Raw genomic sequence first — 48,822 nt, 5'->3', positions numbered from 1 at the left:
GTGGATGTAGCTCAGTGGTAGAGCCCCGGATTGTGGCTCCGGTGGTCGTGGGTTCGATCCCCATCATCCACCCCATTGACAAAACATACAGCAATATAAAGCAATATCAGTAACTCCGCAGTAAACAGTTTCAGGTTGTGGTGGATGTAGCTCAGTGGTAGAGCCCCGGATTGTGGCTCCGGTGGTCGTGGGTTCGATCCCCATCATCCACCCCATTAACCTGTTATTTGTCCTTCAGTCTCCCCTCCTATATTTGTTCTTTTTGCATTTCAAACATTCGTTACTGTTTTTATGACTTTTAAATAGTCATTGTTTCATAGTATCTACTCACCACTCACCACTCACCACTCACCACTCACCACTCACCACTCACCAATTTACCTATCTCGGCATAACCTTAATCTGGTTACCAACGGTAGCGGTAATGGGTTCTGGTTTTCCAAGTAAATAGCCTTGTGCATAGTCGATCCCTAGAGAGCGAAGCTTATCTAGCGTTTCTTTGTTTTCTACGTATTCAGCGACTGTATCAATATTAAGCGCCTTTCCTACGGCGTGAATGGCTTCCACCATGGCGCTATCTATGGGGTCATGGTGAATATTGCGGATAAAATTGCCATCTATTTTTAAATAGTCGACCGACAGCTGTTTTAAATAGCTGAAGGATGAGAGCCCGGTGCCAAAGTCATCCAGTGCGAATCGGCAGCCCAGTGCTTTAAGGGCCTGTATCAATTCACTGACTTTTGAAAGCTGCGCAATAGCCGCGCTCTCGGTAATTTCGAAGCATAGCGTCCCTTCTGGTAGCTCGGCGCGGCGTACTTGCTGCACCAGCTCCTGACAAAAATCGCCATCTGATAAAGAATCGCCTGATAAGTTAATGCCCCAGTGGCCTATCGAATGATTCTCCGCACAGCGATAACGATCTCCCAGCCACGCTAACGTGTTGCGCACTACCCAGCGGTCTATTCTCGGCATAAAGTGATAGCGTTCGGCGGCGGGTAAAAAGCTGCCTGGCGCGATCAGCGCGCCGTTTTCTTCTAGGCGTAGCAAAATTTCTCGGTAGCCGGGGCCTTGACCACATAAGGCATGAATAGGCTGGGCAAACAGTCGGAAAGCATCGTTATCCAGGGCATTTTGTAATCGCTGTACCCACTGCAGTTCACCGTGGCGCTCTAAGAGCAGATGGTCATCCGGTTGATAGCAGTGAATACGGTTGCGGCCCGCTTCTTTGGCGGTATAGCAGGCGGCATCGGCGGCGTGCAGTGTGTCAGACAAGCGCATCGGTTGTTCAGGTGTCATCGCCACTAAGCCAATACTGACGCCAATGCCAAATGTGTGCCCCTGCCAGGCAAAGCGGAAATGCTCGATATCGCGGCGCACGGCTTCGCAAATAATCTTGGCTTTATCAAGCGGGCAGTCGGGCAGTACCAGGGCGAACTCATCGCCTCCTAAGCGCGCAACGGTGTCACTATTGCGAACATGCGCTTTCAGTTTCATAGAGACTTGGCGTAGCAGTTCATCCCCCGCTAAGTGGCCGCAGGTGTCGTTGACGATTTTGAACTGATCTAAATCGAGATAGCAGAGCACATGGTGACGCTCAGTCTGTTCGAGTAGTTTAGTGAGCAGCGTTTCGAAAGCACGTCGATTCAAAAGGCCGGTGAGGTTGTCGTGGGTGGCTTGATAGTTAAGCTGTTCTGAAAGCTTGCGTGTAAGACTCACATCTTGGAAGACGACCACGGCGCCAAGCGTTATGCCCCCTCTGGAGCGGATAGGTGCCGCACTATGTTGAATGGGGTAGCGCTTACTGGTGCGATGGATAAGCTGGCAGTGTTCGCTGTAGTGAATAGCACGATGCTGCGTGAGCACTTTACGAGCGGGATTGCTGATGGGTTCATCGCTAAGCTCGTCACGCAGTTGATAAATGGTTTGAATCGGTTTGTTTACAGCGTCGTCAAGTGCCCAACCCGTCAGTCGTTCTGCTTCCGCATTCATAAAGGTAATATTGCCGCTAGCGTCGCAAGTGATCACGCCATCACCAATCGAGGCGAGCGTGGTGCGGGCAAGGTCGCGCTCACGGTTTAGCTGCTCTTGAAGCTGTTTGCGCTCTGTGATGTCACGTACCATCCCAGAGCACTCTGAGGCGGAGCCCTCGGCACCCTCACTGACCTGGATTTCCAAATAGCGTATCTGCTGGTCCTCCGTGCGCAGCTTAATTTCATGCATTGCCCCGGGCGTCAGCGCCTTGTTGGCCAGTAGCGTGCTTACTGGTTGGCCAACCATCCGTTCTGCATGAACGCCAAACAAAGCCTCTGCGCCCGGGTTTAACCCCGTGAGCGTTCCGTCGGCTTGCCAGGTAATCACGCCGTCGCGCAGGTTGCGCAGCATGACCTGAGTGTGACCTACCGCGCGTTCAAGTGCTGCCGACACGCGGTTATAGCTTGCCGCTATCTCACCGACCTCGGTGAAGGGGTCGGCCTCAATGCGCTGGCGCATATCGCCCTGTTTTTCATGCTGCCGCATATGCTCCAACAGCTGGTTGAGCTCGTTTCGTGCGCCATGCTCGGCAAGGTTAAGGCCCATTTTCTCGGCATCTTTGGAGACGCGAAGGGGTAAAAACCGGCGGGTGATACGAAAGAGCAGCCAGGCGAGCCCAAAACTCCACAAGCCGCATACCACGACGCCCAGCAGCTGGACCATAAATTGATCAAATCTGCCAAGGGAAGTGCCCAGTCGATCAAGGTCGGCTATCCACGGCAGGGCGAGAGTGCCCCATAGGCCGGTGACTAAGTGTGCGGGGATAGCGCCCACGGCATCATCAATGCGCCTTTTTAGTAGCCATTCGCTCGCCAGTACCATAAGGACACCGCTTACGCCGCCCATAAAGAAAGCAGCGGCTAATGACAGAGCATGTGCGCCTGCCGTTACCGCTACTAAACCTGCGATGGCGCCGTTGATGGCATACATCACATCTGCATAGCGTCGCACACGCCAGCCCACCAGCATGGCCGATAAAATGCCGCCCACAGCGCCTAACATGGTATTGGCGATGATGCCGGGCACGCTGCCATTTAAAGCAAGCGTGCTGCCACCGTTAAATCCAAACCAGCCTAGCACCATAAACAGAGCGCCCAGCATGGCGAGCGGTAAGTTGCCCGCGGGAAAGGCAGTCGGGGGCTTATCCACCTGGAAGCGCCCCTGACGAGGGCCGATGACCAGTACTGCCGCTAATGCCACCCAGCCGCCAACGCTGTGTACGACGGTTGCGCCGGCGAAATCGATAAAGCCCAGCGCCGCCAGCCAGCCAGGACTGCCGCCCAACAAGCCGCCCCATGCCCAGTGGCCAAATACCGGATAAATCAGTAGCGCTATCCAAAACGCGGTCCAAAGGTAGCCAAGAAACGGCATTCGTTCAGCCACCGCGCCCGCCACAATCGTAGCCGCTGTGGCGCAAAACATGGCTTGAAAGATAAAGACGGTGATTAGCCAAGTGTTGGTCGACTCCAGCTCCCATCCAAACAGCGAGCTACCGACCCAACCTGCCTGGGAAGCACCAAACATCATCCCGAAGCCTGCGAGCCAAAAGACACTGACGGCAATCGCAAAATCCGCTAAGTTTTTTATAGCGACGTTAATGGCATTTTTGGTTCGGGTGGTTCCTGCTTCAAGGCACAGAAAGCCAGCCTGCATGACAAACACCAGTGCGGCCGCCCACAGCACCCACAGGGTATCAATGAGAGTGGTATCGAAGCTGTCGGTCATGGGCAAGGTCCTTGTGCTGATCTGGTGCAGTGCGAGCACTGTTAGGGTGCGGTAATGCGTGCGTTGCCTCTTATTAACCCAGCGCGGTGCCTTGTGTTGCCGAAGGTTTCCGGTGCGTTAAAGCAGTGCTAACAGTAATTAAGCAAATGTTGTGCCGCGCTTAGTAAAGTCATCCTTATTTACGTTTTTTGCGTTATAAATAACTAAAATAGTGGCTTAAAACAGTCTTTATGACTGTGCAAAAGCGGTTTGATTGGTGATATTTTTCAATATATTACTTACGGGGTTGGCAGCGTGTGGCTGGGCAATCAAAAGAATGAGAGGAGTGCATCATAATGGCGCGTCAAACGGTGGTTTTAGGAGCAGGAATGGTGGGTGTCAGTATTGCTTGGCAGCTGCAGCAGCGTGGCTACCAGGTAACACTGGTGGATCGCCGCCAGCCTGGGCGTGAAACCTCGTTTGGAAATGCGGGGATTATACAGCGTGAAGCCGTAAGGCCTTATCCGTTCCCGCGTGATATGAAAACGATATTAAGCGTACTGCCGAACCGACGTGTTGATATCCGCTACCGGCCGACAGGTATGGTCAATGCGGCATCGCCACTATTGAGCTACTGGCACCACTCCTCCTCCCGGCTGTATAAAAAGATCGTTCCTGAATACGCGTCGTTGATTCAGCTTTGCCTGGAGGCTCACGCGCCGATGATTGAAGCGTCGGGCGCTGACCATTTAGTGCGCCGTGAAGGGTGGCTGGAAATCTACCGTACGCAAGAGAAGCTCGCTAAGCGGGTAAAAGAGGCCGAAGAAGCGCGTGAGCTTTACGGCGTGCAATTTACGGTACTAGACCGTGAGGCGCTGAATGAGAAAGAGCCCCAGCTTGGTGAGAAAATCATTGGCGCAATTCATTGGCTGGACCCATGGACCGTTGCAGACCCGGGTGGATTGGTGGCCGCTTATGCTGCCTCGTTTGAAGCCATGGGCGGGCGTGTTGTGCAGGCAGATATCACCGGCGTTACGCAGCAGGGCGATACGTGGACCGTCACGACCAGTGAAGAGGCGTTCAGCGTTGATCAGGTCGTTATGGCGCTCGGCCCCTGGGCGGGCCAATGGATGAAGCCGTTGGGCTATCACTTCCCGACGTTCGTAAAGCGTGGCTACCATATGCATTATGCTACTCAACCGACAGCCAAATTAAACTATTGGTTAATGGATGCAGAGGTAGGGTATTTGCTGGCGCCAATGAACGCGGGGGTCCGGCTGACCACCGGGGCTGAGCTAGACCGCCTGGAATCACCTGCGGATGAAGAGCAGCTAGGGGCCGCTGAAAAAGTAGCGCGCACTATCTTCCCGTTAGCTGAGCGCAAAGATAGCGCTGCGTGGAAGGGCGCGCGGCCGTGTTTGCCGGATATGAAGCCTGTTATTGGCCCTGCGCCACGTCACCCAGGCCTGTGGTTAGCATTTGGTCATGGTCATCAAGGTTTCACACTTGGCCCGGCTACCGGCCAACTGCTAGCGGATATGATGGAAGATAAGCCCACCGCTATTGATATGGCGCCGTTTCGGGCTGATCGGTTTTAACCGTGATGTTGCGTGCTGTTACGATACGCAAAGTGACAAACATGGCCTAGTGAGGCTGGGTTTGCTACGCTGAACAAGTCACTCAAAAGACTGAGGTGCAATAATGGATGTCGCTGCGAGTAATGCTGTCAGCACAGCGCTGTATATGAACCAAGCGCAAACCGCTGAACAAGCGCAAATGCAAATGTTCCGCCAAGCCCTTGATGTGCAAGCCGAGCAAATCACAGAAGTGCTCGCTTCTGCTGATACCGGTGCCCAGCCCAACTTGGCACAAGAAGGCAGTGTTGGCACGCAGGTTAATACGTACGCTTAAGTAGCTGTTTGCTTAGTAATGATTTTACTAACGTATCTAAACGCCGACTCTGTCGGCGTTTTTTATATCGGTACAAAATGCCCGCTGCACGTGATGGTATGCCGTTGAAGGCGAGTTGCGTTACCATAGGCGCACACAACGCCGAAGGTTTGGCGCTACGTTTTAAGTGTTCACGCTGTACCATCTTGTAGAGAACTCCATGTCTGACGCCCAATTAGCGCGTGAAGCTGAGCTTCGCCGTACTTTTGCGATTATTTCGCACCCTGACGCCGGTAAAACCACCATCACCGAAAAAATGCTGCTGTTTGGAAATGCGATTCAGCTAGCAGGCTCGGTCAAGAGTAAACGTAATGATCGTCACGCCACGTCTGACTGGATGAAGATGGAGCAGGAGCGTGGTATCTCGGTGACCACGTCGGTTATGCAGTTTCCCTATGGTGGACGTATCGTCAACCTCCTCGACACCCCGGGGCACGAAGACTTCTCTGAAGATACCTACCGCACCCTAACGGCGGTGGATTCCGCGCTGATGGTGATTGACGGCGCGAAAGGTGTTGAGGACCGTACCATCAAATTGATGGAAGTGTGTCGTCTGCGCACGACGCCGATTCTGACGTTTATCAATAAAATGGACCGTGACATTCGCGACCCCATTGAAGTCATGGATGAAGTGGAAACGGTACTGAATATCCAGTGTGCGCCGATGACATGGCCGATTGGCATGGGGCGTCACTTTAAAGGCGTTTATCACCTCTATAACGATGTGATTCACCTCTACACCCAGGGACAGGGTAGCCGTATTCCAGACGACAAGCGCATTGAAGGGCTAGACAACCCCGAAGTCGACGCGGTGTTGGGGGAAGAGCAGGCAGAAGAGCTGCGCATGGAAGTCGATTTAGTGCGCGGTGCTTCTCACGAATTTGATTTAGAAGCCTATCGCCGCGGTGAGCTTACCCCCGTCTATTTTGGTACCGCCATGGGTAACTTTGGCGTACGTGAAATGATGGACGGTTTCGTAGAGCATGCGCCCGCTCCACAGTCTCGGGAAACCGATACCCGTGAAGTGACTGCTCAGGATGAGCGCTTCACAGGTTTTGTATTCAAGATTCAGGCCAATATGGACCCGAACCATCGTGACCGCATCGCCTTCCTGCGGGTGTGCTCTGGTAAGTACGAAAAGAACATGAAGATGCGCCACGTGAGGATTGGTAAAGACGTCAAGATTGCTGATGCACTTACGTTTATGGCCTCTGACCGCTCGCAAGTAGAGGAGGCGTGGCCAGGCGATATTATCGGCCTGCATAACCATGGCACGATTCAGATTGGTGACACCTTCACCGTAGGTGAAGATATGCGCTTTACCGGCATCCCTCACTTTGCCCCCGAACTTTTCAAGCGCGTACGTTTAAAAGACCCGCTAAAAATGAAAGCGCTCCAGAAAGGCCTCCAGCAGCTCTCGGAAGAGGGGGCGACCCAGGTCTTTATGCCGATGGATAATAACGACCTCATCCTAGGGGCCGTAGGTACGCTGCAGTTTGATGTTGTCGCCCATCGCTTGAAGGAAGAGTACAAGGTCGACTGCCTTTATGAAGGGGTTAACGTGCAAACCGCCCGCTGGGTGTACTGCAACGATGCCAAAATGCTGGAAGAGTTTAAGCGCAAGGCCAGTACCAACCTCGCCATTGATGGCGGCGGTTACCTGACCTACATCGCGCCTACACGGGTTAACCTACAAATGACCCAGGAGCGCTGGCCGGATATTCGCTTCCAGCCTACCCGCGAGCATTAAACCTCCTAAAGAGGGCAATATGCTGATAGACGCCCACTGCCATTTGGATGTTGCGGAGTTTGACACGGATCGTGAGACCGTCATCGCCGCTGCCAAGGCAGCGGGCGTTTGCCGTTTTATAGTGCCCGCCACGGTGCGAGCCCGTTGGCATCACTTGCTGGCGCTGGGGGAGCGGCCTGAGGTGAGCGTTTGCCTAGGGCTTCACCCTTACTTTATTGAGCAGCATCGGCCGGAGGATATTGAGGCGCTGGAAGTATTGGTGAATCAACAGTTATCAAGCACTTCTTCCATTCGCCCAGTGGCCATTGGTGAATGCGGCATTGATGGACGCTTTACGCAGAGCCTGGATCAACAGTGGCACTATTTTGATGAGCAGTTAGGCATTGCGAAGCGCTGCAAGCTGCCGGTGGTGGTGCACTGCGTTAAGGCAAACGACTCGGTCAGCAAAAGACTGCGTCAGCGGGCGTTACCGCATGCTGGGCTGATACATGCCTTTGCCGGTTCCTACCAGCAGGCGGTGAAGTTTTTAGACCTTGGCTACGTATTGGGGCTGGGCGGTGCCGTGACCTATGAGCGAGCACAGCGTTTGCGTGCCGTTGTCGCCAAGCTGCCAGACGATGGGTTTGTGCTAGAAACTGACAGCCCTGATATGCCGCTAAGCGGTTACCAGGGCCAGCGGAACGAGCCTTCCCGAGTGGCAAAAGTGGCTAGCGTGGTAGCCGCGCTGCGTCAGCAATCTCTTGAGAGAGTCTCCATGCTGAGTAGTGCCAACGCCTCGCGTCTCTTTAACCTTTAGGCCAGCTGTTTAAGCTTTAGGTCAGCTGTGCGGAGATCTGTTCAGGGTCTAGCCGTTCAACAGGGTAGGGCAGTGTATGTAGGGTGATGGGTTGCTGCTGCCAGTGTAGCGAAATCTCTTCTTCCATCACTTTGGTATTCATGACCGCCAGCAGTTCTACTTGCTGGTCGTTGCCCCATGCGCGGCTAACCACTTCCCCCCAGGCTTTGCCACTTTCATCCATTAACGCATCGCCAATAGCGGGCAGCGTGGTAGCGGACACACTGGCGTGAACCAAACGCTTTTTTACCTGGCCGCGAAAATGCGCGCGTGCCACGACTTCCTGGCCGGTATAGCAGCCTTTCTTAAAGCTGATCCCTCCCAGTGCTTCCCAATTCAACATCTGGGGAAGAAAGTGATCCTGCTGGGCATCGGTGAGCCAAGCAAGTCCGCTGCGAATATCCGCTAGCTGCCACGTATTCTGTAGCGTTTCATCGCTGCTTAATAAGCTTCCCGCCTCTTCTTCAAACATAAAGAGCCAGCGTGGGCTACCAGGCATGCGTAGCGCCGTCCCTTTAGGGCTTGTCACATGCGTATAGGGCTGCTCAGGTAGCGTGATGCCTAGATGTTCAGCAATCGCATCTGTGGGCTGGCTGGCGCCTGCAAACGTCACTGAGCCTTCAAGTGATAACTCCGCTTTATAGAACGCGGCAAATTTCTTCAGGTGGTTGGCGAGTGTGTCTGCCAGGGAGGTGTCTAAAATTAAGCGGTAATGGTCGTTGCCAAGCCGCAAAAGCTGGCCGTTGGCCAACATGCGCCCCTTGGGTGTGCAAAAACAGGTAAGCGGCGCAAAAGAGCCCTTTGCTAAGCTCACCTGCGCGCTGGTTTGGCCCTGTAGAAATTTCTCCGCATCGGCCCCTTTAATATCGAGCGCTGCGTACTGGGTCAAACGCACGGCGCTAAAGGGCGGTGTTATTGCGGTGGCCATAGTCACTCCTGGGCGTGGTTAGTGAGATGTGTGATCAATAAGCATGCTTATAAAAGTGTGGGCAGGATAGGCAGATTGCAAGGCCTTCGGAGCATGCTAGACTCTTTATCCTGTATCAGGTTTGCATAGGTAATCACCTGCATGTGACTTTCATGCAGGTAGCTGGTAACAATTTAGCAAAGGACGCGGCATGGCTGTTCAATCATTAAGCTTTCAAGGCGTTACTACCGCCGAGCAGGTCAACAAAATCACTACTGCGCTGATGATGCTCGATGGTGTCGATAGTGCTGAAGTAGGCCGTTATGGTGCGGAAGTTGAAGGTCGCGCAAAGCGGGACGCTCTCATCAAAGCAGTTGAGAAACTTAACCTGCGTATCAAGGTATCGTAATGCATCCACCTATCGTGGTGATCAGTGAGCGAAATAGCGTGTTTCGCAAGCGTATAGAGGTCAATGGTATGGAGGATCTCTATGCCGATGTACCCGCAGTGGTGGGGGGCGATGAAAGCGCGCCGGATCCTCATGATTATTTCGATATTGCGCTGGGAACCTGCAAAGCGATTACGGTCCAAATGTACGCTAAGCGCAAGCAGTGGCCGTTGGAAGGTATTACCGTCAAAGTACAGCGTGATGACAGTGAAGAGCGGAAGGGTGTCTATAAACTGAGCGTTACGCTGTCGCTGCATGGCATCAGCGACCCAGAGCAGCGGGCAAAGCTGGAAGATATTAGCCACCGCTGCCCCATCCAACGCCTAATGACGCAGGCAACAATCGACATATCGACGCACACCGAGTAGGTCGACTACACCCAGAAGGTCTACTTCCCCGATAGGAGCAACGATGAGCAAGGAATTTCGTCTGCAGTCAAAATTTCAGCCTGCGGGCGACCAGCCTGCAGCTATACGCGGACTGATCAGCGGTTTGGAATCCGGGCTTGCCCATCAAACGCTGCTCGGGGTCACTGGGTCGGGTAAAACCTTCACCATGGCGAACGTTGTTCAACAGTTGCAGCGTCCAACGATAGTTATGGCGCCCAACAAAACCCTCGCAGCGCAGCTTTACGGTGAGTTCAAATCGTTTTTCCCCGATAACGCCATTGAGTATTTCGTCTCTTATTACGACTACTACCAGCCGGAAGCCTATGTGCCTTCCTCGGATACGTTTATTGAGAAAGACGCCTCTATCAATGATCACATTGAGCAAATGCGTCTTTCCGCCACGAAAGCGCTTCTAGAGCGTCGCGATGCGTTGATTGTAGTGTCAGTCTCGGCGATTTACGGCCTCGGCGATCCTGACCAATATCTAAAGATGCGGCTGCACTTCACCCGCGGCGAGCTGATTGATCAGCGTGCTTTTCTACGTCGTCTAGCGGAACTGCAATACACCCGTAACGATATGGATTTTCGTCGAGGCACCTATCGTGTGCGCGGCGACGTGATTGATATTTTCCCCGCCGATTCTGATGAAGAAGCCGTGCGTGTTGAGCTGTTTGACGACGAAATTGACTCTATCCGGTTGTTTGACCCGCTAACCGGCGATGTTCGCGGGCAAGTGCCTCGCATGACGATTTACCCTAAGTCGCACTATGTGACGCCACGAGAAACCATACTGGAAGCCATCGACTCCATTAAAGCGGAGCTCAAGGAGCGTTTGGAGTGGTTACGCAAGCATGAGCGGTTGGTAGAAGCCCAGCGGCTTGAACAACGTACGCTGTATGATATTGAGATGATGCTTGAGCTGGGATACTGCAACGGTATCGAAAACTACTCTCGCTACCTATCGGGCCGTGCCCCGGGTGAGCCGCCCCCTACCTTCTTTGACTACCTGCCCGATGATGCGCTGCTGTTTATCGATGAGTCCCACGTTAGCGTGCCCCAGGTAGGGGGGATGTATAAAGGCGACCGTTCGCGCAAAGAGACCCTGGTGGAGTACGGCTTCCGGCTGCCTTCGGCATTAGATAACCGGCCAATGAAGTTTGAAGAGTGGGAAGCGATCTCCCCGCAGACGATTTTCGTATCCGCCACTCCCGGTAATTACGAGGCGGAGCATGCAAGCCAAATCGTCGAACAGGTTGTGCGGCCAACGGGGCTGTTAGATCCGCAAATTGAGGTGCGCCCGGCAAGCACGCAGGTCGATGACTTGCTCTCGGAGATTGGTTTGCGCACGGCGGTTGGCGAGCGGGTGCTGGTTACCACTTTGACCAAACGCATGGCAGAAGACTTAACCGATTACTTCGATGAGCACGATATTCGCGTTCGCTATTTGCACTCCGATATCGACACCGTTGAGCGGGTGGAAATTATCCGCGATTTGCGTCTGGGTAAATTTGACGTGTTGGTGGGTATCAACTTGCTGCGAGAAGGGCTGGATATTCCTGAGGTCTCGCTAGTTGCCATATTGGATGCTGACAAAGAAGGCTTCTTGCGCGCCGAGCGGTCATTGATTCAAACCATCGGCCGTGCAGCCCGTAACGCCAATGGTAAAGCGATTCTTTATGGCGATCGCATCACTGACTCGATGCGTAAAGCGATTGATGAGACCGAGCGCCGGCGTCATAAACAGATGGCGCATAACGAAAAGCATGGCATTACTCCCACGACGGTCACCCGCTCCGTGGCCGATATTCTGGAAGCAGCACAAACGCCGGGTAAGAAGAGTACTCGACGTAAGGGTAATGAACGCAAAGTGGCTGAGCCTGAAGGGGGTTACGATGTAACGACCATGAGCAAGCAAGACTTACTCATGGCGATCAGTAAGCTAGAAGACGCCATGTTTGAAGCGGCTCAAAACTTAGAGTTTGAAGAAGCGGCGCGGCTGCGCGACCAGCTCCATCAAATGAAAGAGAAACAGCTGGCGCTAGGATAACCCATGCCCGAAGGTCCAGAGATTCGCCGCGCAGCGGATCGTATTGAAAAGCAAATCGGCGGTAAAGTGCTGGATGATGTGTGGTTTGCTTTTCCTGAATTATCCAGCCAAGCAAGCTCGCTGATCGGCGTTAAGGTGTCAGCGGTGGATACCTGGGGTAAAGCCATGCTGATTCGGTTTGACGACCAACGCGTGCTTTACTCGCATAATCAGCTGTACGGCGTGTGGAAGCTACACGCTGAAGATAAGCCGCCTAGCACTAAGCGATCCCTGCGTGTGCGGCTAGTGGCCGAGGGCAGGGCCGCAAGCCTTTACAGCGCGTCAGATATATCGCTGTGGCATGAAGATACGCTGGCGCACCACCCCTTTTTATCGCGCCTGGGCCCTGATTTACTTAGCCAAGACGTCAGCGCCAGCGATGTGAAGCAGCGCCTGCTTATGCCGGCGTTTAAACGCCGAAGTTTAGGAGCGCTGCTTTTAGATCAAGGCCTAGTGGCGGGGCTGGGGAATTACTTACGCTCTGAAATTCTGTTCTTTGCTTACCTTCATCCCAAGCAGCGCCCAGATGATTTAACCGATGAGCAGTTAACGCGGCTATCAACGCATATTGTCGACATTACCCGCACCGCCTACCGAACGGCGGGAGTGACTAATCAAGAAGCCTGGATTGAGCAGGCCATTGCTTCTGGCGAGCCCCGGCGGCAGTGGCGTTTTAGTGTGTTTGAACGCGCGGGGCTATCCTGTCATCGCTGCGGCAATATCATTACGCGCATGATGGTGGGTTCACGCCGGTTGTATTGCTGCCCTCAGTGCCAGCCCTCCTTTTAACTCAAATTTATACCGTTATCCTAAACAATTGCTCAACCATTCAGACCAAAGCGCTACCAGATAGCAAGCGGTGAAGCCCGGTCTTGGCTGCCGTGCTGGCATCAATGCGGTATACTTCCCGCACACTTAGACGGCCTATAAGGCCGCAGCCAAGACGATAACCGAGGAGCTGTTAATCCATGACCGTGATTCGCCAGGACGACGTTATTCAAAGCGTTGCCGATGCTCTGCAGTACATCTCTTACTATCATCCGAAAGATTTTATTCAAGCGATGGCCGCTGCCTACGAGCGTGAAGAGAACCCGGCAGCAAAAGATGCTATCGCTCAAATTTTGATCAACTCACGCATGTGTGCGACAGGGCATCGCCCGATTTGCCAAGATACCGGCATCGTCACGGTGTTTGTTCATGTGGGTATGAACGTCACTTGGGACGCCGAGCTAAGTCTTGACGATATGATTAATGAAGGCGTTCGCCGGGCTTATCATTTGCCGGATAACGTTTTACGCGCGTCAGTGCTCGCAGATCCTGACGGTAAGCGTCAAAACACTAAAGACAACACGCCGGCGATTATTCACTACAAAATCGTTCCGGGCGATAAGGTCGATATTCACGTGGCGGCGAAGGGCGGTGGTAGCGAGGCGAAATCGAAGTTTGCCATGCTCAACCCATCCGATAGCGTTGTAGATTGGGTCATGGAACAGCTCCCTAAAATGGGCGCTGGCTGGTGCCCGCCGGGCATGCTTGGTATTGGTATTGGCGGCACCGCTGAAAAAGCGATGGAAATTGCCAAAGAAGCGCTATTAGACCCTATCGATATTCAAGAGCTTCAGGCCCGTGGCGCAAGCAACCGTGCCGAAGAGCTGCGGCTTGAGCTGTTTGATAAAGTCAACAAGAGCGGCATTGGCGCACAGGGGTTAGGTGGTTTAACCACCGTATTGGATATTAAAGTTAAAGATTATCCTACCCACGCCGCGAACAAGCCGGTAGCGATTATTCCGAACTGCGCGGCAACTCGCCATGCGCACTTTACGCTGGATGGCTCTGGTCCGGTCTCGCTGCCTGCTCCGAAGTTAGAGGATTGGCCAGAAATTACCCGTGAAGCGGGTGATAACGTGAAACGCGTCAATCTGGATACCGTGACTCCGGAAGAAGTACAGACATGGCAACCAGGTGATACGCTGCTGCTTAATGGCAAGCTGCTCACCGGCCGCGACGCTGCTCATAAACGCATGGTAGATATGATCGCCAAGGGCGAGCCGCTGCCGGTAGATATGAAAGGTCGCTTTATTTATTACGTGGGCCCGGTAGACCCGGTCGGCGATGAAGTGGTTGGCCCTGCAGGCCCCACCACGGCCACGCGCATGGATAAGTTCACCCGTACAATGCTGGAAGAAACCGGCCTTCTGGGTATGGTGGGCAAGGCCGAGCGTGGTCAGCTGGCTATTGATGCCATTCGCGATAACCAAGCAGTGTATCTTATGGCCGTAGGGGGTTCTGCGTACCTGGTGGCGCAAGCCATCAAAAAATCCCGTGTTGTCGGTTTTGAAGACCTGGGCATGGAAGCTATCTACGAATTTGAAGTGGAAGACATGCCGGTCACGGTAGCGGTAGACAGTCAGGGTACTTCTGTACACCAAACTGGTCCGGCTAAGTGGAAAGAAATTATCGCTGAAAAAGCATGATGCGCGGATGTAGCGTTTCACGATGATGTTTGAAAGGAGCCCCGTATTAGCGGGGCTCCTGTGTATGAGATGCACAAATGTATGGATAGCGAGGAGTAGCGGATGACCTCTTGGTTGCTAGGGACAGGGATTATGCTAATTCACGTGTTGGGGATGATCTCAGCCGTGATGGCCTTAATGTCGAGCCGTACATCGCAGGGTGCCGTGGCGTGGATTATTTCACTATTAACCTTCCCCTATGCGGCTGTACCTGCCTATTGGCTATTTGGCCGACCCCGGTTTTATGGCTATGTCACGGCAAGAGGGGCGCGTGACTCGGTATTGAGAAGAGTGTTGGTACTCTATCGCCACAACGTTAAGCCCCATGTCGCGCTATCTGACAATACCGATATTCAAGCAGTTGAGCAGCTTGCAATGATGCCGTTAACGAAGGGAAACAGCACGCAGCTACTCATCGATGGTGATGCCACCTTCGCGAGCCTATTTGCGGGCATTGAGCGGGCACAAGATTATCTACTGATTCAGTTTTTTATCGTTCGCGATGATGAGCTAGGACGGCAGCTTCATCAGCATTTGATCGCTGCCGTGAAGCGCGGTGTGCGCGTTTATTTTCTCTACGACGAAATTGGCAGCCGCAAATTAAACGAAGGGTATTTAAAAGAGCTGAGTGACAGCGGGGTAGAGGTGACCCCTTTTCGCTCGTCGCGAGGCATAAAGCATCGCTTTCAGCTGAATTTTCGTAACCACCGAAAAATTGCCGTGGTGGACGGTAAGCAAGGTTGGGTAGGCGGCTTTAATGTGGGTAATGAATACTTGGGTAAAAGTGCCAAGCATGGGCCGTGGCGCGATACTCATCTGATGGTGCAGGGGCCTTGTGTGCTTGGCCTGCAAGAAGCCTTTTGGGAAGACTGGCACTGGGCAACGGGGGCGGTGATTACGCTTAATTGGCACGCAGAGAGCCATCCGCAGCATGATCAACAGGTCGTTATTGTGCCTTCTGGACCAGCTGATAAACAAGATACGGCAGGGTTGTTAGTGCAGCAGTTGATTCATAGCGCCAACGAAAGGTTTTGGGTGACTAGCCCCTATTTTGTACCGGATCAGGGCGTACAAGACTCCCTGCGCCTTGCCGCCATGCGAGGGGTCGATGTCCGTGTGATGATTCCGGAGCGGCCAGATCATTTGTTAGTGTTTCTCTCAGCATTCTCTTTTTTACCCGATATGTTGAAAGCAGGTGTAAAAATATACCGTTATCATCCTGGTTTTTTACACCAAAAAGTCATGCTAATAGATAGCACCTCAGCAACAGTGGGCACAGTCAATTTAGATAACCGATCATTCCGCTTAAATTTTGAAATTACCGCTTTCGTTCCTAGTGCAGACTTTGCGCGCGATGTAGCCACCATGCTAGAGGCAGACTTCGCTCAATGCCGACGGGTTACCTTAGATGAAGTGAGTCAGCGCCCAATGTGGAAAAAAGTCGTTTCCCGAGCCGCCTATTTAATGGCACCCGTTCAGTAAGTCAGGGGACCTCAACATATGACGCAACAAGCAACGTTCAAATAACAGGAGTCATGGGTGAATCTAGAAACAAAATGGCTAGAGGACTTTGTCGCACTGGCCAACACCCGCAGTTTTTCAGCTTCAGCCCGGCAGCGCCATGTCACCCAACCGGCGTTTAGCCGTCGAATTCGGGCGCTTGAACAAGCTGTTGGCGTTACGCTAGTGGACAGATCAACCACCCCGATTGGCTTAACATCAGAAGGCCAGCTGTTTCTCGTTACTGCCCGCAACTTGGTCGAGCAATTAAACGAGTCGCTCAGCCATTTGCGAGGGCTCTCTATTGCCAATGAGGCGCTGGATATTGTCGCGGCTCACTCCTTGGCGCTGAGCTTTTATCCCCCCTGGATTTCTAGATTACAGAAAGGGTTAGGGGAGTTGCCGACTCGCTTAGTGGCGATGAACGTGGGGGAGGCGATCCATGTACTGCGTGAAGGTAACTGTGACTTAATGCTGGCTTATTACGACCCCTTTGCCACCATGCAATTAGACGCCGAAGTCTTTCCTTCTTTCTCTATAGGCAAGGTCAAAATGTTGCCAGTGTCCTTACCTAATGAGCAGGGTAAGCCACTTTTCTCTTTGCAGCGCGATAGCTCTATTCCTTATTTGGCATATACCCAGGGAGCGTTTCTTGGGCGCAGTGTGCGCATGTTACTCAAGAACGATCCGTTGCGTATGAAGCTGAGAACGGTGTATGAGACGGCCATGGCAGAAGGCTTAAAAGGGATGGTGTTGCAAGGCGTTGGTGTGGCATGGATTCCTGATTTCTGCATCCGCGAAGAGCTCAAAACTGGCAAGCTTGTCAGAGCAGGCGATGAAAGTTGGGATATTCCGCTAGAAATCCGCCTATATCGCTGCTCTTTGGTTCATAAACCGGGCGTGGAGCGATTATGGCGGCAGATGATGAAACTGCCGCGCGATTTTTTGCAGGCCTAAAGCGAGCCAAAGTCAGCGGGTAAGCCAAGGAAGTTCTGAATAATAAAGAAGTGATCCTCAAAAAGGCTTTCTGGCTCCAGATCCGCCAATGCTACCCAGCGGGCATGATCTCCCCCCTGCACGGGCTTCAGGCGCGGCAGCTGCTGGTCCGGGCGTAATGCAAAGTAGAACGCTTCTGCCAATGTGCGCCCCCGCCAGCTGCGGTGTGGCTCATCAAATAAGCGTTGGCCACGCAGAGAGCCCTTCAATACCGGCTCTGGTACTTTTAAACGCAGCCGCTCACGCAGCTCTCGCAAGCAGGCATCCAACAACCGTTCATGTGGGTTAATAAAGCCCCCCGGGAGCGCAAATAAGCCTTTCCCAGGTGACGCATTGCGCTTCACTAGCAACACGTGACCGGATTGCACTACCACTGCGTTCACGGTCACAAAGATGGGCGGATAGGGAGCTTGGGACCATGCCTGCCGGTACTGGTCGAGCAGCTGTTGCTCCTCCAGCAGCCGGTAGTAATCATCCCCTTTGCAAAATTGACCAACGCTCGCTACTACGCCGGGAGGTAAGTCGTGATAAGCCCCGGTATTCAAGTAGTCATCGGTAGAGCCCGGCGAGCGAAAAAGGCGTTCTCTGATTTGGCTGGCAGAGATGCCTTCTACCAGCGGCACGCTTACCGACTCCCACTGAGGGAAAAGCGACAGATAGTAGCTTGATTGACCCCGACTAGCGCCGATAAGCCCAATGCGCGGCAGGCGTGCATTGGCAGGGGCAGCCAAGTCTCGGACTTTACGCTGTACGTCTCTTACCCACACATCGTCGTTATACAGCGCATCCAAGAGAGGCGTGATTTCCAGGCGCTGATTGTCCGCATCATCAAAGCCGGAGCGCAGCATGGCTTGGCGTTCATCAAAATGCCATGGGTTGCGCAATGAACGCGCTTGCCAAGAGGACCCCACCATCACAATCACTTGGCGGGCCTGCTTCAGCGCTTCTCGAATAATCGCCAGGTGGCCCAAATGAGGCGGCTGAAAACGGCCAATGAAAACCAAGCAATCAAAGTCGTAAGACGTGCCAGACCGAGCTGAATCTGAGTTCATTGCGTGTCCTTGATTGCTGAAAATGAGAATAATGCAACGCTATTATGGTGGCCCTGATAAACCGCTGCAACGCAATCATATCTGCGCTCAACGTTTTCATTGGGTATGCTTATTTATTAATCGTCATATAAGCGTTGCTCAGGGACGCTGTCATTTGTTGAGAAAGGGAAGTTTATGCTTAAAAAAACGCTCACTTTTTGGTGGAATGTCGTCCAAGATGCCACCTCGCTTTGGCTTGAGCGAAATGCTTTTAGCTATGCAGGTTCATTGGCGTTTTATACGCTATTTTCGTTAGCTCCTACGATCATTATTGCGGTCACGGTGATTGGCGTTGTGCTTGGGGAAGAGGCAGCACAAGGGCAAATTGTTGCTCAGTTGCAAGGTACGTTAGGAGTGGATGCCGCACTGGCAATAGAGCAGGCCGTTGCTCAGTCGCGTATTGAGGAATCAGGTGTATTGCCGACTATTCTTGGCTTCATAGCGCTGTTAGTGGGGGCCACGACGGTCTTTGCTCAGATGCAGTTCTCGCTCAACACTATTTGGGGAGTAACCGCAAAACCGACCAGCAATAGCGCCTTTATTTTCATTAAAAACCGTTTGTTATCGTTAACCGTTGTGTTGTCTATCGGTTTTATATTGTTAGTGTCACTTGTGCTTGGTGTCATGTTGCGTGGCATGTTGCATGCAGCCAATGATTTACTGCCCTTTGCCAGCTTATTAACCACTACGGCGGAATCGTTAATTTCACTTGCGATGGTCGCTTTGCTATTTGCCACTATTTTTAAAGTGCTGCCTGATGTCATGCTGCGTTGGCAAGACGTGCTGATTGGTGCGCTGGTCACCGCGGTGCTGTTTACCATTGGCCGCAGTGTCATTGCGATTTACCTCGCCTACACCGCTACCGCTTCTACCTATGGTGCCGCTGGTTCGGTTGTTATGATACTGCTATGGGTGTATTACAGCTCGCTTATTTTGCTGTTTGGTGCGGCGTTTACACGCTCATTGCTACTGCGACGTGGCCGACCGCTCATACCGCGTAACAGCGCTGTTTTGGTGAAGCATGAGTTGCTTTAACGGCTAGGAGGGTGCTATGGCGAATTGCTGCGTACGTGCCTATGTAACAGGCAAAGTACAAGGCGTCTGGTTTCGACGCTCCACTCAAGAGCAGGCGCTAATCCGTGGGCTAACCGGTTACGCTAAAAACCTGCCCGATGGCCGCGTAGAGGTGTTGATGTGCGGCCATCCTGCCGCCGTTTCTGAACTTGGCCAGTGGTTATGGCAAGGCCCTGAAGGCGCTCAGGTCACCCATGTAACACTTGAGACTTTGGATGACCATCACGCCCCAGATCACTTCGCCACCTACTAAATATTTAATAGTGGTAGTGGTGTTGGCGTTAGTGGTTATCTTCAAGCCAGGTACGAATATTGTCGGCAGTTAAACCGACAATATTCTGCCGTGCTTCAGGCGTAATCCACGCGTTGTGTGGCGTTACAATAAGGTTGAGCGGCTCTCTATTGGCCAGTGCATCAAGCAGCGCATGCCCTTCTTTGGGCGGCTCAGCGGGCAGTACGTCAACGGCTAGTCCACCGATTTCGCCACTGCGAAGCGCTTCTAATGCCGCTTCTTCGTCGATAATGCCGCCACGGGCGCAGTTAACGATGAGCAGCGAAGGCTTTGCCGCGGCAAGGCGCTCTTTATTGAGCAAATGTTTGGTGGCATCGTTGAGTGGGCAGTGCAAGCTGATGATATCCGCGGTGGGCAGTAGGTCATCTAGCGAAGGGCGAGGGTCGTGTTGCTCATTTCCTGGCCGGGCTGCAAACGTCACCTGCATACCAAAGGCCTCAGCCAATCGGGCAACTTCAGACCCCAGCTCCCCTTGTCCGACCATGACGAGCTGCTTACCCGCTAGTTGAAGTGTTGGGTGATCCTGCAGGCAGAAAAAGTCACTCGTTTGCCATTTGCCATCCGCGATATCGGCCTGATAGCGGGGTAGCCGATTCGCCAGCGTCAACATGAGCATCAGCGTGTGTTGCGAGACGCTGGCAGTGCCATAGGCCGTTACGTTCTTAACAATGATGTTATGGGCTTTAGCCGCGTCAAGATCAATGTTGTTTAAACCAGTGGCAAGAACACAGATCAACTTTAAAGAAGGCAGCTGAGATAGCGTCTCAGCATCCAACTTTACTTTATTAACAATAGCGATCTCAGCGCCTGCTAACCGTTCACACGCCTGTGCAGTGGTACTTTGCTGATATATTTCTAAGTGCGTGACAGCATTGCGAATAGCCGTCAAATCAATATCCGCGCCAAGGCTTTGGGCATCCAGTATGACCGCATTGGGCATTTTATTTTCTCCATTAACCGCCGAAAGCCGCTTGGCCTTGCTCGGCAGGGGGCACAAAAGGGTATAATGAGCGCTCTATCGACCGCAGTCTTGGAATTTATCCCGGCAGGCCACATATTGTCAGCCTGGTAGAGCTAGGTTTACCACGATTCTGTCAACCCACACCTGTCGGAGTTGAGCTTTTCAGGAGCCATCAACATGCCCATCTATGAGTACGAGTGCAAGGCCTGCGGCCATCGCATGGAAAAACTTCAGAAAATTAGCGCAGATCCTCTAAAAAGCTGCCCCGCGTGTCAGCAAGATGATCTGGAGCGTTTGGTCTCGGCAGCCGGGTTCCGCTTAGCGGGTGGCGGTTGGTACGAAACCGATTTCAAAACAGGTAGCAAAAAGAACCTTGCTGCTGATGAGAAAGCCGCTGGCAGCGCAAAAACGGATGCCAGTGGCACATCAACGAAAAATGGCGCTGCGGCGTAGCCGCAGCGGTCAGGCCTCTTTGAGGCCCAAGACAACTTAATTGCCACGAAACAGAACAGGATTAGACATGCGCAGCCATTATTGCGGCCAGCTTAACGAAACATTGGTGGATCAAACGGTCACCGTTTGCGGCTGGGTTCACCGCCGCCGTGACCACGGTGGGGTTATCTTTCTCGACATGCGCGACCGTGATGGTATCGCTCAATTTGTCGTAGACCCCGATACCGCCGAGGCGTTTGCTAATGCCGACCGCGCGCGCAGCGAGTATGTTCTGCGTATTACTGGCCGCGTTCGGTTGCGCCCTGAAGGAACTCAGAATCCCAATATGCCTACTGGCATGATTGAGGTGCTGGCGAAAGAAGTAGAAGTGCTGAATACCGCCGCTACGCCGCCGTTCCAACTGGATGAGCACGGTAAAGTCGGTGAGGAAGTGCGCCTTAAGCATCGCTACATCGATCTGCGCCGCCCGGACATGATTGAGAAACTGCGCCTTCGCTCGCGTATTTCTCACAACGTGCGTGCCTATTTAGAAAACCAGGGCTTCCTGGATATCGAAACCCCGGTGCTGACACGCGCAACACCGGAAGGAGCCCGTGATTACCTCGTGCCTAGCCGTACGCACGCGGGCAGTTTCTTTGCGTTGCCGCAGTCACCCCAGCTGTTTAAGCAGCTTTTGATGGTGGCGGGTTTTGACCGCTACTACCAAATCGCAAAGTGCTTCCGCGATGAAGACCTGCGCGCTGACCGTCAGCCTGAATTCACCCAGATCGATATTGAAGCCTCTTTTGTGGAAGAAGACGACATCATGGGCATTACCGAAGCCATGATTCGTCAACTGTTCCAGGAAGTGCTGAGCGTCGAACTGCCGGAATTCCCGCGCATGACCTGGCAAGAAGCCATGGATCGCTTTGGTTCGGATAAACCCGACCTGCGTATTCCGTTAGAGCTCACCGACGTTGACGACCTGATGCAGCAGGTTGACTTCAAAGTGTTCTCTGGCCCAGCGAGCGCTGAAGATGGCCGCGTGGCGGCTCTGAAAGTACCGGGTGGTGCCAAGCTCTCTCGTAAAGAGATTGACGAGTACACCAAGTTCGTCGGTATTTACGGTGCTAAAGGCCTCGCTTGGATCAAAGTTAACGAGCGTGCCAAAGGGCTTGACGGTCTGCAGTCGCCGATCGTGAAGTTCATGGAAAATATCGTTGAAGAGCTGCTTGATCGTGTGGGCGCAGAAGACGGCGATATTATCTTCTTTGGTGCGGATAAAGCCCGCATTGTGAACGAGGCAATTGGCGCACTGCGTGTGAAGCTGGGTGCGGATCTAGACCTTTACACACAGGCCTGGGCACCGCTGTGGGTCGTTGACTTCCCGATGTTCGAAGCCGACGATAATGGTCGTTTAAGCCCGCTTCACCACCCGTTTACAGCGCCGTCCTGTTCACCAGAAGAGCTGAAGGCCGACCCTGCCAAAGCCCTTTCTCGCGCTTACGACATGGTGCTTAACGGCACAGAACTGGGTGGTGGCTCTATTCGTATCCACAACCAAACCATGCAAAGCACCGTGTTTGATATTTTGGGGATCGGCGAAGAAGAAGCGCAAGAAAAATTCGGCTTCTTGCTGGATGCGCTGCAGTACGGTGCACCGCCCCATGGCGGCTTGGCCTTCGGCCTGGACCGTTTAGTGATGCTCATGGTGGGCGCGAAAACCATTCGTGAAGTCATCGCATTCCCGAAAACCCAAAGTGCTGCGTGTTTGATGACCAATGCACCGGGTGAAGTTAGCGCTGACCAGCTCAAAGAGCTAAACATTCGCTTACGCCAAAAAGCCAAAGCGGAAGTCGCTGGCGAGTAACGCCGCTGGTCTGTTTGCCTCGTATTAAAACACCGACGCTTAGCGTCGGTGTTTTTGTTTTCAGCAGTGTTTGCTTTACGTCAGGAAAAGAGAGCTTTACATGGATGCACAGCAGCCTGTGACTGCGGTGAGAATTCTAGGTATTGATCCAGGCTCGCGTATTACGGGTTATGGAATTATTGATCTCATCGGTATTAAGCCACGCTATGTGGCCAGTGGCTGTATCCGCACAGCAGACGGGGCGCTAGAGCAACGTTTGGCCCAAATTTACGCGGGGATTAGTGAAGTAATCGGTCTACATCGTCCTGATGCCGTAGCGGTCGAGCGTGTCTTTATGGCAAAGAACGCTGACTCAGCGCTGAAGTTGGGACAAGCCCGCGGCGCGGCGCTCGTCTGCCTAGCGAATCATGGGTTAAGCATTGCCGAGTATGCGGCTCGGCAGATTAAGCAAGCTGTCACCGGCCAGGGCGGCGCTGATAAAAGCCAAGTACAGCACATGGTCACCACGCTGCTGTCACTATCGGCCACGCCACAAGCCGATGCCGCCGATGCGCTTGCCATCGCGCTCACCCATGCTTTTGCTGGCAGTACATTAGCCACGGCTACTCCCTCACGCAGTAAGCGTCGCTCAACGGGCCGTTGGCGTCTTTAGGGTTACTGGTCATCTGTACAGACTGGCTTTATAGTGATGGCTGTTTTTTCCTGCTGTGAGGCGCGTGATGATTGGAAGACTAACCGGCCTGTTGCTAGAGAAGCAGCCGCCATGGATGGTTGTGGATGTGCATGGCGTAGGCTATGAGCTTGAAGCCTCAATGAATACCTTTATAGCGCTGCCTGCCCCCGGTGAGCAGGTGTCGCTCTATACGCACCTCACCATTCGTGATGATGCGCATCTGCTGTATGGGTTTGGGCGTGAGCATGAGCGGGCGCTGTTTCGAGCCTTAATCAAAGTGAATGGGGTTGGGCCTAAGCTCGCATTAGCGATTTTGTCCGGGATGGACGAAGACGCCTTTATGCGCTGCATTCGAGATGATGACAGTAAAGCGCTGACCAAACTGCCTGGCGTTGGCAAAAAAACAGCCGAGCGTCTCATTATCGAGATGCGCGACCGCTTCCCCGAGTGGGAGCACGGCAGCGATGCGCCCTTGGCCCTTGAAGCTACAAGCGGTCGGGCGGCGCCGAGGGATCATCTGGCAGATGCTGAAGCTGCTCTGGTTAGTTTGGGATATAAACTCACTGAAGCCTCGAAAATGCTGGCCGACGTCGACCCCAACCAAACCACTGAAGCGCTTATCAAAGCTGCCTTGACCAAGCGAATGGCCGGTTAAAGCCACCATGAGTGCAATATGTGCTCATTTGTTAGCACTCAAGAAGAGTCTCTATGTTAGAACATGACCGATTAATTGCCGCTGAGCCAGAGCACGGCGAAGTGCGTATCGACCATGCTATTCGACCGAAGCATCTCAAAGACTATATCGGCCAGCCTCGGGTACGTGAACAGCTCGAGATTTTTATTGGAGCCGCTAGGCTGCGCGAAGAGAGTCTTGACCACACGCTGGTCTTTGGTCCTCCGGGGTTAGGCAAAACGACGCTTGCCAATATCATCGCCACTGAAATGGGCGTGGGGCTCAAGTCCACCTCCGGCCCTGTATTAGAGCGTGCCGGTGATCTCGCCGCAATGCTTACCAATCTTGAGCCGGGCGATGTGCTGTTTATCGATGAAATCCACCGCCTGTCACCCGTGGTAGAAGAAATTCTCTATCCGGCGATGGAAGATTTTCAACTCGATATCATGATTGGAGAAGGGCCTGCCGCACGCTCGATTAAGCTCGATCTGCCAAGATTCACGTTAGTCGGTGCCACTACCCGTGCCGGGTTATTAACTTCGCCACTACGAGACCGCTTTGGCATTGTCCAGCGTCTTGAGTTTTATAACCTGGAAGAGCTAACTGAGATTGTGGCCCGTTCCGCACGCTTGTTAGGTGTTGAAACCAGTCGTGAAGGGGCCATTGAAGTGGCGCGGCGCTCTCGTGGCACCCCGCGGATTGCTAACCGGCTGCTGCGCAGAGTACGTGACTACGCCGAAATCAAGGGCACAGGTGTGGTGGATGTAGAAGTAGCAGGTGCCGCGCTGAATATGCTCAACGTGGATCACCATGGCCTTGACCATATGGACCGTCGTTTATTGCTAGCGATGATCGATAAGTTTGATGGTGGGCCAGTAGGCGTTGATTCGCTCTCGGCAGCCATTGGTGAAGAGCGCGATACCATCGAAGATGTGATTGAGCCCTATCTGATTCAGCAAGGGCTAATGATGCGCACCCCCCGGGGCCGAGTCGTCACCCGGCAGGCGTGGCTGCACTTTGACCGTACGCCGCACGAGCAGTCTGTGGACGTAGAGGGAGAGCGTCGCCCATGACAGGCGAATTTAGCATGCCGGTCCGTGTTTACATGGAAGATACTGACGCAGGTGGAATTGTCTACTACGTTAACTACCTGAAGTTCATGGAGCGGGCACGCAGCGAATGGCTAAGAGAATTAGGGCTTAATCAGCAAACGCTGCTAGACGAAAGTACACAGCTAGTGGTATACCGCATGGCCTGTCACTACGCCAAACCCGCACGATTGGATGAAGCGCTAACGGTCACTGCTACTATCGCTGCAAAAGGGCGGTGCCGAATGACATTTGAGCAACAGGTTAGGCGCGACAAGGAACTCTTATGCACTGCCACAGTCGAGATAGCCTGCTTAAATGCGACGACAATGCGCCCCAAAGCGTGGCCGTCGTCGCTTGATATCACCATCGCTTAACACCGCTACCCAGTCGACAACGACATTAATTGATTGAAGAGGGCAACTGTGAACGATAACGCCATGTCCATTCCCCACTTGATAATGAGTGCCAGCACCGTTGTGCAGCTGGTCATGCTGCTGCTCGTAGTGGGGTCGATCCTCTCATGGGTAGTGATCTTTCAGCGCAGTATCGCGCTACGCCGAGCAAAGCAAGAGTACAACCAGTTTGAAGAATCTTTCTGGTCAGGCGTGGATCTAAATGAGCTGTACCGTGAAATTCCAGCGGATGACCCTCGCCATGGGGCAGAGCACATTTTTCAGGCAGGTTTTCGGGAATTTAATCGTCTCATGCCTAAAACCCGTAGCGCTGAAACAGTGCTAGAGGGTGTACAGCGCAGCATGCGAGTCGCCTGGTCTCGAGAAGAAGATCGTCTGACAAAGCATCTCGTCTTCTTAGCAACCGTGGCTTCTGTTAGCCCGTACGTGGGTTTGTTTGGCACAGTCTGGGGCATCATGGGCTCGTTCCAATCGCTGTCTATGACTCAGCAAGCAACGTTAGCAACCGTGGCACCCTGGATTGCAGAGGCGTTGATTGCCACCGCGATGGGGCTTCTCGCCGCGATACCAGCCGTTATTTTTTATAACCGTCTGTCGAATGAAGCGTCACGACTGTTAGGCAAGTATGAAAATTTTGCTGAAGAATTCCACGCTATTTTGCATCGTAACTTGCAAGGTCGTGATGGCAAGCCGCAAGCCTAACGCCCGTTAAAGGAGTTCGTCATGCAAGGTTCGTTTAATCGAGGCGGCAAAAAAAAGCCCATGGGTGAGATTAACGTCGTGCCCTTTATCGACGTTATGCTGGTCTTGTTGGTCATTTTTATGATTACAGCCCCCATGCTAACGCAGGGCGTGCAGGTCGACTTGCCCCAGGTGACCTCTGAGCCTATCGAAACTCAGGAAGACAACGACCCGATTATCATCTCGGTTGATCGAGATGGGGGGTACTTCATCACTCTGGGAGAAGATTCGACAGCCGTTTCCTTAGATCAGATGTCTGAGCGTGTGGTGGCCATCCTTCAGCGACGGCCCAACACTCCTGTCATGGTTCGCGGAGACCGTAACGTGCCATATGGCCAGATAGTGGTGCTGATGAGCACGCTTCAGCGCTCTGGCGTTGCCAACGTAGGGCTGCTATCAGAGCCGCCTCAAGATGGTTAAGGGCGAGTCGCACATGGCTGTAAAACCACCGCGTGACCCCCAAGACGTTGGCTATACCTGGCCGACGCTATTGGCTGTTGCTGTGCATTTGTTGGTGATTGTATTTAGCCTGATTAAGCTTCCTAGCATGAGCGCTGAGCCAGACTCTTCTTCGATTGTTCAGGCGACGTTTGTAAGCACCGAAACCTTTACGGATCAAGCGCAGCAGGTGACCGATCAGCAGGCCGCTATGAATAATGCGGCAGAGCCCGAAGTAGCCGAGCCTGAACCGCCCAGCGATGAGCCCTCTGCCGAGCAACAGGCGGCAGAGGCTGCAGCGGCACAGCGAGAAGCTGACGCCGCTGCCCAAGCCGCAGAACAGGCCGAGGCACTTGAGCAAGCACAGGCCGAGGCAGAAGCGGAAGCGCAGCGCCGGGCAGAAGAGGCTGAGCGATTAGCTGAGCAGCAGGAAGCAGAAGCGGCCGCGCGTGAAGCTGAAGAGCAGCGCGCCCGTGAAGAAGCTGAAGCCCAGCGCCAGCGCGAAGCAGAAGCTGAGCGGGTAAGGGCCGAGGCGGAAGCACAGCGTCAGCGTGAGGCCGAAGAGCAGCGCGAACGTGAAGAGGAAGCTGAACGCCAACGCGAGGCCGAAGAGCAGCGCGAACGTGAAGAAGAAGCTGAACGCCAACGCGAGGCCGAAGAGCAGCGCGAACGTGAAGAGGAAGCTGAACGCCAACGCGAGGCCGAAGAGCAGCGTGAACGTGAAGAGGAAGCTCAGCGCCAGCGTGAAGCAGAAGAGCGCCGCGCCGCAGAAGCTGCTGAGGCTGCTATGCAGCGTCAGTTGGCCGGTGAAGCGGAAGCGGCCGCCAATGCACAGCAGGCGCAGCAGGCTGCCAATAGCTTTATTAATATTGTTCGGCGTGCAGTGGAGCAGGCATGGTTAATCCCGCCTGCAGCAAGCGATTCGATGAGTGCTACGATACAGGTAAGGCTTGGACCATCGGGTGAGCTATTAGCAACATCCGTCGCCTCATCAAGCGGCGACAGTGCTTTTGATCGCTCAGCCATGCAAGCAGTTGAACATGCGGCTCCGTTTAGTGAGTTACGAGACTTACCAGCGGAACAGCAACGTACTTTACGTCAATTTAATCTGCGATTTACCCCGGGGGATGTTCGCTGATGCAAACGTTAAGCAAAGTGTGGCTCTTTTGCGTACTGCTACTGGTCAGCAGCGTAGCAAGCGCCAATCTGACCATTGAAATCACGCGCGGTAGCGATCAGGCGCTACCCATCGGTGTTGTGCCTTTTGCAGGCAACGAGGGCTTGCCCGAGGACGTTGCGCAAATTGTGCAGGACGATCTAGAGCGCAGCGGTCTATTTGAGCCGCTGGAACGCAGTGCAATGTTTGATCGCCCCAGCCAAGCGTCCGACGTTGAGTTTGGCACATGGCGTTCGCTAGACGTGCGTTATCTAGTGGTGGGTCGCGCCCAGCAAACAGGCGGTGGCTACGAGCTGCAGTTTGATCTTGTCGATATCAGCGGCCAACGCCCGATGATTAGCGAAACCGTGACCGCCAGTGGTAACGACCTGCGCGGTGCGGCCCATTACATCAGTGACCAAATTTTTGAAGCGATCACTGATATTCGTGGGGCATTCTCGACGCGCATTGCCTACGTGACGGCTCAAGGCTTGGGCGACAACATGCAGTTTGGCCTTTACGTGGCCGATGCCGATGGTCGACGCAGCCAGCAAGTGCTGACATCCGATCAGCCGATCATGTCGCCAGCATGGTCGCCGGACGGCCGTAAGTTAGCCTACGTCTCATTTGAGACCGGTAAAGCTTCTATCTATATCCAAGACGTCAACACTGGGCAGCGCGTTCAAGCCACTTCGTTTGATGGTATCAACGGTGCGCCGACATGGTCACCCGATGGCCGTCGTATCGCTATGTCGCTCTCCAAAGACGGTCAGCCGGAAATTTACGTGCTAGACGTGGCCAACCGTTCATTGGATCGTATTACTCAGAGCAACAGTATCGACACCGAACCGGCGTGGTCTCCCGACGGTCGTAGCTTAATTTTCACATCCGACCGTAGCGGTGGCCCGCAAATCTATCAGCATGTAATGGGCAGCGGTGAGACAAACCGTTTAACCTTTACCGGCAACTATAACGCCCGTGCTCGCTTTTCACCGGACGGTGAACAGATCTTTTTGATCCACCGTTCCAGCCGGGGTTTCCAAGTTGCCAAACAGGATCTTGAAGGCGGTCGCTTAGTCGTATTAAGCGATTCAACAAGAGATGAATCTCCTAGTGTTGCGCCGAACGGTACCATGGTAATCTTCGCTACCCAACAGGGTAGTAGCGGAGTACTAAGTGCCGTATCAGCCGATGGCCGCTCGTCATTTAGGTTGCCCGCAGCACAAGGTGATGTACGTGATCCCGCGTGGTCACCTTTCTTAAATTAATAGATGAACAGCACTAATTTCTGTTTTCAGGCAAGGAGTCTGATTATGCAACTTAAGCCGTTGGCTCGCTCATTAGCAGTCGCGTTATCTATCGTAGTTATCGCTGGCTGTTCCAGCACCGGCGGAACCCAAGACGGTGACTCGTACGGAAGCCAGGATGGCAGCAGTATGGGGTCTAACACGTCTGGCGTTGGCACCAGTGGTCAGTATGGCTCAACCTCAGGTTCGGGTGCTGCTGGCCAGCAAGCTGATTCTCGTATTCCCGAAGTACGTACCATCTACTTCGATTACGACCGCGATACCATTAAAAGCGACTATGAATCAGTGGTAATGGCGCATGCACGTTACCTTCGTGCCAACCCGAATGCCCGTGTTGTTCTGCACGGCCATACCGACGAACGCGGCACTCGTGAATACAACATGGCGCTAGGTGAGCGTCGTGCGGGAGCCGTTCAACGTTTCCTGAACATTCAGGGTGTATCACCTTCACAAATGAGCGTGGTTAGCTACGGTGAAGAGCGTCCGGCAGCGAGCGGCCAGAATGAAAACGCTTACTCGCAAAACCGTCGCGTCGTCTTTAACTACTGATAGCATTGGCGTGCTTCGGCACGCCAATAGCATCATTCGGAGCTATCATGAATCACAGTCTCAAACGCTATTTTGAGAGGCTGTGCGGTGCGGGAGCCCTAGTGCTCCCGCTGTCCGTATTGCCCTTATCACTTCTGTCTGTGTCCGCTTTTGCACAGCAGCCGCTTGTTCAAGATCTCTCTTCCGGCTCGTCTAACAGCTTTTATCAGCAAACTCAGCGCCAAGAGTCTTCAGGCGGTAATCTTGTACTGTTTAACCAAGTGCAAGAACACCAGCAGGAAATCCAGCAGCTGCGCGGACAAATTGAAGAGCTACGCCACCAGCTAGAGCAGCTACGTAACCAATCGCAGCAGCAATACCTGGACATTGAAGACCGCTTGATGAGTAGCGCGCCAAGCCAAATTGAGCAAGCGACGCCAGAAGTAGAACCTGAAGCCGCAGAGCAAGTTGCCCAGGCGCCCTCTACACGTAATGTAAGCGAAGATGCACAAGCTGATTATCAAGCGGCGTTTGGTCATGTTCAGGCACGCCAGTTTGCCGATGCAATTGCCGCATTTGAAGCCTTCGTAGCAGACCATCCTGATAGCAGCTTAACGGCAAACGGCCACTACTGGCTAGGCGAGCTTTACGCTGCAGAGGGTGAGTTAGATGCTGCAGATCAAGCGTTTACCCGCGTGATTGAACAATACAGTGGCAGCACCAAAGTGCCAGATGCGCTCTATAAGCTCGGTTTAGTCAAAGCACGCAAAGGCGAAGCAGAGCGTAGTCGCGAGCTGTTAGAACAGGTTCGTGATGATTACCCGCAAAGCAGTGCCGCTGGGTTGGCGAACGATTTCTTACGCCAGTCCGCTGGTTAATACGGTTTAATTCTAACGCTTCAAGGAACCCTCATGAGTTGTAAAATCGACTATCAACCAACGCCTGCTCTGTTAGAAAATCGCGTCGTGTTGGTAACCGGTGCGGGAGATGGGATTGGTCGCGCGGCGGCATTAACCTATGCCCGCCATGGGGCTACTGTGGTATTGCTAGGCCGCACCATCGCTAAACTTGAGCGCGTGTACGATGAAATTGAGGCTGCCGGCGGGCCGCAACCCGCTATCTTTCCGCTTAATTTTGAAGGGGCGACGCTGAAAGATTTTCACGACATGGCAGAAACCCTGGATAAAGAGTTTGGCCGCTTAGATGGGCTATTGCATAACGCTGGGCTGCTTGGGCGCATTACGCCGTTTGAGCAGTACAATCCTGAACTTTGGGAGCAGGTTATGCAGGTCAATATCAATGGGCCGATCTGGATGACCCAGGCGCTGTTACCTCTGCTTCAAGCATCCGACGATGCGTCAGTCATCTTTACCTCTTCAAGCGTTGGCCGCAAAGGCAGAGCCTACTGGGGTGCTTATTCTGTCTCCAAATTTGCGACAGAAGGGTTTGTGGAAGTGTTGGCGGATGAGCTGGACAACCAGCCCAATGTTCGCGTAAACACGCTAAACCCAGGCGCAACGCGCACACAAATGCGGCGTACCGCATACCCTGGAGAAGACCCCTTCACGCTGCGTACACCCGAAGAGATTATGCCCACTTACCTATGGCTAATGGGGCCGGACAGTAAGGGCGTTAGCGGCCAGAAATTTGATGCCCAGCCGCCACGCGTCTAACGCTATCGAGTGAAAGGGAAGGTAAGTAAAAGAGTTAAGCGTGACGGTGGCCGTGCAACGCGGCCACCAGTTCATCACAGGTCGCAAACCAGAGGTCAGCGGGCCATTGCTGGTAATCATCTTCTTCACTGATGTAGCCATAGCCAACGGCTACTGCTGTCATACCCGCTGCTTTGGCGGCCTCCATGTCTCGAACATGGTCTCCTATGTACCAGCACGCCTCGGGAGATACGCCTAGGCGTTTTGCCGCTTCCCATAACGGTTCAGGGGCAGGCTTCTTGACGCTCAAGTCGTCAGCACATAGCAGTGCGCCCGGTGTCAGTGCCAACGCCTCAATCAGTGGTTCGGTATAGCGGCGTGGTTTATTGGTGACGATTCCCCACTGGCGCGCTTCACCTTCCCAGGCGAGCAGCCACTCATCCAGTGGCTCGAACAGTTTGCTGTGCACCGCCACTGCCTGTTCGTAAGCATCCAGTAGAAACTGACGCGCCTCGTCATGCTCATCGCTGCCGCTTTCAATACCCAGCGCCAGCGTCACCAGGGCACTACCGCCATTTGACACTTGCCCGCGAATGTCTTGAAACGGTAGAGGCGGTAAGCCGTGATGGGCCCTTAAAGCATTCGTGGCAGCGGCCAAATCCGGAGCTGTATCGACCAGCGTGCCGTCTAAGTCAAATAAAATCGCTTGAGGTGAGGGCGTCAACATTTACTCGCTCACTTTTCGGCAGTACATCATGTAATTTACTGACACGTCGTGGGGAACCAAGCGGTAATGGCGCGTGAGCGGGTTATACGTCAGGCCTGTCTGTTCTCGTACTTCGAGGTTTGCTAGGCGTGCCCAATTGGCCATTTCAGAGGGGCGAATAAACTTTGCGTAGTCGTGTGTGCCTCGGGGGAGTAGTTTCAGCACATATTCAGCCCCTAAAATAGCAAAGGCATAGGACTTGGGCGTGCGATTAAGCGTAGAGAAAAAGACATAACCGCCGGGCCGTACCAGAGTGCTACAGGCACGAATAACCGAGGCAGGGTCAGGCACATGCTCCAGCATTTCCATGCAGGTTACGACGTCATAGTGGCCTGGCTGCTCGGCGGCTAAGCCCTCCACACTGATATGACGATAATCGACGGTAACGCCGCTCTCTTCAGCATGTAGTCTTGCCACGCCTAACGGTGCTTCCCCCAGGTCGATACCGGTTACGTTAGCGCCTCGATGCGCCATGGATTCGCTTAAAATACCGCCACCACAGCCCACATCCAGCACTTTTTTGCCCGCGAGTCCTGCCCGTGCATCAATGAAGTCCAGGCGTAGCGGATTAATGTCATGGAGCGGTTTAAATTCGCTGTTAGGATCCCACCAACGGCTAGCAAGTGCTTCAAATTTCGCAACTTCTGCGGCATCGACGTTGTCTTGATAGCGACCAGTGGTGCTATCCTGAAGTGTCTCTGGCATGGTGTAACCCCCATCTGCAGTTGGTATTGAGTGAAATATGAGCTTGGTTTGCCGGTTAGCGGTATTCGCGGCAAGGTGGCATCCACTCAAACGTTGAGTATGATAGTTATTCTAACCACTCCTGACGCGGAACGCATGGAAAGGAACGCAGCATGACGCCTAACACTTTATTTTATCGGCGCTTATTAGCCAGGGAGAGCACCTAAATGCGCGTATTGCTGCATGGTAGCGAATTGAGTGCCGCAACAGCGGCGGCGGCGCTTGCGTGGGTGGGCCACCGTGTCGACTGGTTACTCCATGAAAGCGTTCCATGGGAAACGCTTGAGACAGCCGACTGGTTGCGCCGGGAACCATCGCTCATGGCTCAGCTTGAGCATGCTATGGCTGCAGGTAATCTCACGATTATTAGCGCCCCGGAAGCGACTGAAGCGCCAGACATTGTCTGGTTAGCACTTTCTCCCAGTCAGCGGCCATCTGCCAGCGCGCTACTTCAGCACCCTTTGTTTGATGACTACAGCGGGGCCGTGTTAGTTAACAATTCGACCTTTCCTGTAGGCGAAACGGAGCGCCTGCACGCATTGATGGGGCAGCAGCATAGCCGGGTAGCACTCCCCGATACTTTGGAAGAGGGGCGTGCGTGGCTGTCGTTTACTCGCCCAGTGCGCTGGCTACTGGGTTGCGACGACGCTATAGGCGAGCAGATGACAAGAGAGCTCCTGCGCGCTTTTAACCGACGCAGCGAAGTGTTCCAGTGCATGCCTTGCCGGGCCGCTGAACTGACCAAGCTCGCGATCAATGGTATGTTGGCCACCCGCATTAGCTACATGAATGAAATTGCTGGGCTTGCAGATACGCTGGGCGTGGATGTTGAGCATGTTCGCCAAGGTATGGGGGCCGATACGCGTATAGGTTTTGAATATTTGTACCCCGGATGTGGGTTCGGCGGGCCTAATTTCTCGCGCGATTTGATGCGCTTGGCCGATGTTCAGTCAGCCAGCGGCCGCTACTCAGCGCTGCTTGAACAGGTAATGGATATCAATGAGCAGAAAAAAGAGACGCTGTTTAGAAAGTTATGGGGGTTTTTTGAAGGTGATTTAGCTGGTAAAACCGTGGCGATATGGGGAGCAGCGTTTAAACCTGGCACTGCGCGCATCGACCACGCGCCGGTACTAACATTGCTTGAGGCCCTTTGGGCACAAGGGGTGAAAGTTCAGCTTCATGATCCAGCGGCCATCCCTGCGCTCTTTGCAGCCGTTGGCCAGCGCGAAGATTTAATCGTGTTTGAGGAAGACCCCTATCTTGCTTGCCAAGGGGCAGATGCGTTGATGTTAGTAACGGAATGGAAAGCCTATTGGAATCCTGATTGGCACCGTTTGGCCACAATGCTTAACGAAAAGCTAGTATTAGATGGACGCAATATCTACGACCCCGCTTTTGTAGCCAGCTGCGGCCTGCATTACCGAGGGATTGGGCGACGCGCCGATCCGACGACGCTCTAAGGAAAACACATGTCTGACGCCACTTCATCCCACCGTATTGTTCCCGATGTGGATCAAAGCCTCACCGCGCAACATTTGCGCCATCGGCGTGGCCCCAGGCTATGGCCGATCTGGCTCATATTGATGTTACTGGTGCTGCTGCTAGGCGCGGCGGCGGCTGGATTATGGTATGAACGAGAAAGGCTTCTTGATGAAGTGCATCGCGTCAGTGGTGAGGTATCTAACTTACATGCAAGGCTCGACTCAGGTGACACGGACGCTCAGGATGCGATAACCTTTGTACAAGCTCAGATGACGACACTGTTTCAGGAACAGGAGCAGTTAGCCATTGCACTCACCAATGCCCGAGAAGAGCTGTATGGGGTGCTGACTGATAATGAAGAACTGGTGTCTAACGAAGCGCTAGAAACACTGTCTCAACAGATGGCGCAATTTCAGGAGCAAGCTGTTCTTCGCGACCGTCAGTTGGCGTCTATTCGCACCTCTTTAAATGCGTTAGAACAGGCGGGCACCTCGGGTAGGCAGAATTTAGTAGAAGAAGTGTCTCACCTAGAAGGCGTGCTGACCCAGCGGATCGATACCATGGAGCGACAAGTCGTCAGTGACCGAACCGCAATGGAAGTGCAGTTTAGAGAATGGCAGGAAGAGGCCGAGCAGCAAATAGCACAGCTATCTTCCGCGGTGTCTGAGATAAATACTCAAGAGGTACCCGCCAGCCAATCGGAATTAACCGCGCTGGAGACACAGTGGGCACAGCGATTGAATACGCTAGAAAGCGACGTACGCCAAGTAAGGCAGGCTCAGTTGGCCTTTAGTGCGCAGATGGAAATGCTGCGTAATTAATTAACAACCTTGCGCTGTGGAACGTATAAGCCATTAAGCCGGTGATGGGGTTAGGGATATAACAGTATGGGAAGACAACGGCGATGGCCTACGGCCAAACAGGTGGCGAGTTGCTTGGCACTGCCACTGCTCACTGCATCATCCACTGTATGGGCACTTGAAGCTGCCATTAGCGGTGTGACTGAACAAGTATCTGCCAACATCGACGCTTACTTAGAAAATATCGATGAGGAGCAGTACACCGATGCGCGTTTAGAAGGTGAAATTCGCCAGCGCACTCAAGAAGCGATGCGGGTATACGGTTATTACGAACCCGACATTACCGTGGATTTAGAACCATCTCCCATCACCATACGTATTGACCCCGGCCCACAAATCATCATCGAAGTGTTGAATATCAACCTGAATGGGGACGCCAGCGATGACCCGCCTTTTCAAGAGGCGCTGGATGACTTCCCTTTAAAAGAGGGCGACCCATTAAGGCATGCTCCTTGGGATAGTCTGCGCTCGCAATTTTCGGGTTTAGCCATTGAGCGAGGCTACTTTGACTGGGGCTTCTCAGACCGGCGAATGGAAGTCCGGCCCTACTTGGAAAGCGCTCGACTCTATATGACGTTTGATAGTGGCCCACGCTACCAGTTTGGTAACACGCTGATTACTGGCAGCCATATTGAGCCTGAACGGCTGCGAGAAATGCAGACATTCAAGGCGGGTGACCCTTATTTGGCGGAGTCGCTGGCTCGTTACAATCAGCGCTTGGCTGAGACTGGTTGGTTTAGCTCTGTTTCCGTGCGCCCACGCTTGGAAACCGCTCAAGAACTGACCATCGCGCCCCCCGGCGGTGGAGACCCTTGGTGGAATGAAGCGACTGCATCACAGCCCCAGCGCCCGAGGGTGAGCAGTGCCGCACTGGCGAGTGCTTTGAGCCTTCACAGCGGTGACGATACCCGGTTGCCTATTGATATCAACGTAGAGCCTGCAGACCGCCATCAGTATGAGGTCGGTGTGGGGTTTGCCACGGATGTAGGCCCGCGTCTGCGCTTTGGGTGGCAACAGTCTTGGATTAACCGTTTTGGTCACAGTCTTGATCATGACCTCTATGTGTCTGCCCCTGAACAGCGATTTACCGGTGTTTACAATATCCCGCTCGAAGACCCTATTCGCGATAATTACCGCCTGCAATACGGGGTACGGAATATCGATGACAGCGACACCCAGTCGTTAGAAGGCACGGTGGAGGTTGCGCGACGCTGGGAGTTTGAGAACCGATGGGTACAGACACTCTATTTTAGAACTACGTACGAAGACTTTACCCAGGGTGGCCAAGCAGATGAGGTATGGCTGTTTTACCCAGGAATTCAGTGGTCAAGAACTCGAACCCGCCCACAGCGTTTCCCACTATGGGGAGACCGTCAGCAGCTTTCTATTGAATATTCCGACCGCGCATGGGGGTCGGATGCTCAGTTCGCCCGCATGACGGGGGACACTGAATGGATCCGCATGATTGGTAACGATAACCGTTTTTCTGCGCGCCTTAGCATTGGTGCCATTGAAACGGAAGACTTCGATAAATTGCCGCCATCATTGCGCTTCTTTGCCGGAGGGGATCGCAGTGTGCGTGGCTACTCCTATGAAAGTTTGTCACCGCGTAACCAAGAAGGCCGTTTGCGTGGTGCTCAACAAATGCTGACGTCTACCTTAGAGTACCAGCGCCGTGTGACCGGTGACTGGTGGGGAGCCACGTTTATCGATACAGGCGACGCTTTCGACAATTGGGGGCCAAACGACCTAAAAACAGGTGCCGGGGTCGGTGTGCGCTGGGTATCACCGGTTGGACCTATTCGGTTTGATGTGGCTCACCCCTTCGATGTTGACGACGCTTTCCGCGTGCACTTCTCTATCGGTCCAGAATTCTAGGAGAGCTCTTTGACTAAGGTTGATACACAAGCACCCAAAAACCGTCAGAAGCTCTCAGGCAAGCGCCGTACGTGGTTAGCGCTGTGGAGCCTATTACGACTCATGATTGTATTGCCGCTATGGTTATTCGGTTTAGCGGCCATACTTGTCGGGGTCGGGCTGTCGCCATGGGGAACGAGCCAGCTATTTTCTCAGGGTGAGCAGCGTGGCTGGTTATCGTATGAGCAGCAAGAAGGCGCACTCCTGGATAGTTTTCGTCTGCAAGGCTTCCAGATGGCCATGGGCGGCACTCGCATTACTATCGACGATATCGAGCTGGTTTGGGCAGAAGATTGCCTGCTATCCGGTAAACTCTGCCTGGATACGCTAAGAGTAGAAGGAGCCGATATTCGCTTGGCTGAAGGAGAGCAGGTTGAAGAGCCGCCACAAGAAGAGAGCGGTCCTCTCAGTATCATACTGCCTTTCCCGATTGAGCTGCGCGACATATCACTGAATAACGTCACGCTGACGCTTGCGGACGGCACGCGAGTCGGATGGGGCGCGTTTTCAACGTCCATGACAGCAGAACAACAGCAGCTCACTATTGCACCGACGACACTTGATTCCTTGTCGCTCTATTTGCCGCCTACGGCCGGGGTGTTATTAACGCAAGAAACCCCGACACCTCTTAATGCTGCCGCGATTGATGCGGCCATCCAAGTGTCACAGCCAGTTGAGCCTGCTGAAAACACACCAACCGTAGCGCTGAATGAACGTGAGCGGCTTGCTCTTCCCGATATCGAGCTTCCCATCAACGTCGCGCTTAGGTCACTACTCATTACCAACGTAGACATCACCGGAGCGGTCGAGTACCAGGTGGAGCGCGTGCTGGTAGAGGCCGAAGCAGAAGGCAGTGAGGTAACACTCAGCACGCTGGAACTGGCAACGCCAGACGCAGACGCACGTTTGTCTGCCAACGTCACGCTCAACGGGGACTATCCCCTAAACGCAGCGCTTCGAGCCGAGTTGTGGTTGCCAGAGTTATTCCCCGCTTTAAGCGGTGAGCAAGTGTCGTTGGATCTTTCAGGCAGCCTTGCGGACTTAACGGCCAACCTGAACGTATCAGGGCCTGTGACGGCCTCACTGACAGCACAGGTCGATGCGCTCGCTCCAACGCTCCCTTTTGAAGCTAGGCTTGAGAGCGACCGAGTCCAGTGGCCGCTAGATGCCGAGCCAACAGTATCCAGCGACGGTGCCGCTGCTCTTGAGAGCGATGAACTAGAAACCGAGGCTGAGGATAGCCGTGTTGCTGACAACATATCCAGCGAGCCTTATGTAATTGAAAATCTAAATCTAGTCGTCAATGGCAGCCTTGAGGCTTACCAAGTAACGCTGGCCACGTATGCCGAAGGGCCGCAGGTGCCAGGTACTACCATCGGGCTAGAGGGGGAAGGGAATCTCACTTCTTTCCGCTGGTCACCGCTTACGCTGTCCATCGCCGATAGCTCGCTGAGTAGCGAGGGTGAAGTAAGCTGGGCAGACGCAATTGCTGTCGACACTCGTGTGCGTGTAGATGATCTCGATCCTTCGCTGTTTGTGCCTCAATTAGAAGGTGATCTTAGCGGTGACATAGTGGCTAGCGTACGCCAGCGTGGCGAACGTTGGGACGTTAGCCTTCCAGAACTCGATATCCAAGGCCAGCTACAGGAGTACCCTTTAACACTGCAAGCGGCGCTCGAAGCCAACAGCGATCTGGAAGTGGATATTCAAGAGCTGCTCTTTACCCAGGGCAATAACCGCCTCACCGCATCAGGGCAAGTATCTCAGGAAACAATGTCTTTAGAAGCGGATATCGCCCTAAATCAGCTGCAAAGCTTGCATCCTGATTTAGCCGGTGCATTAACCGGTAATCTTCAAGCGCAGGGTAGCTTTGCCCAGCCGGAAATTGTTATGGATCTGAATGGTCGCAGCCTGCGCTTTGCTGAAAACAGGCTTGACGCTGTTTCTTTGTCAGGCAGCGTGCAAGGGCTCGACGATACAGCGCTGAACATCGATCTCGATGCGCAAGGAGTGAATGCCGGTGGGCAGGCGCTTGCTTCGGTTGCGCTAGACCTTACTGGTCGACTCTCCCAGCATGCGCTGCAACTCAGTGCGACAGGCGAGCCTGATAATGTTCTAAGCCAAGCAAATGTGGCTCTTGAGGGCCGTTTTAACCAGCAGGCACAGCAGTATCAAGCACGTCTGACGCCACTGGAGATTGATTCAGAAGCGGGCGATATTCGTCTGGAAGCGCCGCTTGATATTAGCTACAACTTGGCGAATGGACAGGCACGCTTGACGCCTTTCTGCCTACGTAGGTTACAAGGTGGGCTGGTGTGCTCTGAAGAGCCCATTACCGCCTCCCCCGAGCAAGGGCGTGCAGTGCTCAGTATTCGCGAAGTGCCTATGGAAATGCTGGAGCCATTCCTGCCCGAAGAGTGGAGTTTTGAAGGCGCGACAACGGCGGATGTGGTGGCTAGCTGGCGGCAAGGTGGCGCCCAGTGGCAAGCTAATCTACAGCTGCTCAGTGAGCTAGCGATTACCGCCGTCAATGATTACGGCCAGCCGGTGGAACTGCCTGCGGTTAATCTGGATGCAAAGATTGAAGCCAACCAAGCGCAGGCTGAGGCAGATGTGTTGCTTTCGTTGTCAGAAGCGGGTGAGCTGACGCTTAATCTAGCGGTGAATGATCCCCTAGGTCAGGGAGCGCTTGAAGGCCAGCTGCGCGCCAATAATGTAACGCTTGCACCTTATCGCCCTATGGTGGTGGGGATGGACGAGCTAGAAGGGGGCCTGAATGGCACCGTCAATATTGGTGGTTCGACCCGTCAGCCCGACTTACAAGGCGAGCTGGCATTGCGCAGCTTACGAGTCAGCGGGCCGGATATTCCCGTGACGATTGTGGATGGCGAGCTAGCAGTCACTTTTGATGGAGAAGAGGGTGATATTGACGGGTTTGTGGCCGCTGAGCGCGGCAGACTTTTAGTTAGTGGTAATGCGTATTGGCCTGCCGATGAGGCGTGGCGTATTGGCGTCGATTTGAATGCCTCTCAAGAACCGCTGCTCGTGGTATTGCCGCAGTTTGGTCGCTTAGAGGCAGCGCCAGATATTCGCATTCGCGTGACGCCTGAACGACTGCAGGTACGGGGCAACGTTGACCTACCCTGGGCACGCTTGGAAGTGGGTGATCTTCCATCATCCGCCACTTCCCCAAGCTCGGATGAAATTATCATTACCGAGCGCGATGACCGTGAGGCAGAGCGCCAAGCTCAGTTGGCTGCGGAAGCAGGCGATGACCCAAGTGCGGCAGATGAGCTCGCTGCGACGGGCATGGCGTTGGATGTGCTGATTACGCTGAACCTTGGCCGAGATATGCAAATTTCCGCTTACGGCTTGGAGTCTGGGCTAGGTGGAAGCTTGGAAATTCGTCAAGACAGCGGTGCGCTTCAGCTGTTTGGCGATGTCAATCTTGTAAACGGCCGCTTTCAAGCCTTTGGCCAGGATTTGCTGATTCGCCGTGGTCAACTGATCTTTAGCGGTCCGCCTGGGCTGCCGGTACTCGATTTTGAAGCCATTCGTAATCCAGACGTCACCGAAGATGAGGTCATTGCCGGGCTACGCGTGACAGGCAATGCCGAACAGCCCAATGTGATGATTTTCTCAGAGCCTGCAATGGACGAGACCCGCGCGCTATCGTATTTGCTGCGTGGCCGCGCGCCTGACGCGTCAGGCGGCGGTGTTGACAGCGCCCTGACTACTGCACTTATCGGCATGTCGCTTGGGCGCACGGGTGGTGCCGTTGGTTCGATTGGTGAAGCCTTTGGTATTAATGACTTAACGCTGGATACCACCGGTGCCGGTGACGATAGTCAGGTCGCAGTCAGTGGCCAGCTAACGGATGATCTTCGTATCAGCTATGGCGTGGGTATTTTCTCGCCCATTGCAGAGCTGACCTTACGCTACACGCTTTGGCGGAACCTGTACTTACAGGCGGTGTCTGGTGCTAACCAGGCAGTGGATCTGATTTACACGTTCACACGCTCAGGCGATCCCTACATTTATCCCCAGCAATAGAAGAGGGTGTTATGACGCTATTTACGAAACAACAGGCACCAGAAGGGCGCGATACACCCATCGAGACCAGCGACCTGCATACCATTACGGGGCACTCCATGCATCCGCCATTTCCTAATGGATACGAAGAAATCGTATTAGGTATGGGCTGTTTCTGGGGGGTGGAGCGCCTGTTCTGGCAGCAGGAAGGGGTTTATGTCACGGCAGCAGGTTATGCTGGCGGTACTACGCCCAACCCCACTTACAAAGAGACCTGCACTGGTCTTACCGGGCATACTGAAGTCGTTAAAGTAGTATATGACCCGCAACGTATCAGTCTGGAGACACTGCTGAACACCTTCTGGGAGCAGCACGATCCCACACAGGGCAATCGTCAGGGTAACGATATCGGCAGCCAGTATCGCTCCGCCATTTTCACCACGACAGCCTCACAACTGGAGGCTGCACAGCAGAGTGCAGAGATATTCCAAGCGGCTTTACAGCGCGCAGGTAAAGGGCGGATTACCACAGAGATTAAGCATCTGGATGTGTTTTATTATGCCGAGGCGTACCACCAGCAGTATTTGGATAAAAATCCAGGTGGTTACTGTGGTTTAAAAGGTACCGGCGTGACGTGCCCGATTGGCTGAGGTGTAAACAATGCTGAACCACTCTTTATCCCCAAAGCGTTTAGCGCTCTCTGCAAGCGCCTTGACGGTGTTCGGCTTACTCAGCATTGGAGCACATGCCGAGCAAGCCCCCGCTATGCCGCAATCAATTGACGACACACCGTTTAGCAGTGAGCGCGAAGCGGTTATCTGGCGCCAGGATGAACTGAAGGATTTAGAGCGGCTACTGCGACAGCTGCGCTTTGACCTGGTGAATAATCAAGATGCTCGAGGGGCCGCCCCGCGTTTAGCGGAGCTGCAAGAAAAAGCTACTAAAGCTCATTTTCTGCCCGCTTTTATTGTCGGAACCCATGGCGGAGGCTCTGATGCAAAGCCTGAGATATGGGAAGAGTGGGACGACTTTTCAGCGGGGTTTATCGATTTGGAAGAGAAGGTGAGCGTCTTGCTTGAAGCAGCGGAACAAGAAGATTATCGAGCGGCTACTCGGGCTTTTTCTGACGTGGGGCTCAGTTGTCGCAGCTGTCATCGTGCCTACCGCTACGATTAATAGCAGCGGTAGGCAGCGGGCAATTAGTCGCTAGGTTGCACGCGATCAATGCGATAAAGCGTTTCAACTTGCTCCAGGCCGCTGATAGTGCAATTTAAGTCTTTCACGCGGCCATCGCTCAAACCATACACCCAACCATGCACCGAAATGGACTGGCCTCGCTGCCAAGCACGCTGCAGGATTTTAGTTCGGCACAAGCTGTTAACCTGGGCTTTGACGTTCAACTCGCACATGCGGTCTATCTGATCGTCCATGGGCAGGTGTTCAAGCGTGTCGCGATGACGGTTGTACTGCTCACGCACAGAGTGCAGCCAGTAATCCACCACGCCGCACTCACCGCCGGTGACCGCAGCTTTAATACCGCCACAGCCATAATGCCCAACAATCATGATATGACTGACATTGAGGACATCCACCGCATACTGCACAACCGACAGAGCATTCATATCAGTATGGTGGAGGAGGTTGGCAACATTACGGTGAACGAAGACTTCGCCTGGTGGCAGCGCAATAATTTGGTTTGCGGGTACGCGGCTATCTGAGCAGCCGATCCATAGATAGTCGGGGGATTGTTGGTTGGCGAGGCGTTTAAAGAAGTCTGGATCCTCTTCACACATACGTTCCGCCCATGCGCGATTATTATCTAGCAGCGTTGCAATTTGGTCAGGCATCGAGTCTCCGTGGAGTGACATTAACAGGGTGGGGGCTTGCTCAGCGTCGCGCAGCAGCGTTTTAAACACAAGGTAGGCGTTTTTAACCTTCCTTGCATAGAAGGTCAATCTTAGCGCTTCCCACCGCGGTGGGTAAGCACGGCAGTGGATAGGAGATAACCATGTCAGCGGACGCTGAATATGATGTCGATTTGTTTGTTATTGGTGCGGGTTCAGGCGGAGTGCGTGCGGCACGTATGGCGGCAGCTGCCGGTGCCCGGGTGGCCGTAGCGGAAGATCGGTACCTTGGGGGTACCTGTGTCAATGTGGGTTGCGTACCCAAAAAACTGTATTCGTATGCGGCACATTTCCACGATAGCTTTGATGACGCCGCTGGATTTGGCTGGCACCTTGATTCACCGGCCACCTTTGACTGGCCAACATTGAGGGACAATAAAACCAGCGAAATCAAACGGCTAAACGGTATTTACCAGCGAATGTTGGAAGGTGCGGGAGTCACGCTGTTTAATGCACGAGCCCGCGTGACGGATGCCCACACCGTGACGTTAACCACTGAAGACGGTGAAGTGAGCGTCAGCGCTGTAAAAATCCTGTTGGCCACGGGTGGTTGGCCCTGGGTGCCTGAATTCCCAGGTAGCGATCTTGCCTTAAACTCTAACCAAGTGTTTGATTTGGAAACGTTTCCCAAACGCTTTTTAGTGCTGGGCGGTGGCTATATTGCGGTCGAATTCGCCAGTATTTTTAACGGCTTAGGTAGCGAGACCCACCTGATTTATCGCGGCGATCTGCTGTTGAAAGGATTTGACCAGGAGGTGCGCGAGTTCACCCGCTACGAAATGGCCAAAAAGGGCGTCAATCTTCACTTTTCAACCAACATTGCCCGCATTGAGCAGCAGCCAGAGGGAACGCTGCGGGTGGAGTTAACCACTGGTGAAACGCTAGAAGTCGATGTGGTTCTGGCTGCAACCGGCCGTAAAGCCAATATCAGCGGGCTGGGCATCGAAGCGCTGGGCCTTGCGCTTGACGACACCGGTAAGCTGCCCGTTAACGAACGCTACGAAACCCAAGTACCCTCTGTGTTAGCACTTGGCGACCTAACGGCAGGGCCAGAATTAACGCCGGTTGCGCTAGCAGAAGCAATGCAGCTGGTGGACATCCATTTTCATAAAAAAGCGCCTAGACCGCTGGACTATGCCACTATTCCCACTGCCGTTTTCTGCCATCCCAATATTGGTACGGTGGGGCTATCGGAAGAGGCTGCCAGAGAGAAATTTTCTAAAATACGGGTTTACCGCACCGATTTTAGAGCCATGAAACATACGCTCTCCGGCAGCCAGGAACGAATGCTGATGAAGCTGATTGTGGACGACGCTGCCGGTGTAGTGGTTGGTGCCCACATGGTTGGTGAAGAGGCGGGCGAGCTGATTCAGGGGATTGCTATTGCCGTCAGGGCAGGTCTGACTAAGGAAGATTTCGACCGCACAGTTGGCATTCACCCTACGGGGGCTGAGGAGTTTGTGACGATGCGAACCCCTTCACGGTATTAAAATCACTGTTTAACGCATAAAGGCGAGCCGAGGCTCGCCTTTTTTGTCTCGCGCATTGCCGTCTCTGATCTAAACTTTGACGGTAGCGTTTTCATCACCGCACGGCAAGTCCGCTTCCATTTGATAACCAAAAATTATAGAAAACCCGAGGATGAATAATATGGCTTTTGAATTGCTCATAATCAGCTGTTATAATGAAACTCAAATTCGCTACAGCGAAGCATAACCATGAGTACGCCTATCAAGCCGTTTACACCGTCAGCCGAGCTGGCACGTCCTACTGTTGCTGATGCAGTCGTAGGCCATGCAGACATGCCGCTTTTTATTCGTAAGCCTAATGCCGACGACGGCTGGGGTATTTACGAGCTTATAAAGGCGTGCCCGCCGCTCGATGTAAATTCAGCCTACGCTTATCTGTTGCTGGCCACCCAGTTTCGCGACACCTGCGCTGTGGCGACAAACGAAGAGGGCGAGATAGTGGGCTTTGTATCCGGTTATGTGAAAGATAACGCCCCGGATACGTATTTCTTATGGCAGGTGGCAGTAGGTGAAAAAGCCCGGGGTACAGGCCTGGCACGTCGTCTGGTAGAAGCGATTATGTCGCGCCCAGAATTAGACGACGTCCATCATCTAGAAACTACGATTACTCCTGATAACCAGGCATCGTGGGGGTTGTTCCGGCGCTTAGCAGCACGTTGGCAGGCGCCCTTGAACAGCCGGGAATACTTTTCTACCGAACAGCTGGGTGGAGAGCACGACCCGGAAAACTTAGTGCGTATTGGACCATTCCAGACTGACCATATTTAACCATCGGTTCGTCACACGGAGTTTGGTTGATTAAACCGTTTTCCCGTTCGTGTTGACTTAGCTGTTTTTTTCGCTTGGCTCACATAACTGATAAGGAGGTCGCAAATGCAGACCCAAACACTCGAACGCATGGAATCTAATGTTCGTACCTATTCACGCTCGTTTCCTGTTGTCTTTGCCAAGGCACAGAATGCACGCCTGACCGATGAGAATGGCCGTGAATATATTGATTTTTTAGCCGGCGCAGGCACGCTGAATTACGGTCACAATAACCCTCATCTCAAACAAGCCATGATTGATTATCTCTCCAGCGATGGAGTGGTTCATGGCTTGGATATGTGGACAAGCGCAAAACGCGACTACTTAGAAACACTCGAAAATGTCATCCTGAAGCCCCGTGGGCTTGATTATAAAGTTCACCTGCCTGGCCCAACCGGCACAAATGCAGTGGAAGCGGCCATCCGTTTGGCCCGTGTTGCTAAAGGTCGCCATAACATTGTGACCTTCACCAACGGCTTCCACGGTGTGACCATGGGGGCGCTAGCCACTACCGGTAACCGTAAATTCCGCGAAGCAACCGGCGGGATCCCGACTCAAGGCGCAAGCTTCCTGCCGTTTGATGGTTATATGGGTGAGCACGCTGATACGCTGGACTACTTTGAAAAGCTGCTAAATGACAAATCAGGCGGCCTGGACATCCCGGCAGGCGTCATCGTTGAAACCGTGCAAGGCGAGGGCGGTATTAACGTTGCAGGGCTTGATTGGCTCAAGCGCTTGGAGAGCATCTGTCATGCTCACGATATCCTACTGATTATTGATGATATTCAGGCAGGTTGTGGCCGTACGGGTAAATTCTTTAGCTTTGAGCATGCGGGAATTACGCCAGACATTGTCACGAACTCGAAATCACTTTCAGGGTTTGGCCTACCGTTTGCTCATGTGCTGATGCGTCCAGAGCTTGATAAGTGGAAACCCGGTCAGTACAACGGTACGTTCCGGGGCTTCAACTTAGCCATGGTGACGGCGACGGCCGCGCTGAAAAAATATTGGTCGAATGACACCTTTGCACGTGATGTGCAGCGTAAGGCGCGTATTGTTGAAGAGCGTTTTCAAAAGCTAGCCGCCATGCTAACTGAAAATGGCATGCCTGCTACCGAGCGCGGCCGAGGCCTGATGCGCGGTATTGACGTCGTTAATGGCGATATTGCCGATAAGATCACCAGTACAGCGTTTGAACACGGTCTGATTATTGAAACCAGCGGTCAAGATGGTGAAGTAGTGAAGTGCTTATGCCCGCTGACGATTCCTGACGCAGACCTGTTAGAAGCGCTGGATATTCTTGAAGCGTCAGTTAAATCTGTTATTAACGGCTAGTTTAGCGTTAGGCTAAGTGGCCACACGCCATTTCGTCCCTTACAGGAATAGGCAGTCAGGTATGGCTGCCATGCAACGGAGCACGTTTTATGATCGTTCGTAATATTGAAGAAGCTCGTCAAACCGACCGTCTCGTCACTGCTGAAAATGGCAACTGGGATAGCACGCGACTCGTGCTGGCCAACGATGGCGGAAACTTCTCGTTCCACATTACGCGCATCTTTGAGGGCACCGAGACGCACATCCACTACAAGCACCACTACGAGTCAGTTTACTGCATCGAAGGGGAAGGCGAAGTGGAAACGCTGGCCGATGGCAAAATTTGGCCCATCAAGCCAGGCGATATCTACATTTTGGATCAGCACGACGAGCACCTGTTGCGTGCCCACAAGACCATGCATTTAGCCTGCGTGTTCACTCCGCCTATTACGGGTAACGAAGTGCACCGTGATGATGGCTCCTACGCGCCGGCTGAAGACTAAGCTTTACATATTTAAGCAGCATAGTTTTTAAGCTTCATGTTTTGCCATCGCGTCAAAGCAGCCTAGCATTTAGCTAGGCTGCTTTTTTGATGCTGGCAGAGCGTTCGACGCGACTTTTAGCGGTCGACCTGTTCGAACACCAGCGTAATTTCTCCCAGGGCGAGACCAAATTTACGCATTTCAGTGCGGTTGATGAGCCGACCATCTGGCTGAAGGTACATCCAGTCATCCATTGTGAAGCTCAAGGTGCGACCGCTAACTTCAATATCTAGCGGATAGCGCATATGAAAGGCGTGACCATATTGCCGAGCATCCACCTGACCTTCGACGTCATTCGCAGTACCGATCCAGTGGTGTTCGTCAACGCGTTCAAATTTCCATACACGTTGATCCGTTTCGCCATCGGCAAATACAAAGGCTTCATCTAACGTCAGCGTGTCGCCTTCATAGGTGCCTGTAATGTCCACAGTAAAACGACGCTGCACTTCGCCTGAGTAGTCCTGTACCATGCCCCAGGCTCGTGTTTGGCCAACAAAGTAGTCTGCTATATCAAGCTTAGGGGTCGTGTTGGCATACTCTTCCACACTGACGTTGGCACAGCCTGCAAGCAGGAAGAGGGTAGAGAGGAGAGGAAGAACTCCAAAACGGCGTCGCATGGTCTTCATTGAAAATTCCTATATGTGATTTATCAGGCGTATAGTTATTGTAGGAGAAAGTTATGCAACACAGTAGGTTTCATTATAAAGTCCTCATCAGATGGGTTCGCATAATGTATAAAGAGTTAGATCAACGGGTTAGCTAAATAAGCCCCTACGCCATACCCCACCAAGCCCACAACCACGGGCATTGCAGCCATCTCTAAACGCCTTCCAATGTCACGCCAAATATGGGACGTGGCGTTCCCCTTCTCACGCTCAATATGCAGATCAATTAGCACTTTACAGGGGTCTAAATTTAGCAATTCAGCAGCCCTTAACCCCACGTCATCAGACATATAAGCCTCGCCTTTTACCCACCTATAAACCGTTTGGGGCTTAACCTCTAAAAGTTGGGCGGCTCTATAGTCGGAAGCCCCACCATGTGCGGCTTTCAGCGCTGTCAATAGCTCTTTTGTGTTCATTGGTCTAAATCCCTGGGACGTGACGTTCCAAAGCATGATAGACCACTATGCAACCGGGGAGCGACTATCCGGCAGGATTGAATATACACTCCTGGAGTGAATACCATGTTGTTGTCCGTCGCTGGAAAGGGGCTACCGCTCCGGGCTGGGATTGATCCCCCGGCCTTTCCAGCCAGCGCGGGAAGCGATGGGGAACAAACATGGATGCCAAGCACAATGAAACCGCTTTTGATTCTTTTACCACCGCTGCTAATGAGTTGCGGTTTTCAAGCGGCACCGCTCGCATAGCGCTGGTGTCTTGCCACTTGAAAGAGGCCGAACATGACTGCAAGCAGGCGTTTTA

Annotated in this window: 46 protein-coding genes and 2 tRNA genes (1 of these 48 only partly in view); 39 read left to right on the top strand and 9 right to left on the bottom strand. The window is 53.3% G+C overall.

Annotated elements, in window-relative coordinates:
* Window positions 1-75: transfer RNA gene (locus R0J87_RS13825), tRNA-His, on the top strand.
* A gap of 65 nt (window positions 76-140) precedes the next feature.
* Window positions 141-215 (top strand) — tRNA-His (locus R0J87_RS13820).
* 166 nt (window positions 216-381) lie between these two features.
* Here the strand turns inward: R0J87_RS13820 and amt are convergent.
* The gene (amt, locus tag R0J87_RS13815; protein WP_498886831.1) at window positions 382-3,756 is read right to left on the bottom strand and encodes an ammonium transporter; all 3,375 of its coding nucleotides are present in this window, start codon (window positions 3,754-3,756) and stop codon (window positions 382-384) included.
* A gap of 335 nt (window positions 3,757-4,091) precedes the next feature.
* Here amt and R0J87_RS13810 point away from each other — a divergent pair, with 335 nt between their 5' ends.
* The 4 genes from R0J87_RS13810 (at window position 4,092) to R0J87_RS13795 (ending at window position 8,231) form a co-directional block, all read left to right on the top strand.
* Window positions 4,092-5,333 carry an NAD(P)/FAD-dependent oxidoreductase gene (locus R0J87_RS13810; protein WP_498886829.1) on the top strand — a complete coding sequence of 414 codons (1,242 nt, stop codon included), beginning with the start codon at window positions 4,092-4,094 and terminating at the stop codon, window positions 5,331-5,333.
* Window positions 5,334-5,436: 103 nt separating this feature from the next.
* A complete protein-coding gene (locus tag R0J87_RS13805; RefSeq protein ID WP_188638680.1) occupies window positions 5,437-5,646 on the top strand; it encodes a putative motility protein in 210 nt (69 codons plus the stop codon).
* A gap of 199 nt (window positions 5,647-5,845) precedes the next feature.
* Entirely contained in the window at window positions 5,846-7,435 is a 1,590-nt protein-coding gene (locus R0J87_RS13800) for a peptide chain release factor 3 (protein ID WP_404341634.1), read from the top strand.
* 19 nt (window positions 7,436-7,454) lie between these two features.
* Window positions 7,455-8,231: a TatD family hydrolase gene (locus R0J87_RS13795; RefSeq protein WP_498886828.1), complete on the top strand. Its 777-nt coding sequence runs from the start codon at window positions 7,455-7,457 to the stop codon at window positions 8,229-8,231.
* Between the two features lie 16 nt (window positions 8,232-8,247).
* Here the strand turns inward: R0J87_RS13795 and ygfZ are convergent, their stop codons facing one another.
* The gene (ygfZ, locus tag R0J87_RS13790; RefSeq protein WP_498886826.1) at window positions 8,248-9,198 is read right to left on the bottom strand and encodes a CAF17-like 4Fe-4S cluster assembly/insertion protein YgfZ; all 951 of its coding nucleotides are present in this window, start codon (window positions 9,196-9,198) and stop codon (window positions 8,248-8,250) included.
* 190 nt (window positions 9,199-9,388) lie between these two features.
* Between ygfZ and R0J87_RS13785 the strand changes: the two genes are divergently transcribed.
* From R0J87_RS13785 to R0J87_RS13755, 7 genes are all read left to right on the top strand, one after another.
* Window positions 9,389-9,586, top strand: a complete 198-nt coding sequence (locus R0J87_RS13785; protein WP_404466338.1) for a hypothetical protein — start codon at window positions 9,389-9,391, stop codon at window positions 9,584-9,586.
* Window positions 9,586-9,993 carry an OsmC family protein gene (locus R0J87_RS13780; RefSeq protein ID WP_498886823.1) on the top strand — a complete coding sequence of 136 codons (408 nt, stop codon included), beginning with the start codon at window positions 9,586-9,588 and terminating at the stop codon, window positions 9,991-9,993. The genes R0J87_RS13785 and R0J87_RS13780 overlap by 1 nt, the downstream gene beginning before the upstream one ends.
* A 43-nt stretch (window positions 9,994-10,036) precedes the next feature.
* Window positions 10,037-12,061 carry an excinuclease ABC subunit UvrB gene (uvrB, locus tag R0J87_RS13775; protein WP_404341626.1) on the top strand — a complete coding sequence of 675 codons (2,025 nt, stop codon included), beginning with the start codon at window positions 10,037-10,039 and terminating at the stop codon, window positions 12,059-12,061.
* A gap of 3 nt (window positions 12,062-12,064) precedes the next feature.
* Complete coding sequence (gene nei / locus R0J87_RS13770) at window positions 12,065-12,889, top strand: endonuclease VIII (RefSeq protein ID WP_404341624.1); 825 nt, start codon at window positions 12,065-12,067, stop codon at window positions 12,887-12,889.
* Between the two features lie 179 nt (window positions 12,890-13,068).
* Complete coding sequence (locus R0J87_RS13765; protein WP_404345952.1) at window positions 13,069-14,574, top strand: fumarate hydratase; 1,506 nt, start codon at window positions 13,069-13,071, stop codon at window positions 14,572-14,574.
* A gap of 102 nt (window positions 14,575-14,676) precedes the next feature.
* On the top strand, window positions 14,677-16,095 hold the full coding sequence (cls, locus tag R0J87_RS13760; protein ID WP_498886820.1) for a cardiolipin synthase: 1,419 nt from the start codon (window positions 14,677-14,679) through the stop codon (window positions 16,093-16,095).
* 57 nt (window positions 16,096-16,152) lie between these two features.
* Window positions 16,153-17,070, top strand: coding sequence for a LysR substrate-binding domain-containing protein (locus tag R0J87_RS13755; protein ID WP_404345948.1), 918 nt, complete (start codon window positions 16,153-16,155; stop codon window positions 17,068-17,070).
* Here R0J87_RS13755 and R0J87_RS13750 read toward each other — a convergent pair.
* Window positions 17,067-18,161 carry a bifunctional nicotinamide-nucleotide adenylyltransferase/Nudix hydroxylase gene (locus tag R0J87_RS13750; RefSeq protein ID WP_404345946.1) on the bottom strand — a complete coding sequence of 365 codons (1,095 nt, stop codon included), beginning with the start codon at window positions 18,159-18,161 and terminating at the stop codon, window positions 17,067-17,069. The genes R0J87_RS13755 and R0J87_RS13750 overlap by 4 nt on opposite strands.
* Before the next feature lie 174 nt (window positions 18,162-18,335).
* Between R0J87_RS13750 and R0J87_RS13745 the strand changes: the two genes are divergently transcribed.
* Window positions 18,336-19,235 carry a YihY/virulence factor BrkB family protein gene (locus R0J87_RS13745; RefSeq protein ID WP_404345944.1) on the top strand — a complete coding sequence of 300 codons (900 nt, stop codon included), beginning with the start codon at window positions 18,336-18,338 and terminating at the stop codon, window positions 19,233-19,235.
* Window positions 19,236-19,251: 16 nt separating this feature from the next.
* Window positions 19,252-19,527 (top strand): acylphosphatase, encoded by a 276-nt coding sequence (locus tag R0J87_RS13740; protein WP_498886818.1) that lies wholly within the window; start codon window positions 19,252-19,254, stop codon window positions 19,525-19,527.
* Between the two features lie 28 nt (window positions 19,528-19,555).
* Here R0J87_RS13740 and R0J87_RS13735 read toward each other — a convergent pair whose 3' ends face one another.
* Complete coding sequence (locus R0J87_RS13735; protein WP_498886816.1) at window positions 19,556-20,506, bottom strand: D-2-hydroxyacid dehydrogenase; 951 nt, start codon at window positions 20,504-20,506, stop codon at window positions 19,556-19,558.
* A gap of 198 nt (window positions 20,507-20,704) precedes the next feature.
* On the opposite strand from R0J87_RS13735, the gene R0J87_RS13730 reads away from it, so the two are divergent.
* From R0J87_RS13730 to R0J87_RS13670, 13 genes are all read left to right on the top strand, one after another.
* Window positions 20,705-20,980, top strand: a complete 276-nt coding sequence (locus R0J87_RS13730) for an FmdB family zinc ribbon protein (RefSeq protein ID WP_498886815.1) — start codon at window positions 20,705-20,707, stop codon at window positions 20,978-20,980.
* Between the two features lie 67 nt (window positions 20,981-21,047).
* Window positions 21,048-22,829 (top strand): aspartate--tRNA ligase, encoded by a 1,782-nt coding sequence (aspS, locus tag R0J87_RS13725; protein ID WP_404466331.1) that lies wholly within the window; start codon window positions 21,048-21,050, stop codon window positions 22,827-22,829.
* 100 nt (window positions 22,830-22,929) lie between these two features.
* Window positions 22,930-23,481 (top strand): crossover junction endodeoxyribonuclease RuvC, encoded by a 552-nt coding sequence (ruvC, locus tag R0J87_RS13720; protein WP_404345935.1) that lies wholly within the window; start codon window positions 22,930-22,932, stop codon window positions 23,479-23,481.
* A gap of 67 nt (window positions 23,482-23,548) precedes the next feature.
* Complete coding sequence (gene ruvA, locus R0J87_RS13715; RefSeq protein WP_404345934.1) at window positions 23,549-24,157, top strand: Holliday junction branch migration protein RuvA; 609 nt, start codon at window positions 23,549-23,551, stop codon at window positions 24,155-24,157.
* 53 nt (window positions 24,158-24,210) lie between these two features.
* Window positions 24,211-25,248 carry a Holliday junction branch migration DNA helicase RuvB gene (gene ruvB / locus R0J87_RS13710; protein WP_498886813.1) on the top strand — a complete coding sequence of 346 codons (1,038 nt, stop codon included), beginning with the start codon at window positions 24,211-24,213 and terminating at the stop codon, window positions 25,246-25,248.
* Complete coding sequence (gene ybgC, locus R0J87_RS13705) at window positions 25,245-25,640, top strand: tol-pal system-associated acyl-CoA thioesterase (RefSeq protein ID WP_404345930.1); 396 nt, start codon at window positions 25,245-25,247, stop codon at window positions 25,638-25,640. Before ruvB ends, ybgC begins: the two co-directional genes overlap by 4 nt.
* 48 nt (window positions 25,641-25,688) lie before the next feature.
* The gene (tolQ, locus tag R0J87_RS13700) at window positions 25,689-26,381 is read left to right on the top strand and encodes a protein TolQ (protein ID WP_404345928.1); all 693 of its coding nucleotides are present in this window, start codon (window positions 25,689-25,691) and stop codon (window positions 26,379-26,381) included.
* Window positions 26,382-26,402: 21 nt separating this feature from the next.
* Window positions 26,403-26,840, top strand: coding sequence for a protein TolR (gene tolR, locus R0J87_RS13695; protein ID WP_404345926.1), 438 nt, complete (start codon window positions 26,403-26,405; stop codon window positions 26,838-26,840).
* 13 nt (window positions 26,841-26,853) lie between these two features.
* On the top strand, window positions 26,854-27,996 hold the full coding sequence (gene tolA / locus R0J87_RS13690; RefSeq protein ID WP_498886812.1) for a cell envelope integrity protein TolA: 1,143 nt from the start codon (window positions 26,854-26,856) through the stop codon (window positions 27,994-27,996).
* Window positions 27,996-29,282 carry a Tol-Pal system beta propeller repeat protein TolB gene (gene tolB / locus R0J87_RS13685; RefSeq protein WP_404466329.1) on the top strand — a complete coding sequence of 429 codons (1,287 nt, stop codon included), beginning with the start codon at window positions 27,996-27,998 and terminating at the stop codon, window positions 29,280-29,282. Before tolA ends, tolB begins: the two co-directional genes overlap by 1 nt.
* Window positions 29,283-29,327: 45 nt before the next feature.
* Window positions 29,328-29,870 carry a peptidoglycan-associated lipoprotein Pal gene (gene pal / locus R0J87_RS13680; RefSeq protein ID WP_404345920.1) on the top strand — a complete coding sequence of 181 codons (543 nt, stop codon included), beginning with the start codon at window positions 29,328-29,330 and terminating at the stop codon, window positions 29,868-29,870.
* A gap of 47 nt (window positions 29,871-29,917) precedes the next feature.
* A complete protein-coding gene (ybgF, locus tag R0J87_RS13675) occupies window positions 29,918-30,727 on the top strand; it encodes a tol-pal system protein YbgF (RefSeq protein WP_404345918.1) in 810 nt (269 codons plus the stop codon).
* A gap of 33 nt (window positions 30,728-30,760) precedes the next feature.
* Window positions 30,761-31,522, top strand: a complete 762-nt coding sequence (locus R0J87_RS13670) for a YciK family oxidoreductase (RefSeq protein ID WP_498886809.1) — start codon at window positions 30,761-30,763, stop codon at window positions 31,520-31,522.
* Between the two features lie 34 nt (window positions 31,523-31,556).
* Here the strand turns inward: R0J87_RS13670 and R0J87_RS13665 are convergent, their stop codons facing one another.
* Window positions 31,557-32,228 (bottom strand): HAD family hydrolase, encoded by a 672-nt coding sequence (locus tag R0J87_RS13665; protein ID WP_498886807.1) that lies wholly within the window; start codon window positions 32,226-32,228, stop codon window positions 31,557-31,559.
* Entirely contained in the window at window positions 32,229-32,972 is a 744-nt protein-coding gene (ubiG, locus tag R0J87_RS13660) for a bifunctional 2-polyprenyl-6-hydroxyphenol methylase/3-demethylubiquinol 3-O-methyltransferase UbiG (RefSeq protein WP_498886805.1), read from the bottom strand.
* A 206-nt stretch (window positions 32,973-33,178) separates the two neighbouring features.
* Here ubiG and R0J87_RS13655 point away from each other — a divergent pair, with 206 nt between their 5' ends.
* The 6 genes from R0J87_RS13655 (at window position 33,179) to R0J87_RS13630 (ending at window position 42,478) form a co-directional block, all read left to right on the top strand.
* Window positions 33,179-34,471, top strand: coding sequence for a nucleotide sugar dehydrogenase (locus R0J87_RS13655; RefSeq protein WP_498886803.1), 1,293 nt, complete (start codon window positions 33,179-33,181; stop codon window positions 34,469-34,471).
* 9 nt (window positions 34,472-34,480) lie between these two features.
* Complete coding sequence (locus tag R0J87_RS13650; RefSeq protein ID WP_498886802.1) at window positions 34,481-35,314, top strand: hypothetical protein; 834 nt, start codon at window positions 34,481-34,483, stop codon at window positions 35,312-35,314.
* A 66-nt stretch (window positions 35,315-35,380) separates the two neighbouring features.
* Window positions 35,381-37,231: an autotransporter assembly complex protein TamA gene (tamA, locus tag R0J87_RS13645; protein ID WP_498886800.1), complete on the top strand. Its 1,851-nt coding sequence runs from the start codon at window positions 35,381-35,383 to the stop codon at window positions 37,229-37,231.
* A 9-nt stretch (window positions 37,232-37,240) separates the two neighbouring features.
* Window positions 37,241-41,323, top strand: coding sequence for an autotransporter assembly complex protein TamB (gene tamB, locus R0J87_RS13640; protein ID WP_498886798.1), 4,083 nt, complete (start codon window positions 37,241-37,243; stop codon window positions 41,321-41,323).
* Window positions 41,324-41,334: 11 nt separating this feature from the next.
* Complete coding sequence (gene msrA, locus R0J87_RS13635) at window positions 41,335-41,952, top strand: peptide-methionine (S)-S-oxide reductase MsrA (RefSeq protein ID WP_498886796.1); 618 nt, start codon at window positions 41,335-41,337, stop codon at window positions 41,950-41,952.
* A gap of 10 nt (window positions 41,953-41,962) precedes the next feature.
* Entirely contained in the window at window positions 41,963-42,478 is a 516-nt protein-coding gene (locus R0J87_RS13630) for a c-type cytochrome (RefSeq protein ID WP_498886794.1), read from the top strand.
* A 23-nt stretch (window positions 42,479-42,501) separates the two neighbouring features.
* Here R0J87_RS13630 and can read toward each other — a convergent pair whose 3' ends face one another.
* Entirely contained in the window at window positions 42,502-43,149 is a 648-nt protein-coding gene (gene can, locus R0J87_RS13625; RefSeq protein WP_404345901.1) for a carbonate dehydratase, read from the bottom strand.
* Window positions 43,150-43,310: 161 nt separating this feature from the next.
* On the opposite strand from can, the gene gorA reads away from it, so the two are divergent.
* From gorA to R0J87_RS13605, 4 genes are all read left to right on the top strand, one after another.
* The gene (gorA, locus tag R0J87_RS13620; protein ID WP_498886793.1) at window positions 43,311-44,696 is read left to right on the top strand and encodes a glutathione-disulfide reductase; all 1,386 of its coding nucleotides are present in this window, start codon (window positions 43,311-43,313) and stop codon (window positions 44,694-44,696) included.
* 228 nt (window positions 44,697-44,924) lie between these two features.
* Window positions 44,925-45,503 (top strand): diaminobutyrate acetyltransferase, encoded by a 579-nt coding sequence (gene ectA / locus R0J87_RS13615; RefSeq protein WP_404345897.1) that lies wholly within the window; start codon window positions 44,925-44,927, stop codon window positions 45,501-45,503.
* 105 nt (window positions 45,504-45,608) lie between these two features.
* A complete protein-coding gene (gene ectB / locus R0J87_RS13610) occupies window positions 45,609-46,877 on the top strand; it encodes a diaminobutyrate--2-oxoglutarate transaminase (protein WP_498886791.1) in 1,269 nt (422 codons plus the stop codon).
* Window positions 46,878-46,966: 89 nt separating this feature from the next.
* Window positions 46,967-47,359 carry an ectoine synthase gene (locus tag R0J87_RS13605; RefSeq protein ID WP_188638720.1) on the top strand — a complete coding sequence of 131 codons (393 nt, stop codon included), beginning with the start codon at window positions 46,967-46,969 and terminating at the stop codon, window positions 47,357-47,359.
* Between the two features lie 116 nt (window positions 47,360-47,475).
* On the opposite strand, the gene R0J87_RS13600 is transcribed toward R0J87_RS13605, so the two are convergent.
* Both R0J87_RS13600 and R0J87_RS13595 read right to left on the bottom strand, forming a co-directional pair.
* The gene (locus R0J87_RS13600) at window positions 47,476-48,024 is read right to left on the bottom strand and encodes a DUF3833 domain-containing protein (protein ID WP_498886789.1); all 549 of its coding nucleotides are present in this window, start codon (window positions 48,022-48,024) and stop codon (window positions 47,476-47,478) included.
* Between the two features lie 116 nt (window positions 48,025-48,140).
* Complete coding sequence (locus R0J87_RS13595; protein WP_498886787.1) at window positions 48,141-48,353, bottom strand: hypothetical protein; 213 nt, start codon at window positions 48,351-48,353, stop codon at window positions 48,141-48,143.
* A gap of 326 nt (window positions 48,354-48,679) precedes the next feature.
* Here R0J87_RS13595 and R0J87_RS13590 point away from each other — a divergent pair, with 326 nt between their 5' ends.
* Window positions 48,680-48,822: the 5' portion of a hypothetical protein gene (locus tag R0J87_RS13590; RefSeq protein ID WP_498886785.1), read on the top strand. It continues 103 nt past the right edge of the window; 143 of the gene's 246 nt are visible here — the first part of the coding sequence; its start codon is at window positions 48,680-48,682; its stop codon lies off the right edge, out of view.

The sequence above is a fragment of the Halomonas sp. SIMBA_159 genome, from assembly GCF_046536035.1.
Classification (GTDB): Bacteria; Pseudomonadota; Gammaproteobacteria; order Pseudomonadales; family Halomonadaceae; genus Vreelandella; species Vreelandella venusta_A.
This window is presented reverse-complemented; position numbering and strand designations above follow the sequence as displayed.

Excerpts from the sequence above, each read along its gene's own strand:
- amt (WP_498886831.1), bottom strand. The coding sequence starts at position 3,756 with ATGACCGACAGCTTCGATACCACTCTCATTGATACCCTGTGGGTGCTG.
- R0J87_RS13810 (WP_498886829.1), top strand. The coding sequence starts at position 4,092 with ATGGCGCGTCAAACGGTGGTTTTAGGAGCAGGAATGGTGGGTGTCAGT.
- R0J87_RS13805 (WP_188638680.1), top strand. The coding sequence starts at position 5,437 with ATGGATGTCGCTGCGAGTAATGCTGTCAGCACAGCGCTGTATATGAAC.
- R0J87_RS13800 (WP_404341634.1), top strand. The coding sequence starts at position 5,846 with ATGTCTGACGCCCAATTAGCGCGTGAAGCTGAGCTTCGCCGTACTTTT.
- R0J87_RS13795 (WP_498886828.1), top strand. The coding sequence starts at position 7,455 with ATGCTGATAGACGCCCACTGCCATTTGGATGTTGCGGAGTTTGACACG.
- ygfZ (WP_498886826.1), bottom strand. The coding sequence starts at position 9,198 with ATGGCCACCGCAATAACACCGCCCTTTAGCGCCGTGCGTTTGACCCAG.
- R0J87_RS13785 (WP_404466338.1), top strand. The coding sequence starts at position 9,389 with ATGGCTGTTCAATCATTAAGCTTTCAAGGCGTTACTACCGCCGAGCAG.
- R0J87_RS13780 (WP_498886823.1), top strand. The coding sequence starts at position 9,586 with ATGCATCCACCTATCGTGGTGATCAGTGAGCGAAATAGCGTGTTTCGC.
- uvrB (WP_404341626.1), top strand. The coding sequence starts at position 10,037 with ATGAGCAAGGAATTTCGTCTGCAGTCAAAATTTCAGCCTGCGGGCGAC.
- nei (WP_404341624.1), top strand. The coding sequence starts at position 12,065 with ATGCCCGAAGGTCCAGAGATTCGCCGCGCAGCGGATCGTATTGAAAAG.
- R0J87_RS13765 (WP_404345952.1), top strand. The coding sequence starts at position 13,069 with ATGACCGTGATTCGCCAGGACGACGTTATTCAAAGCGTTGCCGATGCT.
- cls (WP_498886820.1), top strand. The coding sequence starts at position 14,677 with ATGACCTCTTGGTTGCTAGGGACAGGGATTATGCTAATTCACGTGTTG.
- R0J87_RS13750 (WP_404345946.1), bottom strand. The coding sequence starts at position 18,161 with ATGAACTCAGATTCAGCTCGGTCTGGCACGTCTTACGACTTTGATTGC.
- R0J87_RS13745 (WP_404345944.1), top strand. The coding sequence starts at position 18,336 with ATGCTTAAAAAAACGCTCACTTTTTGGTGGAATGTCGTCCAAGATGCC.
- R0J87_RS13740 (WP_498886818.1), top strand. The coding sequence starts at position 19,252 with ATGGCGAATTGCTGCGTACGTGCCTATGTAACAGGCAAAGTACAAGGC.
- R0J87_RS13735 (WP_498886816.1), bottom strand. The coding sequence starts at position 20,506 with ATGCCCAATGCGGTCATACTGGATGCCCAAAGCCTTGGCGCGGATATT.
- R0J87_RS13730 (WP_498886815.1), top strand. The coding sequence starts at position 20,705 with ATGCCCATCTATGAGTACGAGTGCAAGGCCTGCGGCCATCGCATGGAA.
- aspS (WP_404466331.1), top strand. The coding sequence starts at position 21,048 with ATGCGCAGCCATTATTGCGGCCAGCTTAACGAAACATTGGTGGATCAA.
- ruvC (WP_404345935.1), top strand. The coding sequence starts at position 22,930 with ATGGATGCACAGCAGCCTGTGACTGCGGTGAGAATTCTAGGTATTGAT.
- ruvA (WP_404345934.1), top strand. The coding sequence starts at position 23,549 with ATGATTGGAAGACTAACCGGCCTGTTGCTAGAGAAGCAGCCGCCATGG.
- ruvB (WP_498886813.1), top strand. The coding sequence starts at position 24,211 with ATGTTAGAACATGACCGATTAATTGCCGCTGAGCCAGAGCACGGCGAA.
- ybgC (WP_404345930.1), top strand. The coding sequence starts at position 25,245 with ATGACAGGCGAATTTAGCATGCCGGTCCGTGTTTACATGGAAGATACT.
- tolR (WP_404345926.1), top strand. The coding sequence starts at position 26,403 with ATGCAAGGTTCGTTTAATCGAGGCGGCAAAAAAAAGCCCATGGGTGAG.
- tolA (WP_498886812.1), top strand. The coding sequence starts at position 26,854 with ATGGCTGTAAAACCACCGCGTGACCCCCAAGACGTTGGCTATACCTGG.
- tolB (WP_404466329.1), top strand. The coding sequence starts at position 27,996 with ATGCAAACGTTAAGCAAAGTGTGGCTCTTTTGCGTACTGCTACTGGTC.
- pal (WP_404345920.1), top strand. The coding sequence starts at position 29,328 with ATGCAACTTAAGCCGTTGGCTCGCTCATTAGCAGTCGCGTTATCTATC.
- ybgF (WP_404345918.1), top strand. The coding sequence starts at position 29,918 with ATGAATCACAGTCTCAAACGCTATTTTGAGAGGCTGTGCGGTGCGGGA.
- R0J87_RS13670 (WP_498886809.1), top strand. The coding sequence starts at position 30,761 with ATGAGTTGTAAAATCGACTATCAACCAACGCCTGCTCTGTTAGAAAAT.
- R0J87_RS13665 (WP_498886807.1), bottom strand. The coding sequence starts at position 32,228 with ATGTTGACGCCCTCACCTCAAGCGATTTTATTTGACTTAGACGGCACG.
- ubiG (WP_498886805.1), bottom strand. The coding sequence starts at position 32,972 with ATGCCAGAGACACTTCAGGATAGCACCACTGGTCGCTATCAAGACAAC.
- R0J87_RS13655 (WP_498886803.1), top strand. The coding sequence starts at position 33,179 with ATGCGCGTATTGCTGCATGGTAGCGAATTGAGTGCCGCAACAGCGGCG.
- R0J87_RS13650 (WP_498886802.1), top strand. The coding sequence starts at position 34,481 with ATGTCTGACGCCACTTCATCCCACCGTATTGTTCCCGATGTGGATCAA.
- tamA (WP_498886800.1), top strand. The coding sequence starts at position 35,381 with ATGGGAAGACAACGGCGATGGCCTACGGCCAAACAGGTGGCGAGTTGC.
- msrA (WP_498886796.1), top strand. The coding sequence starts at position 41,335 with ATGACGCTATTTACGAAACAACAGGCACCAGAAGGGCGCGATACACCC.
- R0J87_RS13630 (WP_498886794.1), top strand. The coding sequence starts at position 41,963 with ATGCTGAACCACTCTTTATCCCCAAAGCGTTTAGCGCTCTCTGCAAGC.
- can (WP_404345901.1), bottom strand. The coding sequence starts at position 43,149 with ATGCCTGACCAAATTGCAACGCTGCTAGATAATAATCGCGCATGGGCG.
- gorA (WP_498886793.1), top strand. The coding sequence starts at position 43,311 with ATGTCAGCGGACGCTGAATATGATGTCGATTTGTTTGTTATTGGTGCG.
- ectA (WP_404345897.1), top strand. The coding sequence starts at position 44,925 with ATGAGTACGCCTATCAAGCCGTTTACACCGTCAGCCGAGCTGGCACGT.
- ectB (WP_498886791.1), top strand. The coding sequence starts at position 45,609 with ATGCAGACCCAAACACTCGAACGCATGGAATCTAATGTTCGTACCTAT.
- R0J87_RS13605 (WP_188638720.1), top strand. The coding sequence starts at position 46,967 with ATGATCGTTCGTAATATTGAAGAAGCTCGTCAAACCGACCGTCTCGTC.
- R0J87_RS13600 (WP_498886789.1), bottom strand. The coding sequence starts at position 48,024 with ATGAAGACCATGCGACGCCGTTTTGGAGTTCTTCCTCTCCTCTCTACC.
- R0J87_RS13595 (WP_498886787.1), bottom strand. The coding sequence starts at position 48,353 with ATGTCTGATGACGTGGGGTTAAGGGCTGCTGAATTGCTAAATTTAGAC.